Below are 55,566 nucleotides of genomic sequence, written 5' to 3'. Positions count from 1 at the left end.
TGCCCCGCGACCGGGCCACCTGGGGGCGGCTCGTGGTGGCCGCGCTGTTCTGCAACGCCCTGCCGTTCGCCCTGTTCAGCCTGGGCGAGCAGACTGTCGACTCGGGGATCGCGGGGGTGCTGAACGCGACGACGCCGCTGTGGTCGCTGCTGATCGGTGTGCTGCTGGGCACCGACCGCGGTCTGGGCCGGACGCGCCTGGCCGGACTGCTGCTCGGTTTCGCCGGCACACTGCTGATCTTCGCTCCCTGGCAGCGCTCGGGTCTGCTCAGCTGGGGCGCGGCGGCGCTGCTGGCCGCAGCCGCGAGTTACGCCGTGGCGTTCGCGTACATGGCCCGGCACCTCACCGACCGCCGGGCCCCGCTGGCGCTGTCGGCGGCCCAGCTGCTCACCGCCACGGCCTGGAGCGCGTTCGCGCTGCCGGTGGCCGGACCGGTGGACGCGGACGCCACCGCGCTGCTGGCGGTCACCGCGCTCGGGGTGCTCGGCACCGGCGTGACCTTCTACCTCAACTACCGTCTCATCGCCGACGAGGGCGCGACGAGCGCGGCGACGGTCGGCTATCTGCTGCCGGTGGTGTCGGTGGCGCTCGGAGCGCTGGTGCTCGGGGAGGACGTGGGGGCGCGGGTCGTGGCGGGGATGGCGGTGGTGCTGCTCGGGGTGGCGCTGACCCGGCGCGCGCCGGACGGGCGGGAACCGGCGCCCGTGAGCGCGGTGCGGGGCTCGCCGGAGACCGCTCAGGCGCCGTAGAACAGCTCGTCGACCACGCCCCGGGCCCGCCGCGTCGTACGCCGGTACGCGTCGAGCATGTCGCCCACGTGCCCCGGCTCGTACCCGAGGTAGCGCCCCACGGCGGCCAGCTCCCTGACGTCCGACGGGAAGGTGTCCCCCGCCCGGCCCCTGACCAGCATCACCGCGTTGCGCACCCGGGTGGCCAGGACCCAGGCCTCGTCCAGGATCGCCGCGTCCTCGGCGGAGATCAGCCCGGCCTCGCGGGCCGCCGCCAGGGCCTCGCGCGTACGCGGTGTGCGCAGCGCCTCGTGGGCGGCGCCGTGCCGCATCTGGAGCAGCTGTACGGTCCACTCGACGTCGGACAGGCCGCCCGGACCGAGCTTGACGTGCAGCTTGGGGTCGACGCCCCGGGGCAGCCGCTCGGTCTCCATCCGGGCCTTCAGGCGCCGGATCTCGCGTACGGCGTCGTCGCCGAGCCCGCCCGCCGGGTAGCGCAGCGGGTCGATCAGCTCGACGAACCGGCGCCCCAGGTCCGCGTCCCCGGCGACCGGCTCCGCCCGCAGCAGGGCCTGGGACTCCCAGACCAGGGACCAGCGGCGGTAGTACGCCTCGTAGGACTTCAGGGTGCGGACGAGCGGCCCCGACTTGCCCTCCGGGCGCAGGTCGGCGTCGATCAGCAGGGGCGGGTCGGCGCTGGGGACCTGGAGCAGCCGGCGCATCTCGGAGACGACCCGGTTGGCGGCCTCCCCGGCCTCCCGCTCGTCCACGCCGTCGCGCGGCTCGTGCACGAAGAGCACGTCGGCGTCGGAGCCGTAGCCGAGTTCGTGGCCGCCGAAGCGGCCCATGCCGATGACCGCGAACCGGGTCGGCAGCTCCTCGCCCCAGTGGTCGCGGACCACGGCGCGCAGGGTGCCCGCGAGGGTCGCGGCGGTCAGGTCGGACACGGCCGCGCCCACCCGGTCCACCAGGGCGCCCGGATCGGCCTCGGCGGGCCGGTCCTCGGTGCCGTAGGAGCCGACGATGTCGGCGGCGGCCGTCCGGAACAGCTCGCGGCGGCGCACCCCGCGCGCCGCGGTGACCGCCTGCTCTCCGCTCCCGGCGCGGCCCACGGCGGCCAGGATCTCCTGTTCCAGGGGGGTGCGGCTGCGCGGCTCCAGGCCGCCGCCGTCGCCGTCGCCGAGCAGCGCCACCGCCTCCGGGGCGCGCATCAGCAGGTCGGGGGCGAGCCGGCCCGCCGACAGCACCCGGGCGAGGTTCTGCGCGGCGGCGCCCTCGTCCCGCAGCAGCCGCAGGTACCAGGGGGTCTTGCCGAGCGCGTCGGACACCTTGCGGAAGTTGAGCAGGCCCGCGTCGGGGTCGGCGGAGTCCGCGAACCAGCCCAGCAGCACCGGCAGCAAGGTGCGCTGGATGGCGGCCTTGCGGGTGACGCCGGAGGCCAGCGCCTCCAGGTGGCGCAGGGCGGCGGCGGGGTCGGCGTACCCGAGGGCGACGAGGCGTTCGCGGGCCGCCTCGGGGCTGAGCCGGGCCTCGCCGGGGGCGAGCTGGGCGACCGCGTCGAGCAGCGGCCGGTAGAACAGCTTCTCGTGCAGCCGGCGGACGACGGCCGCGTGCCGCTTCCACTCGCGGTTCAGCTCGCCCACCGGGTCGGGGCGCAGCCCCAGCGAGCGGCCGAGGCGCCGCTGATCGTCCTCGCCCTCCGGGACGAGGTGGGTGCGGCGCAGCCGGTACAGCTGGATACGGTGCTCCATGGAGCGCAGGAAGCGGTACGCGTCCTCCAGCTGGGCGGCGTCCACGCGCCCCACGTACCCGCCGGCGGCGAGCGCCCGCAGCGCGTCGAGGGTGGTCCCGCTGCGCAGCGAGGCATCGGCCCGCCCGTGCACCAGCTGGAGCAGCTGCACGGCGAACTCGACGTCCCGCAGCCCGCCCGGTGCCAGTTTCAGCTCGCGCTCCACCTCGGCGGCCGGGATGTTCTCCACCACGCGCCGCCGCATCTTCTGCACGTCGGCGACGAAGTTCTCCCGCTCGGCGGCCTGCCACACCAGCGGTGCGAGGGCCGCGATGTACTGCTCCCCCAGCTCCGGGTCGCCGGCGACCGGGCGGGCCTTGAGCAGGGCCTGGAACTCCCAGGTCTTGGCCCAGCGCTGGTAGTACGCGAGATGGCTGCTGAGGGTCCGTACGAGCGGGCCGTTGCGCCCCTCGGGCCGCAGATTGGCGTCCACGGGCCAGATCGAGCCCTCGACGGTGGTCTCGGAGCAGATCCGCATCAGGTGCGAGGCCAGCTTGGTGGCGGCCTTGAGTGCCTTGCTCTCGTCGGCCCCGTCCACGGCCTCGCCGACGAAGATGACGTCCACGTCGGAGACGTAGTTCAGCTCGTGACCGCCGCACTTGCCCATCGCGATCACCGCCAGCCGGCACAGGGCGGTGTCCTCGGGCGCGGCGGCCCCGGCGATCCGCAGCGCGGCGCGCAGGGTGGCGGTGGCCAGGTCGGCCAGCTCGGCGGCGGCCTCGGCGACATCGGTCGTGCCGCACACGTCCCGGGCCGCGATGGACAGCAGGCAGCGCCGGTACGCGACGCGCAGCGTGACGGGGTCGTCGGCGTCGGCCAGACAGCGCTCGAACTCCGCCACGCCGGGGTGCAGATCGCGCGGCTCGTACGTGACCAGCGCCTGCCAGTCACCGGCGTGCCGGGCCAGGTGCTCGCCGAGCGCGGCGGAGGCGCCGAGCACGCCGAGCAGCCGGTCGCGCAGCGGCTTGGCCGCGATCACCGTGTCGAGCAGCTTCCGGCGCGCGGCGGGGTCCGGCTGCGCCTCCAGCAGCCGGACAAGCCCTCGCAGGGCGAGATCCGGGTCGGCGGTGGCGCCCAGCGCCTCCAGCAGGACCGGGTCGCTGCGCACGGGCGCCAGCTCGGCGCTGTCCAGCAGCCGCTCGGCGGAGGTGGCGTCGGTGAAGCCGTGCCGCAGCAGCCGTGTGAAGGTACTGCTCCTGCGCCCCGGCGCCGTCATCCCAGGCCTCCCGTCCGGATCACGTCGTACGAGATGATGTCGTACGAGAGCGATGTCGGTAGATCGACGTCGTACGTGCCGAGCCTAACCGGAGTGCGGGGCGGGGCATCGCGGTGGCCTGTTCTGGATCTCGACGGTACGCCAGGACGGACGGCCGTATGTCACCCCGCTCCCGGCCGTGTGGGCGGCCGGCGCGCTGCGCTTCTGCACCGGGCCGCAGGAGCGCAAGGCCCGCGATCCGGCGGCGAATCCGCAGGTGGTGCTGACGACCGGCACCAACGCCTGGAACCGGGGTCACGACCTGGGGGTGGAGGGTGAGGCGGTCCGGGTGACGGACGACGGGCGGCTGCGCGAACTGGCGGCGGCCCGGGAGGCGAAGTACGGCGACTTCTGGCATGTCGAGGTCCGCGACGACTACCACCACGGCCCGGGACACGCCGTCGTGAATCGGGTGGCGCCGCGGACCGTTTTCGGCTTCGGTAAGGGGCAGCCGTTCAGCCGGACGAGGTGGCGGTTCGGTGCGTAACCCCCGCAGAACGCCGGCGTCGACGAAGGAGTGGCCCAGATGGACCTGACCCTCGAAGTGATCCCGCTGCCCGTCAGCGACATCGACCGCGCCCGGGACTTCTACCGGGACAAGGTCGGCTTCCACGTCGACATCGACCAGGAGGTCATGCCGGGCATGCGCATCGTCCAGCTGACCCCGCCCGGCTCCGGCTGCTCCATCGCCCTCGGCGACAGCGTCTGGGAACTGACCAAGGGCCCGAAGCCGGCGCCGGGCTCCTACCAGGGCCTCCAGCTGTGCGTCGCCGACATCGAGGCGGCCCGGGCGGAACTGCTGGCGCGGGGTCTGGAGGTGTCGGAGCCGGTGCGGTACGCGGAGGACGACGGGGCGACGTTCATGTACTTCGACGACCCCGACGGGAACGGCTGGTCGATCCAGGAGTACCGGAGGCGGGCGTCGGAGCCGCTGTACCGGGTGCTGGCGGAGCTGGCGCGCAAGCAGCAGCAGTAGGCGGGCCCTCCGACGCGGCCAGGTGCTCCAGCCACCGCGCGGAGTGCCCGGTGTCGGGGTGGTCGTCGCCCAGCACCCGTCTGCGCCGCTCCAGGATGTCCTCGACCAGTTCCCGGGCCTCGGCGCCACGGTCCAGCCTCCAGAGCGTCATGGACAGGAAGCTCGCCGTGGACAGGGTCTCCGGGTGATCGTTCCCCAGCGTCTCGCGCTGCCGGGCCAGGGTCTCCTCGCCGAGGGCCAGCGCTTCCTCCAGCCGGCCGAGCGTGGTCAGGTCGTCGGTGAGGTTGCCGGCGGAGCGCAGGGTGTCGCGGTGGGTCGCGCCCAGCAGCCGCCGCCGCCTGGCCAGCGTGTCCTGGCTGAGTTCCACGGCTTCCTCCACCCGGCCCAGCTCCGAGAGCTGGCTGGCCAGGTTGGTGGCCGTGATCAGGACGTAGTCGTCGTCCGCGTCCAGCACACCGCGCTGGACCGCGAGGAGGTCGTGGTACACCTCGTAGCCGCGCTGGTGGTCGCCGACGGCGGCGTGGGCGTAGCCCAGGTAGTTGGCCGCCCACCACACATGGGGGTGCTCCGGCCCCCTCCCCGGGAGCCAGGCGGTGTGCAGTGCCTTGAGCCGCGGCAGGGCGGTCTCCACTCCGCCGCGGTCGATCAGGTACAGGCACACCTCGCAGGCGGCGAAACACGCGGCGTCGGTGACCAGCTCCGACGGCCCGATGGCCAGCAGGTGGGGCACCAGGTCCGGCCAGTGGGGCCAGGTCTTCGGGTCGGTGGTGCTTCCGGGCAGGGCCGCGCCCAGCAGCACGCAGGCGTCGGCGGCCGCCCGGGTGCGTTCCTCGTCGGTGAGCTGGTCCCTGATGACCGCCTGGGTGAGCCGGTGCAGATGCAGGACCCCGCCGGACACCCGGGCCAGCCCGTGCCGGTTCAGCGCCGAGAGCACCCGGCTCCTGACGCCGATGTCGCGCAGGGTCCGTCCCACGGACGACGTGCCGACGAGCGCGGAAGCGGTACGCACGACCAGGGGGAACGGTTCCGGTGCCAGGAGCGCGCACGCCCGCATGACGTCCGCGGCCTCCGGGGTCTCGGCGCGCAGGTGGTCCATGCTCAGCCGGATCTGAGCCGCCAGCGACCGCGGATAGCCGATGGGCGCGCCTCCGTCGACGGCGGCGCTGGCGTCACGGGCGAGCAGGTCCAGGTACTCGTCCACGGTCGTGGCCGTCAGGATCTCCGCGGCCTGGACCAACGCCAGGGGAAGGTCGTCCAGGGCCTCCGCCAGGCGGTCCGCGTCCGCCGGTGAGAGGGCCGGGGTACGGCTGCTGAGCAGGGCGATCGACTCGCGGCGCGCCAGCACGTCGACGTCGAGCGGCGAGGCGAGGCCGTGCCAGCGGGGATTGCGGGAGGTGATCAGTACGTGCCCCGGCCCGGACGGCAGATGCGGCGCCAGTGCCGCCGGGTCCTCGGCGTTGTCGTACACGAGCAGCCAGCGCGAGCGCGTACGCAGTTCGGCCCACAGCTCCTGCACGGCCGTCTCCGGCGGCGCGTCGGCGCGCGCGGCGCCGGTGGCGACGGCCAGCCGGGCGAGCTGGTCGGGCACCAGCGCGGGATCCTCGGCGGCGACCCACCACACCAGCTCGTACTCGCCGCAGAACCGGTGCGCGTACTCGGCGGCCAGCTGGGTCTTGCCGACCCCGCCCCGCCCGTCCAGCGCCACCACCGCGACGGCCAGTCCGCCGGCCAGCCGGTCGCGGACCGTCAGCAGCAGTGCGTCACGGCCGACGAACCCGGCGTTGCGCCCCGGCACGTTCCACACGCGGGGCAGCGACCCGGGCAGCCGCGGCCCCGTGGCCCCCATGCGCCGCAGCCGCCCCGCCTCGACGCCGCCGCCGGCGCCGGGGTAGCCGGGCGGCACGGCCGGCGGGACGGGGCCGTTCACCGCGGACAGCAGCACCCGGCGAGCCTCCTCCTCGCGCAGCCCGAACAGCGCCGGCGCGACGAGGGAACGCAGGATCAGCGGCGGTGTGGCCTTTTGGACCAGCACCGGGATCAGCCGGCCCCGGTCGCGTCCGGCGAGCACGGCGGTCCACTCGTCGGTGGTCCATCGCTCCGGTTCGAAGTACGCGGCGGAGAACAGGGCGACCATCCGCCCGCGCTCCATGGCCTCGTTCATCCGCAGGACGGCGTTGGCGCCCGCCTCCCAGTGCCAGGCGTCCAGCTCCACGGCGAATCCGGCGTCCTGCAACTGCCAGGCCACCCACTCCGCCCAGGGGCGGTCGGCTCCCGCGTAACTCACGTACAGCCGGTCCCCGTCGGGACCCTCCGCCACGTCCACCATGCGTTCCCCCGGTCCTACGCCGTCCCACGCGGCCCGCGTACGGCAGCGCCGACAGCCCTTCGCGCGGCCCCTGACCGGCCAGGACACCACACCCGCGGCGGCTGCGCGCGCGGTTTCCGCAATTGTCCGTCGCGGCCCTGGGCCGCCGCTAGCATCGATCAACACCGCCTGTTCCTGGGCGGGTTGAACGAGACCGGCACAGCCATGCCCAGCCGCAGGGAGCCTCCTTTGCACACCGAAGTGCGGACCGTCACGCCCGATCTGGCTCAGCAGTGGCTGGAACTCAACACCTCCAACCGCCCGTTGAGCCGGCCGACGGTCACCCATCTCACCCGGGCCATCCAGCGCGGCGAATGGAAACTGACCCACCAGGGCATCGCGTTCGACGAAGAGGGCATGCTGGTCGACGGACAGCACCGGCTGCACGCGGTGGTCAAGGCGGGCCGCGCGGTGGAGATGCTGGTGGCGCACGGCGTGCCGAGGGTGGCGTTCACCGTGATGGACACGGGCCGCAAGCGGACCGGCCGGGACGCGCTGTCCCTGGCGGGCGAGGCCAACAGCAACCATCTGGCCGCCGCCCTGCGCGGCCTCCAGCTCTTCCTCACCTCACCGGACGCCCACTGGTCGGGCGGCTCGTCGCAGGTCTCCAACGACCAGCTGCTGTCGATCCTGGAGCAGCACCCGGAGATGCGGGACGCCATCAACCGCGGTATCGCCCTGCACCGCGCCACACGGGTCACGGTCACGGCGGCGTCGATCGGCTGGTACGTCACCTCCCGCGAGCGCCCCGACATCGACCAGACACCCTGGTACGACGGCCTGGTCAGCGGCGCCGGCCTCTCCGCGGCCGACCCCCGCCTGATCCTGCGCAACACGATGCTGGGCATGGCGGCCGGCCACCGCCACCGCCGCAAGGACGACTCACGTGAGCACCTTCTCTACTACCTCAAGGCGTGGAACGCCTGGGTGGAGGGCCGCTCCCTGAAGCTGCTGCGCCGCTCGCCCGGCGAGCGCATGCCGAAGATCACCAGGAAGCAGCCCCCCGAGCCGGACAAGATGCCGGAGAAGGCGCCGGTGGCGTAGCTACAGCACCGGCAGGTTCTTCCGCAGCTCGAACGCGGTCACCTCGGAGCGGTACTCCTCCCACTCCTGCCGCTTGTTGCGCAGGAAGAAGTCGAAGACGTGCTCGCCCAGGGTCTCGGCGACGAGGTCGCTGCTCTCCATGAGGGTGAGGGCCTCGCCGAGGTTCTGCGGGAGGGGTTCGATGCCCATGGCGCGGCGCTCCGCGTTGGACAGGGCCCACACGTCGTCCTCGGCGCCCGGCGGCAGCTCGTAGCCCTCCTCGATGCCCTTCAGGCCGGCGGCGAGCAGCACGGCGTAGGCGAGGTAGGGGTTGGCGCCGGAGTCCAGGGAGCGGACCTCGACCCGGGCCGAGCCCGTCTTGCCCGGCTTGTACATCGGCACGCGGACCAGGGCGGAGCGGTTGTTGTGGCCCCAGCAGATGTAGGAGGGGGCCTCGCCGCCCGCGCCGGCCGTGCGCTCGGAGCCGCCCCAGATGCGCTTGTAGGAGTTCACCCACTGGTTCGTCACCGCGGAGATCTCCGCCGCGTGCCGCAGCAGGCCCGCGATGAAGGAGCGGCCGACCTTGGAGAGCTGGTACTCGGCACCCGACTCGTAGAACGCGTTGCGGTCGCCCTCGAACAGCGACAGGTGGGTGTGCATACCGCTGCCCGGGTGCTCGGAGAACGGCTTCGGCATGAAGGTGGCCTGGACGCCCTGCTCCAGCGCGACCTGCTTCATGACCAGGCGGAAGGTCATGATGTTGTCGGCGGTGGAGAGCGCGTCGGCGTAGCGGAGGTCGATCTCCTGCTGGCCGGGGGCGCCCTCGTGGTGGGAGAACTCCACCGAGATGCCCATGGACTCCAGCATGGTGATCGCCTGGCGGCGGAAGTCCATGCCGATGTTCTGGGGGGTGTGGTCGAAGTAGCCGGAGTTGTCGGCCGGGGTGGGGCGCGAGCCGTCCAGCGGGCGGTCCTTCAGCAGGAAGAACTCGATCTCCGGGTGGGTGTAGAAGGTGAAGCCCAGGTCGGAGGTGCGGGCCAGGGCGCGCTTGAGGACGTAGCGCGGGTCCGCGAAGGACGGGGAGCCGTCCGGCATGAGGATGTCGCAGAACATCCGGGCCGTGCCGGGGGCCTCCGCGCGCCAGGGCAGGACCTGGAAGGTGGACGGGTCGGGCTTGGCGATCATGTCGGACTCGTAGACCCGGGCGAAGCCCTCGATCGCGGAGCCGTCGAAACCGATGCCCTCGTCGAAGGCCTGCTCCAGCTCGGCCGGAGCCACGGCAACGGACTTGAGGAAGCCCAGCACGTCCGTGAACCACAGGCGTACGAACCGGATGTCGCGCTCCTCCAGAGTCCGGAGCACGAACTCCTGCTGCTTGTCCATCTTCCGCTTCCCCATCCTTGCTGGTCAGGCCGCCGGCCCCGGGCACCACCGGGAGGCGGTCGGGCACCTGAGCATCCCACCACAACACCATTTCACGCGCGTTGCGGACCTTGATCGGCCGGCCGACCGCGCCCTGAACGGCTCGGGTACGGCAGATGTACGGCCCTCAGGCCCATCTTGCCTGCTCTCGCCGACATCCGTAACGGCCGCCCGGCACCCCGTGGCCCCCGGTGCGGATCGGGCCATTCCCCGGGGATTCCCGTGACCTCCCTACAGGAGCAGCGGTGTACCCCATTACGATCAGCGCACCCGACCGTCTCCCGCTCCCCAGAAGGGCCGGCCCCATGGGTTCCGCCAAGAACACGAGCAGTACGGCACGCCAGGCGCGCATAGCCGAGATGCGGCGGGCCGAACAGGCCCGCGAGCGCCGCAACCGGATCCTCACCATCGGCGTCAGCGCGGTGATCGTCGCCGGTCTGGTGGCCGGCGGTGTCGTGCTCGTGCGGTCGCAGTCCGGTGACTCGGACAGCACGGCGAGCGACGACAAGACGTCGGGGAAGTTCGTCACCGGCTCGGACGGGGTGCGGACATGGGAGGGGACGCTGTCCCGGACCCATGTGAAGACGGACGTGAAGTACGGCACGGAGCCCCCGGTCGGCGGTGACCACCACCAGGCGTGGATGAACTGCAACGGGGACGTCTACACCAAGGAACTGAACAACGTGAACGCCGTGCACTCGCTGGAGCACGGCGCGGTCTGGGTCACGTACACCAGCAAGGCCGACAAGGCGGACGTGGCCAAGCTGGCCGAGAAGGTCAAGAGCACGCCGTACACGCTGATGAGCCCGAACGAGGACCAGTCCGCCCCGATCATGCTGACGGCGTGGGGCCACCAGCGGACGGTGACCGGCGCGGACGACCCGAACGTGGGCACGTTCTTCGAGAAGTACGTGCAGGGCGAGCAGACCCCCGAGAAGGGCGCCGCCTGCACGGGCGGACTGCCGCAGTGAGGCGGGCGCAGGCCGGGTGGGTCGCGGGGGCCGCGGCGGCGGTGCTCGTCGCGGCCGGTGCGATCACCTACGCGGTCGCCTCGGACAGCGGTTCGCCGCGGGTGCCCGCCGCCGACTCCGCGGACGCCGGCTTCGCCCGTGACATGGCGGTCCACCACCAGCAGGCCGTGGAGATGTCGTACATCGTGCGCGACCGCACCCGCGACGAGGAGGTGCGGCGCCTCGCGTACGACATCGCGCAGACCCAGGCCAACCAGCGCGGCATGCTGCTGGGCTGGCTGGATCTGTGGGAGCTGCCGAAGGTGTCCGCGAAGCCCCCGATGAGCTGGATGGGCATGGGCGACGCGCCGTCCAGGGGCGACGGCTCGCTGATGCCGGGCATGGCGACGAACGACGAGCTGGCCAGGCTCGGCAGGCTCGGCGGCCGGGAGGCCGAGGTCTACTTCCTGAAGCTGATGACCGAGCACCACAAGGGCGGCGTCCACATGGCCGAGGGCTGTGTCTCGGCGTGCACGGTCAAGGTGGAGAAACAGCTGGCGCAGGGCATGGTGGAGGCGCAGCAGTCGGAGATCGACCTGATGGCCGACATGCTGGCGGAGCGGGGCGCGAAGGCCGGCTGAGCGGCCCGGCCCGGCGGCCGGCGGGGGCCGGCCCGCTCGCCCGCCACCCCCCATTGCGTCGCTTTGACGATTACACTGGGCGTGTGCCTCGACTTCGTCTCGCCCTCAACCAGATCGACTCGCGCGTCGGCGACCTCGCCGGGAACGCCGAGGCGATCCTCCGCTGGACCCGGCACTCCGCCGAGCGGGGAGCGCATCTCGTCGCGTTCCCCGAGATGGCGCTGACCGGGTATCCCGTCGAGGATCTGGCCCTGCGCCCGTCCTTCGTCGAGGCGTCCCGCGCGGCCCTGCGCGGACTCGCCGCGCGGCTCGCCGAGGAGGGCTTCGGCGAACTGCCGGTGCTCGTCGGCTACCTCGACCGCTGCGAGACCGCCCAGCCGAAGTACGGCCAGCCGGCCGGCGCTCCGCAGAACGCGGCGGGAGTGCTGCACCGCGGCGAGGTGGTCCTCACCTTCGCCAAGCACCACCTGCCGAACTACGGCGTCTTCGACGAGTTCCGGTACTTCGTGCCCGGCGACACCATGCCGGTGGTGCGGCTGCACGGCGTCGACATCGCGCTCGCCATCTGCGAGGACCTGTGGCAGGACGGCGGCCGCGTCCCCGCCGCCCGCTCCGCCGGGGCGGGCCTGCTGATCTCGGTCAACGCCTCGCCGTACGAGCGTGACAAGGACGACACCCGTCTGGAGCTGGTCCGCAAGCGGGCCCAGGAGGCCGGCTGCACCACCGCCTACCTCGCCATGACGGGAGGGCAGGACGAGCTGGTGTTCGACGGTGACTCGATCGTGGTCGACGCGAGCGGCGAGGTGGTCGCGCGGGCGGCGCAGTTCGCCGAGGAATGCCTGGTCCTGGACCTGGACCTGCCGGCCGCGACGCCCGGCGCGCCGGCCGGCGTGGTCGACGACGGTCTGCGCGTCGACCGTCTGGTCCTCTCCGAGGAGCCGCTCGCGCCGTACGAGCCGGAGTACACGGGCGGGTACGCCGAGCGCCTGGACGACGACGCGGAGGTGTACTCGGCGCTCGTCACGGGCCTGCGCGCGTACGTCGTCAAGAACGGCTTCCGGTCCGTGCTCATCGGCCTGTCCGGCGGGATCGACTCCGCGCTGGTCGCGGCGATCGCCTGCGACGCGGTGGGCGCGGAGAACGTGTACGGCGTGTCGATGCCCTCCAAGTACTCGTCCGAGCACTCCAAGGGCGACGCGGCGGAGCTGGCCCGCCGTACGGGCCTGAACTTCCGCACGGTCTCGATCGCGCCCATGTTCGACGCGTACATGGGTGCGCTGGGGCTGACCGGCCTGGCGGAGGAGAACCTCCAGTCCCGCCTGCGGGGCACGCTCCTGATGGCCCTCTCCAACCAGGAGGGCCACATCGTGCTGGCCCCCGGCAACAAGTCCGAGCTGGCGGTCGGCTACTCCACGCTGTACGGCGACTCGGTCGGCGCGTACGGCCCCATCAAGGACGTCTACAAGACGTCGGTCTTCCGGCTCGCCCGGTGGCGCAACCGGGCGGCCGAGGCGCGCGGCGAGACCCCGCCCATCCCGGAGAACTCGATCAGCAAACCGCCGAGCGCGGAACTGCGCCCCGGGCAGGTCGACAGCGACTCGCTGCCGGACTACCCCGTCCTGGACGCCATCCTGGAACGCTACGTCGACCGCGACGAGGGCGCCGGCACCATCGTCGCGGCCGGCTTCGACGCCGAGCTGGTGGCTCGTACGCTGCGGCTGGTGGACACCGCGGAGTACAAGCGGCGCCAGTATCCGCCGGGTACCAAGATCTCGCCGAAGGGGTTCGGGAAGGACCGGCGGCTGCCGATCACCAATGGGTGGCGGGAGTAGGCGTCCCGCCGTGGTGCCGCGTTTCCCGCCGCGGGGCCGGGGTGGCGTCGCTGTCTGACGGTGCGTCGTGGCTGGTCGTGTCCACGCGGCGGAGCCGCACGTTCGACAGGGCCCCGCGCCCCTTCAGGTGGGGTCAGTGCCGTACCTGTTCTGTTGCCGTCGGGGTTCCCGACGCCACCAGGCGTTCGCGGCCCTGGCGCGGGACGGACCGGCGGTGGTCCACCGCGTAGGCAGCCGCCGCGACCGCCAGGCCGAGGACGGCGAGGAGGGCGCCCGCGAGGGCGGGGGACGTGGTGCCGAAGCCCGCGGCCAGGGCGAGGCCGCCGATCCAGGCGCCGCCCGCGTTGGCGAGGTTGAAGGCGGCCTGGTTGGCGGAGGAGGCCAGGGAGGGGGCCGCGGCGGCCTTCTCCATGACCATCAGCTGGAGCGGGGAGCCGGTGACGAAGGCGGCCGTGCCGAGCAGGGCCACCGCCAGGGCCGCCGTGGCGGGTGTGCGCATCAGCAGGGGGAACGCGAACAGGACCGCCGCCAGGGCCAACAGGCCGCCGAACAGCGTGCCGCGCATCGCGTGGTCGGCGAGCCGGCCGCCGAGCAGGTTGCCGATCGTCGCGCCCACGCCGAACAGGGCCAGCAGCAGGGTCACGTTCGTCTCGGCGTAGCCCGCCGCGTCCGTGAGCATCGGGGTGATGTAGCTGTACGCCGCGAACAGCGCGCCGAAGCCCGCGACCGTGGTGCCGAGCGCCAGCCAGACCGGGAGCGAGCGCAGGGCGGCCAGTTCGCCGCGCAGTCCGGTGGCGGGGGCCTGGGTGCCGTCGTGCGGGATGAGCAGGGCCAGGGAGGCGATCGCCGCGAGGCCGATCGCGCTGACCCCGAGGAAGGCGGCGCGCCAGCCGAGGTGCTGGCCCACGAGGGTGGCGACGGGGACACCGGCGATGTTGGCGACGGTCAGGCCGAGGAACATCAGGGAGACCGAGCGGGCCTTGCGTTCGGGGGCGACCAGGCTGGTGGCCACCACGGCGCCGACGCCGAAGAAGGCGCCGTGCGGCAGGCCGCTGAGGAAGCGGGCGGCCAGCAGGTAGTGCTCGTCGGGGGCGAACGCCGAGAGGGCGTTGCCCGCGACGAACAGGACCATCAGGCCGATGAGGACCGCGCGGCGGGACATGCGCGCGGTGAGGGCCGCGAGCAGCGGGGCGCCGATGACGACACCGAGGGCGTACGCGGAGACCAGGTGGCCGGCGCTGGGGATGGAGATGCCGAGGTCGGCCGCGACGTCGGGCAGCAGGCCCATCATCACGAACTCGGTCGTGCCGATACCGAAGGCACCTACGGCCAGGGCGAGCAGGGCCAGGGGCATGGAGGCCTTGCCTTTCAGGGGAGCGGGGACGGGCGACTTATGTTCAGCTACGGAACAAAGTCTCCCACACCCGTATTCCCGGCCCTGCCCTCCCGGCCCGGTCGCGATCCCTCAGGACTCCGCGGACAGCTGGACCCGCGCCGCCACCGGCAGATGGTCGCTCCCCGTCTCCGGCAGCGTCCAGGACTTCATCGGCTCGACCCCCTTCACCATGATCTGGTCGATCCGCGCCATCGGGAACGACGCCGGCCAGCTGAACCCGAAGCCGCTGCCCGCCGCGCCCTGGGTGGAGCGCATCTGCGAGGTCACGGCGTTCAGCGCCCGGTCGTTCATGGTGCCGTTGAGGTCGCCGAGCAGGACCACCCGCTCCAGCGGCTCACCGGCGATGGCCTCACCCAGCGCGTCGGCGCTGGTGTCGCGCTGCCGCGCGGTGAACCCGGCCTCCAGCTTCACCCGCACCGAGGGCAGATGGGCGACGTACACCGCGACCGGCCCGGCCGGGGTCGTCACGGTGGCCCGCATGGCCCGGGTCCAGCCCAGCTTGATGTCCACCGGCGCGATGTCGCTGAGCGGGTACTTGCTCCACACGCCGACGGTGCCCTGCACCGAGTGGTACCGGTAGGTCGGCGCCAGCGCCTCCTCGTACGCCGGCACCGCCGAGGCCCGCAGCTCCTCCAGGGCCACCACGTCGGCGCCGGACGCGGCCACCGAGCGGGCGGTGCCGGCCGGGTCGGCGTTGTCGGCGTTGACGTTGTGCGTGGCCACCATGAGGTCGCCGCCGCCCGCCGCCTTGTCGGTGAGCAGTCCGCCGAAGAGGTTGAGCCAGGCGATCGCCGGGAGCAGCACCGCGATCAGCGCGGTCGCGGACCTGCGCACGAGGGCCAGCAGGAGCAGTACCGGGACGCACAGGCCCAGCCAGGGCAGGAACGTCTCGGTGAGGCTGCCCAGGTTGCCGAACCGGTTGGGGATGTGCGCGTGCGCGACCATCACCAGGGCCAGCAGTGCCGCCAGAGCGGCCACGACCAGCCCGCGGCGCCAGATCCGCGGGTCGCCGCGCCAGCCGGCCACGAGACGGTCCGCCAGGCGCCGGAAGCCGGGTTCCCGGCGCTCGGGCCCCGAGCCGCCGCCGTCCGTCTCCGTCACGTACGCCTGCTGCGCCATACCGTCGCCTCGCTACCTGCCGTGCACACCGTCTCCCCCGTGCCTAAGACCCTAGGGGATGATCGGCTTCTTCCTGCCGTCCCATGACGGCCGTACGGGCACGAGGACGACGAAGCACGCGCGGGGAGTTCCGATTGTGGCGTTCGTGACGGCCACTGTGACGAAACGCGCACATTCCGGCTCACCGGCGTGGCGCGCCACCGCCCGCCGGGCGCAGTCCCCCAGCAGCCGGTCGACGATCGCCCCCGCCAGGCCCTCCCGGCAGTTCGGCGCCCGGCGCATGATCGTGCGCAGCGGCATCGGCCCGGCGAACAGGTCGTCCGGCACCCGGGCGGGCGACCGGGGGGTCCCCTAGCCGACCGTGGTACGAGGTGCCACCATGGGACTGATCCGGGGACGCCGTCAGGGCGCCTCGAGATGACGTAAGGAGCCGTTGCAATGACTCAGCTTTCGGCTGCCCGGACCGCGAAGAGCGGCCCCTCCGACGGCAGCAAGGCGCTGTACGGGGGCAAGGGCACCCGGCGTATCACCGTCCGCGACATCGCCCTCGCCAAGGAGCGGGGCGAGAAGTGGCCGATGCTCACCGCCTACGACGCGATGACCGCGTCCGTCTTCGACGAGGCCGGGATCCCGGTGATCCTGGTCGGCGACTCGGCGGGCAACTGCCACCTCGGGTACGAGACCACCGTCCCCGTCACCCTCGACGAGATGACCATGCTGTCCGCCGCGGTGGTGCGCGGCACCCGGCGCTCGCTGATCGTCGGCGACCTGCCGTTCGGCTCCTACCAGGAGGGCCCGGTGCAGGCGCTGCGCTCGGCGACCCGCCTGGTGAAGGAGGCGGGCGTGCAGGCCGTGAAGCTGGAGGGCGGCGAGCGCTCGCACGAGCAGATCCGGCTGCTGGTGGAGTCCGGCATCCCGGTGATGGCCCACATCGGGCTGACCCCGCAGTCGGTGAACGCCATGGGGTACCGGGTGCAGGGGCGTGGCGAGGAGGCGGCCCAGCAGCTGCTGCGGGACGCCAAGGCCGTGCAGGACGCGGGCGCGTTCGCGGTGGTGCTGGAGCTGGTGCCGGCCGAGCTGGCGGCCGAGGTGACCCGGACCCTGCACATCCCGACGGTAGGCATCGGCGCGGGTGCGGAGACGGACGCGCAGGTGCTGGTGTGGACCGACATGCTCGGGCTGACCGGCGGCCGGGTGCCGAAGTTCGTCAAGCAGTACGCGGATCTGCGTCAGGTGATGGGGGACGCGGTGCGGGCGTTCGCCGAGGACGTCGTCGGCGGAACGTTCCCGCAGGAGGAGCACTCCGTCCACTGAGCCACCGCGGTACCGGACAGCCCCGCCGATCGTCCCCCGTCGGCGGGGCTGTTCCGTTGCCGGGGCCCGCCGGCGGGCGGTGTCGGCGGGCTGTCGGTGACCTGTCGGCCGTTTGTCGGTGGGGCCTGGCACCGTCGTCGGCATGACACGCATCGACAAGCAGAACGGCACCACGGCCGTCACCGTACGAGGGCTGGTGAAGCACTTCGGGGAGACGAAGGCGCTGGACGGCGTCGACCTGGAGGTGCGAGAGGGCACCGTGATGGGGGTGCTCGGCCCGAACGGCGCCGGCAAGACCACTTTGGTCCGGATCCTGTCCACCCTGCTCGCCCCCGACGCCGGCCAGGCCACCGTCGCCGGTTACGACGTCGTACGGCAGCCCCGGCAGCTGCGCCGGGTGATCGGTCTGACCGGGCAGTACGCCTCGGTGGACGAGAAGCTGCCCGGCTGGGAGAACCTGTATCTGATCGGGCGGCTGCTGGACCTGCCCCGCAAGGACGCCCGCGCCCGCGCCGACGAGCTGCTGGAGCGCTTCTCGCTCACCGACGCGGCCAAGCGGCCCGCCGCGACGTACTCCGGCGGTATGCGCCGCAGGCTCGACCTGGCCGCCTCGATGATCGGCCGGCCGGCCGTGCTCTACCTGGACGAGCCGACCACCGGTCTGGACCCGCGCACCCGCAACGAGGTGTGGAGCGAGGTCAAGCGCATGGTCGGGGACGGCGTGACCGTGCTGCTGACCACGCAGTACATGGAGGAGGCCGAGCAGCTCGCCTCCGAGCTGACCGTCGTCGACCGCGGCAAGGTCATCGCGACCGGCGGCATCGAGGAGCTGAAGGCCAAGGTGGGCGGACGCACCCTGCGGGTGAAGCCGGCCGATCCGCTCCAGCTGCGCCCGCTGGCCCGCGCCCTGGACGACCTCGGCATCACCGGCCTCGCCACCACCACCGTGGACGCCGAGCGCGGCACCGTGCTCGTGCCGATCCTCAGCGACGAGCAGCTGACCGCGGTGGTCGCCGCGGCCGTCGGCCGCGGGATCACCCTGTCCTCGGTCAGCACCGAACTGCCCAGCCTGGACGAGGTGTTCCTGTCCCTCACCGGCCACCGTGCCAGCGCCCCGCAGGACGCCACGCCCGCCCACGCCCGCGAGGAGGTCGCCGTATGAGCGCCACCACCGTCACCACCACCGCCCCGGCCTCCGACACCCCGATCCCGCTGCGCGGGCATCTGCGGCACACCGGCGCGCTGGTCCGCCGCAATCTGCTGTGGATCCGGCAGGACCCGGAGTCGATGTTCGACGCGGTGCTGATGCCGATCGTGTTCACCCTGCTGTTCGTCTACGTCTTCGGCGGGTCGATCGGGCAGGCGCTGGGCGGCGGGCAGGACGAGTACGTCCAGTACGTCGTGCCCGGACTGCTGGCCATGATGGGGATGAACATGGCCATGGGGGTCGGCACCGGGTTCAACCAGGACTTCAACTCCGGTGTCATGGACCGCTTCCGCTCGCTGCCCATCGGCCGGGGCTCGGTGCTCTTCGCGAAGATCGCCGTCGAGCTGATGCGGATGCTGGTCGCCGTCGCGATCCTGCTGGTCGTGGGTGTGCTGGTGGGCTTCGACATCACCAACTGGGGCGGTCTGCTCGCGGCCGTGGGCCTGGCGGCGGCGTTCGGCTCCTCCCTGATGTGGGTGTTCCTGACCCTCGGCGTGGTCCTGAAGAACGCGCAGTCCGTGCAGGGCATGGGATTCCTGGTGCTGATGCCGCTCCAGTTCGGCTCCTCGGTGTTCGCGCCGCCGCAGTCGATGCCGGGCTGGCTCCAGGCCTTCACCGACTACAACCCGCTGTCCACGCTCGCGGACGCGGCGCGCGGACTGATGGTGGGCGGCCCGGTCGCACGCGACCTGTGGGTGACGCTCGGCTGGACGGTGCTGATCACGGCGGTGATGGCGCCGATCGCGATCCGCAAGTTCAAGACCAAGAGCTGACCGGGGCACCCGGTGGTCACACCAGGGCGGCGGCCTCCTGCGGGGTGAGGCCGCCGCCTTCGGCGTACGCCGCCGCGTACTCCTCGGCGGACAGCGCGGCCCGTACGGCGGCCGCGGCACGGTCGCGTGCCGCGCGCTCCAGCGCGGACCACAGATGGCCGGGGGGCAGCAGCGCGTCGGCGGCGCCGAGACAGCGGGCGGCGTCATGGGCGTCGCGTCCGCCGCCGTACCCGGACATGGCCAGGGCGGCGATGACGAGATACGCCGAGAACAGCTGCGGGGCCATGGCCTTCGCCAGCGGGTCGTCGGCCTGGCGCAGAGCGTGCCGGATCCGTTCCCTGGCCTGCTCGAAGCGGCCGTCCAGGGCGTCCACCCAGGCCTCCTGGCCGAGGATGAACGCGTCGAAGACGACGAAGTGCGCGATGGCGAACTCCTCACGCAGGGCCCGCAGCTGCACGCGCGCCTCGGCGGTGCGACCGGTGATGCTGAGCCATCCGGCGAGGATGACCCGGCCGAACGGCATGGCCTCGTTGTGGGCGCCCTCCGTGGAGTCGATCACCTCCCGCAGCAGCCGCTCGCCGCGCTCGGTCTCGCCCGCCTCCAGCAGGGCGCTGCCCAGCCGGGCGGAGAGGATCGCGTACTGGGCGCGGGCGCCGAGCCGCCGGGCGTGTTCCATGGCGGCCTCGTAGTCGGCGGCGGCCTGGAGGTGGCGGCCCTTGCGCTCGTGGGCCTCGGCACGCGCGGAGAGTGCCTCGGCGCTGCCCCAGGCGTCGCCGAGGCGTTCGTAGATCTCCAGCGACTCGTCGGCGTCCCGGCCGGCGTCGCCGGCCCGGTCGGGGCGGTTGGCGAGGACGTTGGCGCGCAGCTGGAGGCTGGCGGCCAGTTCCCACTCGAAGCCGGGAGTCGCGCGGCAGGTCTCGACGGCGGCGTCGAGGATGGTGCCGAGCCGGTCCATGCCGCCGGTCAGCATCACGGCGTAGAACGACAGCATGCCGGGGCTGCGGCAGGTCTGCGGCAGGCCGGGTTCGTAGACCTGGGCGATGATCTGGAGTTTGCGCTGGGCCTGGGGGCTCTGCCAGGAGTCGAGTTCGGTGTCCATGCAGGCGAGGTGACCCAGGTGGACGCCGCGCCGGGCCTCCTGGAGGACCTCCCCGGTCATGGGGGGCGGTTCGGCGGTGCACCGCTGCCACACCGGGAGGGCCTTGCGGACCGGTTCGGTGAACGGGTCGGGACCCAGGTCCATCACGGCACGGGACCAGTTGCGGCCCTCGATGCGCAGGTCGCGCATCTGCCAGTACCAGGCGAGCGACAGCACCAGGCACAGCGCCTCCTGCTCGTCGCGCGCGGCGACGGCGGTGCGCAGGGCGGTGCGCAGGTTCTCGTACTCGCGCTCCAGCCGTTCGACGGCGGCGAGCTGGCCGGGGCCGCGCAGCAGCGGGTCGGTGGTGCGGGCGAGTTCGCGGTAGTACGTCAGGTGGGCGCGCTCGGTCTCGGCGCGCCGGCCGGAGGCGCCGAGGCGTTCGCGGGCGTACTCGGCGACGGTCTCCAGGAGCCGGTAGCGCATCGCGCCGTCACCGGAGGGAGCGGCCACCACCAGCGACTTGTCGACGAGGGAGCCGAGCGCGTCGAGGGCGGCGGGGCCGCAGACGGCCTCGGCGGCGGCCAGGTCGCAGCCGCCGGCGAAGACGGACAGCCGGCGCAGGACGTCCCGCTCCTCCTCGTCGAGCAGGTCCCAGGACCAGTCGACGACGGCCCGCAGGGTCTGCTGGCGGGGCAGCACGGTGCGGCTGCCGGAGGTGAGCAGGCGGAAGCGGTCGTCGAGGCGGTCGGCGATCTGGCGGGGGGTGAGCATCCGCAGCCGGGCGGCGGCGAGTTCGATGGCGAGGGGCAGTCCGTCGAGGCGGCGGCAGATCTCCGCGCAGGCCCGGGGATCGTCCTCGACGCGGAAGCCCGGCCGGGCGGCGGCCCCCCGGTCCGCGAGCAGCCGCAGCGCGTACGGCTCGGGCAGCGGTTCCACGGGCCGCAGCACCTCGCCGGGGACGCCGAGCGGTTCCCGGCTGGTGGCGAGCACGGTCACCCGCGGGCAGCGTTCCAGCAGCTCGGCGACGAGCCGGGCGGCGGCCTCGACGACGTGCTCGCAGTTGTCGAGGACGATCAGCATCCGGCGCCGGACACAGTGCTCGACCAGGCGTTCGACGGGGTCGTCGTGGCGTTCGGTGACCGCCCGGAACTCCTCGGCGCCGGCGCCGTGCAGCACGGTCTCGCGGGCGCCGATCGCGGTGAGCACGGCCTCGGGGACGGCGGCCGGATCGTCGACCGGCGCCAGCTCCACCAGCCAGACCCCGTCCCGGGCGGCGTCCCCGGCGCCCTCGGCGACCTCCTGCGACAGCCGGGTCTTCCCGGCGCCGCCGGGGCCCAGCAGGGTCACGAGGCGGGCGGCGGCCAGGTCGCCGCGGATGGTGCCGATGTCGGTGTCGCGGCCGACGAAGGAGGTGAGACGGGCCCGCAGATTGCCCGGGGGACGCGGGACCGGCGGGGCGGGCACCGTCGACCGGCGCAGCAACTCGGCGTGCAGGGCTCGCAGTTCGGGCCCCGGATCGGAGCCGAGCCGGTCCGCCAGGAGCCGGCGTACGTCGTCGTAGGTGGCCAGCGCCTCGGCGGTGCGGCCCGCCTCGCGCAGGGCGCGCAGCCGCAGTGCCTGGAGGGGCTCGTCCAGCGGGTGGGCGTCGCACAGCGCGGTCAGCTCGGGCAGCGCCTGCTCGGCCCGGCCGAGGGCGAGGGCGGCGGCGAGCCGGGTCCGGCGGGCGTCCCGCCGCAGGGTCTCCCAGCGGGCCGCCTCGGCCGTGCGGTCGGGCAGGTCGGCGAGGACGGGGTCGCGCCACAGGGCGAGGGCGTCGTCGAGGAGGGCGGCGGCCTTGGCGGGGTCGCCGTCGGCGAGGGCGCGGGCCCCGTCGTCGGCCAGGCGGGTGAAGCGGTGCAGGTCGATGTCGTCGGGGCCGGCGCCGAGCCGGTAGCCGCCGTCCACGGACTCGACGGCGTCGGCGCCGAGCACCCGGCGCAGCCGGCCCACCAGCGCCTGCAGGGCGCCCGGGGCGTCGGCGGGCGGGTCGCCGTCCCACACCTCGTCGACGAGCAGCCCGGCGGGCACGGCCCGCCCGGCGCGCAGCGCCAGCACGGTGAGCAGCGCGCGCAGCCGCGCCCCGCCCACGGGGACGGCCGTGCCGTCGGGGCGGAGTGCCTGGGTGGTGCCGAGGATGCGGTAGCGCACGGGGTCCATTCTCTCCGGTCGCGGGACGGCGGGGCCGGGCGGCCGGCCGCTCACGACGGCACCTCCAGCCCGACCAGCACGCCCCCCTCCTCGTCCCGGAACCACTTCGGGCACCGGTCGGCCTCGCGCAGGGCGCGCGAGCCCGGCACCGGCTCCCGGGTGCCGCGGGCGCCCCGGGCGAGGTCCTCGACGACGACGTGGATCGAGCGGACCCGGCCGGTGACCTCCGGCCAGCGGCCACCGTGGGTCTCGACGGCGAGCAGCCCCGAGCGGCGCACGGGCCCCGGTTCGGCGGGCGCCGGTCCGGGGTCCTCGGACAGGGCCACGGTGAGGCCCGCGTCCTGGACGACCCGGATGCCGTGGTCCGCCCCGGCCACGTGCTCGGCGGGGCCGGTGATGGCGGAGGCCGGTTCTCCGCCGGGGACGAGCAGCAGCTGCCAGCTCACCTCGTCACCGACCGAGAACGGTGTGCCGCAGCACTCCATCTGCCATCCCGCGTAGAACACCCGCCACAGTCCCATGGACCCACCTTCCTAGGAACCGATGCCCGTTAGCGAGACGTTTTCCGGGTACGCCCGGTACGGTCGGGCGCACCCAGCCCGCACCCAGCCCGCACCCAGCGCACCGAGCCGCACCCACGTGCCCCGAGGGGGGAGCCGTATGACCATCGCCGCCATCCGACCCGGCGACCGGCGGATCAGTCCCGTCTTCGTCGGGATCCTCGCCGTGACGGCGGTCACGGGCTGGGCGACCTGGACCGGGTTCGCGGAGCAGCCCGGGGTGGCCATCTTCCTGTTCGTGACGGCGGCCTGGATCGTCTCGCTGTGCCTGCACGAGTACGCGCACGCGCGCACGGCCCTGCACAGCGGGGACATCACGGTCGGCGCGAAGGGCTATCTCACGCTGAATCCGCTGACGTACACGCACGCGCTGCTGAGCATCGTGCTGCCCGTACTGTTCGTGATCATGGGCGGGATCGGCCTGCCGGGCGGTGCCGTGTTCATCGAGCGCGGGCGGATCCGGGGCCGCTGGCGGCACAGCCTGATCTCGGCGGCGGGCCCGCTGACGAACGTGCTGTTCGCGGTGGTGTGCACGGCCCCGTTCTGGCTGGACGCGCTGGACGGGGTGCCGCGGGACTTCCGGTTCGCGCTGGCGTTCCTGGCACTGCTCCAGGTGACGGCGGCGATCCTGAACTTCCTGCCGGTGCCGGGCCTGGACGGCTACGGCGTGATCGAGCCCTGGCTGTCGTACAGCCTGAGGCGCCAATTGGAGCCCTTCGCGCCGTTCGGGCTGCTGTTCGTGTTCGCGCTGCTGTGGATCCCGTCGGTGAACGGCGCGTTCTTCGACCTGATCGACACGATCCTGCGCGGCCTCGGCATCAGCGACGTCGACACCTACTGCGGCTACGACCTCTACCGCTTCTGGCGCGGCGGGAGCGAGGTCTGCTCGGTCACTCCGTGACGCGGCGGCGCTTGAGGTAGTACCAGCACATGTTGGACGACAGACCCGCCATGAGCACCCACAGGATCCCCAGCCAGCTGCCCTGCGCGAAGGAGAGCACGGCCGCGACGACGGCGAGGACGCAGACGACAAGGGCATAGAGGGCGAGACGGGGCATTTCGGTCGGCTCCTTGCGGGGGACACTGCGGGGTGGTGCCCCACCAGTGTCCCCCATGGGCTCATACGTCCGTGACGCGGAGCCCCGCGTGCGCCTTGTAGCGGCGGTTCACCGAGATCAGGTTGGCGACCAGCGACTCCACCTGGTGGGCGTTGCGCAGCCGTCCGGCGAAGATGCCGCGCATGCCCGGGATGCGCCCGGCCAGCGCCTGCACGATCTCCACATCGGCCCGCACCTCGCCGAGCACCATCACATCGGTGTCGATCTCGTCGATCTCCGGGTCCTGGAGCAGGACGGCGGACAGGTGGTGGAAGGCGGCGGTGACCCGCGAGTCCGGCAGCAGGGCGGCGGCCTGCTCGGCGGCGCTGCCCTCCTGCGGCTTCAGCGCGTAGGCACCCTTCTTGTCGAAGCCGAGCGGGTTGACGCAGTCCACGACCAGCTTCCCGGCCAGCTCCCCGCGCAGCGCCCGAAGGGTCTCGGCGTGTCCCTCCCACGGCACGGCGACGATCACGATGTCGCTGCGCCGCGCGCACTCGGCGTTGTCGGCGCCCTCGACGCCGTGGCCCAGCTCCTCGGCGGCGTCCCGGGCCCGCTCGGCGGCCCGCGAACCGAGGATCACCTTCTGGCCGGCCTTGGCGAGCCGGTGGGCGAGGCCCTTGCCCTGCGGGCCGGTCCCGCCGAGCACGCCGACGACGAGACCGGAGACGTCGGGCAGGTCCCAGGGGTCCTTGGCGGGGGCCTTCGCGGGGGTCTGTGCACTGTCGGTAGAGGTCATGGGCCGACTCTACGTCCGCCCCCGCCGCCGGACCGGGCCGGGTGAGCCGCGTCACGGGCGCCCGGCGGCCCCGCGCCACCGGCCCGCCCCGAAGGCCGCGCTCCCGTACCCGGGTCGGGCGAATTCGTGGTGAACGGCCGGTCACGAGCGGCAGTTTGCGGCAGGATGCGGACATATGGACGCCGTACGAGTCGCGCTGCTGCGCGAAGTGCTCGCCGGAACCGAGTGGTTGCCGGCCACGCGGCGGTTCGCGGGCGTGCTGCGCGGGTCCGTGGTGGCGCACGGGGGCGGGCTGCTGCTGGTGGGGACGCCGGAGTACGAGCCGTGGCACCTCGCCGCGCATCTGGTGGACGAGGCCGCCTGGTCCGGCACGCCGGAACTGGCGCCGACGCTCGTCCGCCACGACGCCCGCCCGGCCGATCCGGCGCACCTGGCGGTCGGCCCCGGCCGGATCGAGGCGGCCCGGCGGGGCGAGACCCTGCTCGTGGTGTCCCCGGCGCGGACGCGGGCGCCGCTGCTGGAGCGGGTGCACGACGCCCGGCGGGCCGGGGTGACGGTGCTCGCCATCGGCCCCGGCGAGGACGACGACCTGGCCACGATGGCCCACGAGACGCTGGCCGTGCCGGACGGCTCCGAGCTGGACCTCGACACCGTGCAGCACCTGGTCAGCGCGGCGGCCGGGGAGAACTCGCTGCCCGCGCCCCGGGGCCGCCGCCGGCTGCGCGACCGGCTCTCCCGGCTGGCCGACCAGCTGACGGCCCCGCCGCCGACCCGCTGGTAGCCGGTCCCGGCGGGCGGGCGGGCGCACATCGGTGTGGCCGCGCGAGCGGCACGCGCCCGGGACCGGGACCGGGGCCTCCGCGGTCTGAGCGGGGTCAGTCCTGGTCGGTCCGGCCAGGGGTGGGCGCGTCGTGCCAGCGCGGGTCGTTCTCCCACTGGAGGTTGCGTTCGCGCGCGCTCTCCATGGCGCGTTCGGCCTCCGCGCGGCTGGTGTACGGCCCGAAGCGGTCCTTGCCCGGGCAGTCCGGGCCCTCCTCGACCTTCTTGTGCTCCAGGCAGTAGTACCACTCGCCCGGCTTGCCGACCGTGCGCTTCTTGAACAGGGCCATGACCGGCTCCTTTCGCCACGAACATGGTGCCCCATGCCTCGCTGGTTAGACTCGCTGGCATGTCTGGCCAGTCGCTGCTCGTACCAGGGGAGCTGTCTCCCACCCGTTCCGTACCCGGAAGCATCCGCCGCCCCGAGTACGTCGGCAAGCCCGCGCCGGCCCCGTACACGGGGCCCGAGGTGCAGACCCCGGAGATCATCGAGGCGATGCGGATCGCCGGGCGGATCGCCGCGCGGGCGATGGAGGAGGCCGCGAAGATCATCGCGCCGGGCGTCACCACGGACGAACTCGACAAGGTGGCGCACGAGTACATGTGCGACCACGGCGCCTACCCCTCCACGCTCGGCTACCGCGGCTTCCCCAAGTCGCTGTGCACGTCGGTCAACGAGGTGATCTGCCACGGCATCCCCGACTCGACGGTCCTGCGGGACGGCGACATCGTCAACCTGGACGTGACGGCGTACATCGGCGGGGTGCACGGCGACAACAACGCGACCTATCTCGTGGGTGACGTGGACGAGGAGAGCCGCCTGCTGGTGGAGCGCACCCGGGAGGCGCTGAACCGGGCGATCAAGGCGGTCAGGCCCGGCCGCCAGATCAACGTCATCGGCCGGGTCATCGAGTCGTACGCCAAGCGGTTCGGGTACGGCGTGGTGCGGGACTTCACCGGGCACGGCATCAACTCGTCGTTCCACTCGGGCCTGATCATCCCGCACTACGACAGCCCGCACGCGACCACGGTGATGCGGCCGGGGATGACCTTCACGATCGAGCCGATGCTGACGCTCGGGACCCACGAGTACGACATGTGGGACGACGGCTGGACGGTGGTCACCAAGGACCGCAGGCGGACGGCGCAGTTCGAGCACACGCTGGTGGTGACGGAGACCGGGGCGGACATCCTGACGCTGCCGTAACGGTCTTCCTCGCCCGTGGGGCCCGCTCTCTTCGGGGGGCGGGCCCTCTCGCGTGCGCCGTCGGGTGCGGCGGGTGAGGATGGTGGGTAGGGATTTACCGACAGCCCGTCGGCAAGTTGTTGACTTAGGTAAGCCTAACCAAGAGAATCCGGACCCATGGACTCGTTCTCGCACCTCATTCGCACCGCGTCCCACGAGCAGCACCTGGAGGCGGAGACCTCGACCTTCATGAGCGACCTGCTCGGCGGGCGGCTCGGCGTGGAGGCGTACGCCCGCTACACCGAGCAGCTGTGGTTCGTCTACGAGGCGCTGGAAGCCGGGGCCGAGCGGCTGGCGTCGGATCCGGTGGCCGGACCCTTCATCCGGCCCGAGCTGTTCCGGCTGGCCGCCCTGGAGCGGGACCTGGAGCATCTGCGCGGCCCCCGCTGGCGCGCCTCGCTGAACGCGCTGCCCGCGACGCGGGCGTACGCGGACCGGGTGCGGGAGTGCGCCGAACGCTGGCCGGCGGGGTACATCGCCCACCACTACACGCGGTACCTGGGCGACCTCTCGGGCGGGCAGATCATCCGCGACAAGGCGGAGCGGACCTGGGGCTTCGAGAAGAAGGGCGACGGCGTCCGCTTCTACGTCTTCGAGGAGATCCCCAACCCGGCCGCGTTCAAGCGGGCGTACCGGGAACTGCTGGACGCGGTGAACGCGGACGAGCTGGAGCGACAGCGGATCGTCGCGGAGTGCAAGCGGGCGTTCGCCTTGAACACGGCTGTCTTCCGTGCCCTGGGTGAGGAGTTCCCGCTGTCCGCGTGAGCGCCCGGGGCACCGTCCGTCACCGTTCCAGGAGAACGCGCCCGCCGATCTCCACCCAGCCGCCGGGCTGCGGTGCCGTCAGGATCTGGGAACCCGTGCCCTGCGTGATGTTCAGCGCCCGGCCCAGGCGTTCGGTCAGCAGGAGGGCCGCCGCGCCCGTCGCCTCGTCCTCGTCGATGCCGTCGTCGCGGCCGGGGAAGGCGCGGGCGCGGACCCGGCCGCCGGGCTCGTCCTCCCAGGCCCAGGCGTAGATCCACTCACCTTTCGGCGGCACCGCGAGGTCGTCGACCTCGGCGGCCGTCGCGTACTGCCGCAGCGTCCGCGGCGGCGCCCACTCCGCGCGCGCCTCGATCCAGCTGAACTCCCCGTCCTGCCGGGCCCCCACCACCCCGGCCGGTGTGACCAGTTCGGGCACGTCCAGCAGCCAGGCCGTGCCGACGCAGGGGTGGCCGGCGAAGGGCAGCCGCAGCGTGGGCGTGTAGATGTCGACGACACCGCGCTCGGGGTCGTCGACGAAGACCGTCTCGCTGAAGCCGAGCTTCGCGGCGAGCTCCTGCCGTTCGCCCCGCTCCGGCAGCACCGATCCGTCGCGGACGACCCCGAGTTCGTTGCCGTATCCGCCGTTCGCCGCGCAGAACACGCGCAGCACGTCGTAGTCAGTCACCGGGAAATTGAAACACCAGCGGGCCGCAGCGGGGTGTGACCCGCGTCGTACGGCAGGGGAGGCGAGGACGTCGCCTGCGCCGCGCTCCATGACCGCTCGCTGCCGCTCCGGGCGGGCCGCCCGGCGTTCCGCGTCCCGCCCGTACGCCCGGGTCACCTCGTCGGCGGTGCGAGGCCAGGCCGCCTCGACGCCTTCACGCCTCGCGGCGGCGGCGCACCGCCAGCACCACACCGGCGCCCGCGACGACGCTCACCGCGGCGGCGATGCCGAGCGTGCCGACCGGGACGTCGGAGCCGGTCGCGGCGAGACCGCCGGTCACTGCGCCGGCGGTGGAGCCGATGGCCCCGCCGGTGGTGGAGCCGGTGCCGCCGGTGGCGGTGGTGGGCGAGGGGGTGGCGGTCGCGCCGCCGGGCAGGTCCGCGCCCTCGGTGAGGGCGAGGGAGAGGTCCAGCGGGTCCAGGTCGGTCCCGGCGCGGTAGAGGCCGCCGAACGCCTCGGCGCCCTCGTCGGTGAGTTCGGCGGCCACGTCGGCCACGGCGAGGACGTCGTTCTTCACGGCCGGGCCGGCGGAGCCGGCGGTCAGACGGGCGAGGACCACGTCCTGCGTCGTGTCGCCGAGACTGGTGACGTCGGCGGTGAGTTCGCCGGTGCCCTCGTCGAGGGTGGCGGTGAGGTCGGTGAGGGTGAGGTCGAGGTCGTACGCGCCGCCCGGCTGGTCCGCCGCGAAGGTGACGGCGCCCTCGAACGCGGCGGTGAGGGTGCCGGCGCCGGTGTCGTACGTGCCCTTGCCGTCGACGAACGTGAACACCCCGTTGCCCGGGGCCTGGGTGGCGCCGGCCGCGACCGTGATCCTCCCGTGGGCGGCCCCGCCCACGACATGGGCGCGGAAGGACTTCTTCACGCCCCACCTCAGCGTGCCGTCGGCTATCTCCGCGCCGACGGGCGCGTCGGGGTCGGCCGGCGAGGTGGGGGGGCGGACGGTGCCGGTGGCCGTCGGGGACGGGCGCCCGGTCGCGGACTGGCTCGGGGTGGCGGTCGGGGTGGCCGAGGCGGTCGCCGAGGGCGTCTGCGTGGGGGTGGTGCTCGGGGAGCCGGTGGCGGTCGGGGACGGGGACTGGGTCGTCTTCTTCTGGACGACGGTCAGCGGGTCGCCCTCCGCGCCCTCGAACGCGGCGTCGCCGAAGACGTCCGCGGCCTCCTTGGTCAGGGTGGTCGCCATGTCCGTCATCGCGCGGGTGACGGTGACCTCGGCGAGCGGCACGTCCTGCGTGGTGGTGCCGTCCTCGGTGACGTCGGCGGTGATCACCGCGTCCGCGCTGTCGAACCGGACGTCGGCGAGGGTGAGGTGGAAGCCGTGCGCCTCGGACCTGATACCCAGACTGCCCCGGAAGCCGAGTTCGAGGGTGTGCGCGGTGGAGTCGTAGGTGCCGGTGCCCGCCACGAAGGTGAACGCGCCGTTGCCCTCGGCCTGCGCGGCACCCTCCGCGGGGGTGAAGCCGCCGGCGGCGGCGGCGCCGGTGACATAGGTGCGGTACGACTCCTTGATGCCCCAGGTCAACTCGTAACCGGTCAGCGGCTCTTCGGCGGCGGAGGCGGCCGGGGCGCCGACGGTGGCGATCGCCGTGGCGCCCAGTGCGGCGGCCGTGGCGACGGCGGCGGCGAGGGCAGTGGTACGGCGGCGGGATCTGGTGGGCATGCGGGTGTACTCCTCGATGCGATAAGGCGGTTGAGTTCTCGTCCGCGGCGGTGATCGTATCGGTACGGCGCCCGCGGCGAGGGGGATAACCGGCCAGGACAGCCGCTCCCGCCGGACAGCTCCGCCGCGTGGGCGCGACAGGCCACGGCGAACCCGCACCCAGCGGCGGACAGCACCCCCACCCCGAACCCGTCCCCGACCCCGCCCCGGTACAGTTCGCCCCCGGGAAGGGGAAGGTGGAGGAGCCCGATGACCACGGATCGCAGGCGTGCCCGAATCACTCTCATAGCGGCAGCGCTCTCGTCGTTGACGGCGAGCGGATGTGTGGTGGTGCACGGCGAGCGGGAGGTGCTGCCGGCGGCCACCCGCGCCGAGGCGGCCGAGGCGCTGCAGGAGTTCACGACCGCGTACAACAAGGCGGACGAGGACTACGACACCACCCTCGACGCCGAGTACGTCACCGGGCCGCTGGCCGACATCGACGGCGCCCGGCTGAAGGCGGGCCGGGCCAACAACCCGGCCGGCAACCCGGACCACAGCCCGCTGGAGTTCTCGGACGCCGAGTACACCATCCCCAAGAAAGCGGGCTGGCCGCGCTGGTTCCTGGCCGACGCCGAGGCGAACAAGGGCGGCGAGGCCCGCTGGCTGCTGGTGTTCACCCGGAACGCGCTGGACGAGCCGTGGCAGGTGTCGTACCTGACCCTGGTCGAGCCCGGCGCCGTACCGGAGTTCAAGAAGGACAAGGACGGCTGGGCGGAGGCCGTGCCCGCGAACTCCACCGAACTGGCCGTGCCCCCGGGCGACTTGAGCAAGGCGTACACCACCTACCTCAAGGAGAACGGTCCCGAGTTCGCGCCCGGCGCGCACACCAGCCAGTGGCGGACCCTGCGCCAGAAGAACGCGCGCAAGCCGGGCCTGGTCACCCAGTACATCGACGGCCCGCTGACCGACGGCGACTACGCACCGGTCGCGCTGCGCACGGAGGACGGCGGGGCTCTGGTGTTCTTCGCCACCCGCCACTACGAGAAGCAGACCGCCCACACCGGCTCCGCCGTGCCCGCGCCGAACAAGGACGTGCTGGCGCTGACGACCGGCGAGATCAAGCAGTCCCTGACGATGGAGTTCGTCTCCAACGAGGTGGCCCTCGACCCGAAGAAGGGCGCCGGGGCGCAGGTGACGGTGCTGGGGCGGATCCAGGGGCTGACGTCGGCGAAGGGCGAGTAGCCCCAGCCGTCCGGTGACCTCAGTGGCGCAGGGGCCAGGCCGCGTTCGCGTGGCCGGGCTCCGCGTCGACGTGGCGGGCGCAGGCGTCGGTGAGGTGCTCCAGCAGGGTCAGCGGGTCGGGCAGCGCGTGCTCCGGGCCGCGTACCCAGTGCACGGCCTGGTCGTCGCCGGGGAGCCGGGCGGGCGGGACGAGGACGTAGGAGCCGCGGCAGTGCCAGCGCAGGCCCGGATGCTCGTCCATGGTCTCGGGGTGGCAGTCCAGCTCGCACGGCCACCACTCGTCCTCGTCCTCGGGGGTGCCCCGGGTGAGGGTGAAGAACAGCATGCGGCCGTCGTCGCTCTCGGCGACCGGGCCGACGTCGATCCCGGCGTCGAGCAGCCGGGCGAGCGCCTCGCGGCCGGCCTCCAGCGGGACGTCGAGGACGTCGTGCGTCATGCCGGTCGCGGTGATGAAGTTGGCCTGCGGCTGGTGCCGGGCCCAGCGTTCGACCTGGGCGCGGTCGGTGGTCGACTGGGTCTGCCAGGCGAAGGACACCGGGTGCCGGGCGGGGGTGGGACAGCCGACGCGGTCACAGGAGCACCGGTAGCCGGGCGCCGGGTGCGCGGCGGGCGCCAGCGGCAGCCCCGCGGCGGCGGCGGCGAGCAGCAGGGCCTCGCGGCCGCCGTCGTCGGCGGCGTCCTTGCGGCCGCCTCCGCGCAGCCACTGGGAGAGTTTGCCCCGCAGGCCGGTCCGGCCGCCGAACTCCGCGCTCATCTATCCCCTCGCCTCGCTGTCGTGCGGAACAGCATGCCCTATGGTCCCACCATCGTGCGCTCCGGGGGGCCCAAGTCCCCAACCGGGGTAGACGGGACGAGACGTACCCCACACCGGGATCAGCTCCCATCGGGTGCTTTGCCGGGATCTTCGGGATTTATGGGCGGCCGGACCGGCGCTCAGCGTGGGGTGAGGCCGTACAGGGCGTAGTCGACGAGGGTGTCCGTGTACTCGTACGAGATCGGGCCGGTGCGCTGGAGCCAGCGCTGGGCGAGCGGGGAGACGAACAGCTCCAGGGCGATGCGCGGGTCGATGTCCGGGCGGACGTCCCCGGCGTCCTGGGCGCTGCGCAGCCGCTCGGCGTACTGCTGGAGGGACGGTTCGAGCAGTTTGGCGACGAATTCCCGGCTCAGCTCGGCGTTGACCAGGCCTTCGGCGGCCAGGGCGCGGGACGGTGCCTCGAAACGCGGGTCGAGCAGTCCGTCGACGGTGGCACGCAGGACGGCCTTGAGGTCGGCGGCGAGGTCGCCGGTGTCCGGGACGGTGCCCTCGGCGCCGGGGCCCGCGGGCTGCTCGGCGGCCTGCCGGCCGAGGTCGAGGAAGGCCTCCAGCAGGACGTCGGCCTTAGACGACCACCAGCGGTAGATGGTCTGTTTGCCGACGCCGGCGCGGGCGGCGATGCCCTCGATGGTGGTCCTGGGGTAGCCGACCTCGGCGACGAGGGCCAGGGCGGCGTCGTAGATGGCGCGGCGGGACCTGTCGCTGCGGCGGGTGGCGTCGGGGGCGGGTTTGCGGGTGGTCGGCGGCATGTCACGAATCTATCAGGTTGACAAGACGGTCCGTCTCGCCTCACGCTGAGGGAGCTAAGTTACGAGACGGTACGTCTCGTCGCGACCGGAGAGAGGCGGAGACACCATGGCCCGAGGCGGAGCGGGAAACATGCTGGGCGTCGGCGGTACGCGGCAGAAGCTCGGCCGCAAGGCCCTGCGGGGCGGCGGCAGGGACGGCCGGGCCGGCGCGCACGACGCACAGGCGCAGAAGCGGGAGCTGCTGCGCCGCTTGCAGGAGCGGAACGGCCGCGACGGAAACGAGAAACGGGACGGAGAGGAGAAGCGGGACGGAGAGGAGAAGCGGGACTGAGAGGAGAAGCGGGACTGAGTCAGACCGGGCCGTCGGTGTCCCGCGCCGGCGGCCAGGCGTCGCCCCAGTCGGCGTCGCGGGCGGCGCGGTAGTCGTCGCCGTGGCGTTTGGTGACCGTCGTCCGGCTCAGCCGCTCGTCGGTCTCGCACAGGTCGAGCAGGACCTGGCCCTTGCGGATCTGCGGCTTGCGGACGACGCGGGCGGGGGCCGGGGCGACGGGGAAGCGGGCTGCGGCGACGTAGCTGAACTTCTCGTCCTCGTACGCGAGGGAGCCGCCCTTGACCTGACGGTGCAGGGAGGAACGGGCGACCCGGGCCGAGAAGTGGCACCAGTCCGAGCCGGGGGCGATGGGGCAGGCGGCGCTGTGCGGGCAAGGGGCGGCGATGCGGAACCCGGCGGCGATCAGGCGGTCCCGGGCGGCGAGCAGACGGGCGTAGCCGCCCGGGGTGCCGGCCTCGACGATCACGACGGCCTGCGCGGCCCCGGCGGCGGCGTCGACGAGGGCGGCGCGGTCGGGTTCGGACAGTTCGTTGAGGACGTACGACACGGTGACGAGATCAGTGCTCTCCAGGGTGAGCGCCGCTCCGATCCGAGAGCGCTGCCAGCGGGTGTCCCGCAGCGCCGGGTTCGCGGCGGCCAGCTCCCGGCCGAGCGCCAGCGCGGGCTCGGCCCAGTCCAGCACGGTCACCGGCCGCGCTCCCGGCCAGGTCGCGCTGACCGCCCAGGTGGCGGCGCCGGTCCCGCCTCCGACGTCGGTGTGGCTGCCGGGCACCCAGCCGGGCGCCGCGTCGGCGAACGCCCCGAGCGCCGAGCGCACCGCCTCGAAGGTGGCCGGCATCCGGTATGCCGCGTACGCCGCCACATCGGCCCGGTCCCGCAGGATGGGCGCGTCGGTCGGCGTGGCCCCCCGGTAGCTGGCGATCAGCCGGTCCACGGCCTGCGCGGCCCGCTTGGGCGGCAGCCCGTCGAGCAGCCCGGCGAGCGCGGCCCGCAAGGTCTCGGCCGGGGCGGTCAGGGGGGTGGGAGCGGGGGCGTTCACCCTGCGATTCTCTCAGGTCCCCGACACCCCGCCGACGCCCTGCCCGGCACCCCGGGGACGACCCGGGTGGCGGCCTCCGATGACAGCCTTTGATGATGGTGCGCCCCCCGCCAGGCCCCGGTCGGCTCCCCGGTCAAGGCCCCCACACGGCTCGCGCCATCCGGGAGCCCGCTGCCGCGCGTGGGGCGCTGTTCGGGGGTTTGCGTCTTGGGTGGACGGTGTTCGCCAGCAGGACCAGGAAGGTGTCCGTCGCCGGGTCCAGCACCAGGGACGTTCCGGTGAACCCGGTGTGCCCGGCGGCGCCCCGCCCCGCGAGGGCGCCCATGAACCGGGGCTGGTCCAGGGCGAAACCCAGGCCGGGCGGGCTCAGCAGCAGGTCGACGAAGTCCGGGCCCAGGATGCGGGCGGGCCCGTACGCGCCGCCCGCGAGCAGCGCCCGGCAGAACACCGCCAGGTCCCGCCCGGTGGAGAAGAGCCCGGCGTGCCCGGCGACGCCGCCCAGCGCCCAGGCGTTCTCGTCGTGCACCACGCCCCGGAGCATGCCCCGGTCCGCCTTGGCCCACGGCCGCCGCTGGTCCTCGGTCGCCGCCGCGCCGGGGCAGGGCCCGAAGCGGGTGGCGGTCATGCCCAGCGGGCGGGTGATGCCGTCCCGGACCAGGGCGTCCAGGGACCGTCCCGTGATCCGCTCCAGGACGTGCTGGAGGAGCAGCATGTTCAGGTCCGAGTAGCGGTGCACGCCGGGCTCCCCCGTGGGCGGCTCGGCCCGCAGCAGGGCAAGCCGTTCCGCGTCGTCGGCGCAGTCGTACAGCGGCAGTTCGGGGCGCAGCCCGGAGGTGTGGGTGAGCAGCTGCCGTACGGTGACGCCGTGCCGGGCCGCCGCGCGGAACTCCGGCAGGTACGCGCCGACCCGGGCGTCGATGCCGAGCGTGCCCCGCTCGATCTGCTGCACGGCCGCGACGGAGGTGAACAGCTTGGTCAGCGAGGCCAGGTCGAAGGGGGTGTCGACGGTCATCGGCACCCGGGCGGTCTCGGGCAGCTCCACCCCGGCGTCGCGCTGCGGGTCGTACGCCGTGTACCGCACGGCCCAGCCCGCCGCCTCGGCCACGGCGACCACCGGTCCGCGCCCGGCGACCACCACCGCGCCGGCCGCCCACGGGCGGTCCCCGGCGGTGAGGGCGCGGACCTCGCGGATCAGATGGCCCGTCTCGACCGGGTCGAGCCCGGCCCGCTCCGGGGTTCCGCCGCGCAGCTTCGGCGTGCTCAGCTCTCCTCCTCCTCGCTCCGCCAGGGACGGCACAGGGCCAGGAAGCAGACCGCCGCCACCAGCGCGGCCGACAGCTGGACGACCGCCATCGGGACCGCGGTGTCCTCCCCGGCGATGCCGACCAGCGGGGAGGCGATCGCGCCGATGAGGAAGGAGGACGTGCCGAGCAGGGCGGACGCGGAGCCGGCCGCGTGCCGGGTGCGCAGCAGGGCCAGCGACTGGGTGTTGGGCAGGGTGATGCCCATCGCGGACATCAGCACGAACAGCGCGGCGGCCACCGGCGCGAGGCCCACCTCGCCGAAGACACCGAGCGACATCAGCAGCAGCGCGGTGGCGGCGAGGACGACGACGGTGAGGCCGACGGCGAGCACCCGGTCCAGCCGGACCCGCCCGATCAGCACCTTGCCGTTGATCTGCCCCGCCACGACCAGGCCGACCGAGTTCAGGCCGAACAGCAGGCTGAAGGTCTGCGGGGACGCGCCGTGGATCTCCTGGATGACGAACGGGGAGGCGGAGATGTACGCGAACAGGGCGGCGAAGGCGAAGCCGCCCGCGAGCATGTAGCCGGTGAACGGCAGATCGCTCAACAGCCCGCGCATCGAGCGCAGCGCCTCGCCGACCCCGCCCTCGTGCCGGTCGGCGGCCGGCAGGGTCTCGGGCAGCTTCGCCCACACCACCCCGGCGAGCAGCACCCCGACGACGGTGAGCACGACGAACACGCCCCGCCAGTCGGTGACGCGCAGGATCTGCCCGCCGATCAGCGGGGCGACGATCGGGGCGACGCCGGAGATCAGCATGAGGGTGGAGAAGAAGCGTGCCATCTCGACGCCGTCGTAGAGGTCGCGCACGATCGCCCGGGCGATGACGATGCCGGCGGCGCCCGCGAGGCCCTGCGCCAGCCGGAAGGCGACCAGGGTCTCGACGGTGGGCGCCAGGGCGCACAGGGCCGTGGCGACGATGTACACGGCGAGGCCGACGAGCAGCGGGCGGCGGCGGCCCCAGCGGTCGCTCATCGGGCCGACCACCAGCTGCCCGAGCGCCATGCCGGCCAGGCAGGCGGTCAGGGTGAGCTGGACGGTCGCGGCGGGGGCGGTCAGGGAACGGGTGACCTCCGGCAGCGCGGGGAGGTACATGTCCATCGCCAGCGGGGGCGTGGCGGTCAGCCCGCCGAGGACCAGGGTCACCAGCAGTCCGGCCCGGCGCCGCGCATCGAGGGGCGGCCGCGCCTTCGGTGCGGCCGCCTGCGACAGTTCCGGTATGGATGCCCCGCCTTCGGGCATTGGCCCCTCCCTTTTTCCGCAGTCCGGTCCCTATGCTCTCAGCTCGTACGGAGTGCCTGGTGTCACTGAGCGGAGCGTGGGGCGGGGAATGACGGCGGACAGCGTGCGGTGGGGAATCCTGGCGACCGGCGGGATCGCCGCCGCGTTCACGGCGGATCTGGTGGATCTGCCGGACGCGGAGGTGGTGGCGGTGGCCTCGCGGACGGAGGCGTCGGCGAAGGCGTTCGCGGAGCGGTTCGGGGTCGACCGGGCGTACGGCGACTGGGCGGCGCTGGCGCGGGACGAGGACGTGGACGTGGTGTACGTGGCCACGCCGCACGCGGCGCACCGGGCGGCGGCCGGGCTGTGTCTGGCGGCGGGGCGGAACGTGCTGCTGGAGAAGCCGTTCACGCTGAACGCGCGTGAGGCCGGGGAGCTGGTGGCGCTGGCGCGGGAGCACGGGCGCTTCCTGATGGAGGCCATGTGGATGTACTGCTCGCCGGTGATGCGGCGGCTCAAGGCGCTGGTCGAGGACGGGGCGATCGGCGAGGTGCGCAGTGTGCAGGCGGACTTCGGGCTGGCCGGCCCGTTCCCGCCCTCGCACCGGCTGCGGGACCCGTTGCAGGGCGGGGGCGCGCTGCTGGATCTGGGGGTGTATCCGGTGTCGTTCGCGCAGTTGCTGCTGGGTGAGCCGGCGGGGATCGCGGCGAGTGCGGTGCTCTCGGAGGAGGGCGTCGATCTCCAGACGGGGGCGGTGCTCTCCTATGAGAGCGGCGCTCTCGCTTCGGTGCACTGCTCCATCGTCGGCGGTACGCCGACGGCGGCCTCCGTCACCGGTTCGCACGGCCGGATCGACGTCCCGCACGGCTTCTTCATGCCCGAGCGGTTCGTGCTGCACCGCGCGGGGCGCGAGCCGGAGGAGTTCGTCCACGACCCGGCCGACGCCCCGCACCACAGCCTCAAGCACGAGGCCCGCGAGGTGATGCGGGCCCTGCGCGCCGGGGAGACCGAGTCCCCGCTGGTTCCGCTCGACGGCACGCTCGCCGTGATGCGGACGCTCGACGCGATCCGGGAGCGCGTCGGCGTCCGCTACCCGGGTGAGGCCCCCGACCGTGACCCCGGCGGTGACGTCGACGGCAACCCCGACGAGGACCCCACCGCACAGCTCACGCCGGCGTGAGCCCCGGCTCCCCCACCTGGGTCACGAAGGACGCGGCCGTCGTGACCGGCGCCCCCGGCGTCGTCACGTACGGCACGGTCCTGAAGTCGGCCCGCGCCCGTTGCCGCCCGAGGGTGACCGCGACGTAGCCGCGCCGCCCGTTGTAGAACCGCAGGTGCGGGTTGGCCCGCATATAGGTGTCCCAGTTGGCGGGCTTGTCGGCGCCGTCGCGGCCGCTGGCGATCGAAGTCGCGACGATCTCGGTGCCGACCGTGCGGGAGGCGGGATCGTCGAAGTTCTCCTTGATGTCGAAGCCGTAGCCGACGTGCACGTCACCGGTGAGCACCATCAGGTTCTCCACCCCGGCCGCCCGCGCGCCGTCCAGCACCCGGCGGCGCGAGGCGCGGTAGCCGTCCCAGGCGTCCATGGACACCCGGGACGGCTCGGTCAGGTCGAACTCTCGCTGGGAGAAGACGACCTGCTGCGGGACGACGTTCCACAGCGCCCGGGACCGCTGCCAGCCGTCGAGCAGCCACCGCTCCTGGGTCTCGCCGGTCATGGTGCGCGCCGGGTCGTCGACCTCGGGCCCGGGGATCCGCGCGCCGTCGCCGTAGGCCTGGTTGGTGCGGTACTGGCGGGTGTCGAGGATGTCGAACTGGGCGAGGTCGCCCCAGTGCAGGCGGCGGTAGAGCCGCATGTCGGGGCCGTCGGGGCGCTGGGGGCGGCGCAGCGGCTGGTTCTCCCAGTAGGCGCGGTAGGCGGCGGCGCGGCGCAGCAGGAACTCCTCCGGCGGGACGGTGTTCTCGGGGGTGTCGCCGGCGTAGTTGTTCTCGGTCTCGTGGTCGTCCCAGGTGACGACGAAGGGGTGCGCGGCGTGCGCGGCGCGCAGGTCTGGGTCGGTCTTGTAGAGGGCGTACCGCAGCCGGTAGTCCTCCAGGGTGACCGTCTCGCGGTTGAAGTGGGCGGGGAGGACCCGGTCGGTGTACCGGCGCTGCCCGCCGGCGGAGTCGACGGCGTACTCGTACAGGTAGTCGCCGAGGTGGAAGACCGCGTCGACGTCGTCCTGGGCGAGATGACCGTACGCGGTGAAGTAGCCGTCGTGGTAGGCCTGGCAGGAGACGGCGGCCAGACGCAGCGCGGCGGCCCGCTCGCCGGGGGCGGGCGCGGTGCGGGTGCGGCCGGTCTCGCTGATCCACCGGCCGGCGCGGAAGCGGTAGTAGTAGACGCGGCCGGGGGCGAGGTGGGCGACCTCGACGTGCACGGCGTGGTGGAACTCGGGGTGCGCGGGGGCGGCGCCGCGTCTGACGATCCGGCGGAAGCGCTCGTCGTGGGCCAGTTCCCAGTGCACGGTGACGCGCTCGGCGGGGAGGCCGCCGTCGGGCTGGTACGGGGCGGGGGCGAGGCGGGTCCACAGCAGGACCGAGCCGGGCAGCGGGTCACCGGAGGCGACGCCGAGGGTGAAGGGGTTCTCGGTGATGCGGGCGGCGTCGAGTTCGGCGGCGCCCGCGGTGCCGGCGGCCGGGAGGCCTACGGCGAAGGCGAGGGCGGCGGCCGCGCCGGTGGCGGTGAGGAAGCCGCGCCGGCCCACGTGTCGGGCGGCGGCGCGGAGTTCGGGGGCGTGCTCTGGCTGGCGGGCTGCGTGGGTCATCCGGTCCTCCCCTGGCGAATGGATGCCTCAGGCATTGGAGTGGCCGGGGACGACCCGCGGTAGGCGTGTACAGGACAATCGCATGACGGACAGATGAGTTCCGGATGGCGGACCCTCCCGTACGCTGCGGGCCCATGAACGAGAAGCGAACGGGAAGCGGGGCGGAGGGCCGGCCGAGGATCGCCGTGGTGACCGGCGCGGGCTCCGGCATCGGGCGCGCGGTCGCCGTGGAGCTGCTGCGCGCGGGCTGGTCGGTGGCGCTGGCCGGCCGGCGCGCCGAGCCCCTGGAGGAGACGGCCGCGCGGGTGCCGGAGGGTGCCTCGCTCGCCGTACCGACGGACGTGTCACGCCCCGACGACGTGGCGGCGCTGTTCTCGGCCGCCGTCGAGCGGTTCGGGCGGGTGGACCTGCTGTTCAACAACGCGGGCACGTTCGGGCCGGGCGGGGTGCCGGTCGAGGAACTGCCGTACGACGCCTGGCGGCACGTGGTGGACACCAACCTCAACGGGGCGTTCCTGTGCGCGCAGGCGGCGTACCGGCAGATGAAGGAGCAGGACCCGCGGGGCGGCCGGATCATCAACAACGGCTCGATCTCGGCGCACACCCCGCGCCCGCACTCGGTCGCCTACACGGCCACCAAGCACGCGCTGACCGGGCTGACCAAGTCGCTGTCCCTGGACGGGCGGCCGTACGACATCGCGGTCGGCCAGATCGACATCGGCAACGCGGCGACCGACATGACGGCCCGGATGCAGACGGGGGCGCTCCAGGCGAACGGCGAGATCACGCCGGAACCGGTCATGGACGTGGCCGATGTGGCCCGCACCGTACGGCACATGGCAGAGCTGCCGCTGGAGGCGAATGTGCAGTTCGCGACGGTGCTGGCGACGGCGATGCCGTACGGGGGCCGCGGCTGAGCCGTGGCGGGATCCGCTCGCTCCAGGGGAGTGCGACCAGCCGTCCCATTGCCCCCGCCGGTGGGCCTGTGCTCAACTCTCCTCCACAGGAACTTCACACTTGGAGTGTCGAGCTCCCGCGGGCCATCACCAGGGGGAGGCGGCAGCCGTTCCACGGCATCGGGCTGGGGGTGGACCTCGCGAGGGACCGCGGGGTGCGCACCGGGCCGTGGAGCGGCCGCCGTGTCACACGAGCGGGGTGCGCGGTCACGCCTGCCCGGTCTCGAAGCGCGAGATCCGTCCGTCGTCCTCGACGGTGAAGCGCCAGCGGGTGCGCATCTCGCCCCAGGTGTCGTTGCGGTAGCGGGCGACGACGGCCCGGCCGTCGGCCGACTCGTTGTCGACCTCCAGGTGCCCGTGCGTGGAGAAGATCTCCTGGTCGATCCACTCCGCGAGGTCCCGGTCCGAGCCGTCGTCCGCCATGGTCGCGCCGGGCGCCAGCAATGCCATGAAGCCCTCGCGGTCATGGGAGTTGACCGCGTTGACGAAGGCGCGGACGGCGGGGTCGCTCAGCCTGGCGGTGTGAATCGTCATGCGGTCAGCGTCACACCGGGTCCGGGCCCGCGCCACCCGGGACGTGCGGAGGCGGTCCGTGCGGGCGCCGCCACCCGAACGGCCGTCGCGGAAGGGACCGGAGGGGCGGAGGGATGCGACCGTGGGACCGGGGAACCGGGGCGGGACCGCACCACACGCTTGTTCCACTCGTCTGCTCCGGGAGTCAACGTGACGTTCTACGACCGACGTGATCTGGGCCTGCTGCTGCTTCGGCTGGGGGCCGGCGGGGTACTCGTCGCGCACGGCACGCAGAAGCTGTTCGGCTGGTTCGGCGGCCACGGCATCGAGGGCACCGGCCAGTTCATGGAGTCCGTGGGCTACCGGCCCGGCAAGGCCAGCGCCACCGCGGCGGGCATCGCCGAGACCGGCGGCGGCACCCTGCTCGCGCTGGGCCTGGCCACCCCGGCGGCGGGCGCGGCGGCGGCCGGGGCGATGGCGGGCGCGGCGGCCGTGCACGCCCCCAACGGCTTCTTCAACCAGGAGGGCGGCTACGAGTACGCCGCCACCCTCGGCCTCGCCGCGATCGGTCTCGCCGTCACCGGCCCGGGCCGCCTCTCCCTGGACCACGCCCTCGGCCATGTCCTGGACCGCGGCTGGATGGTCCCGGCCGCACTCGGCACGGCAGCCGCCGCGACCGCGGTGGTGGTGGGCACCCGGGTGAAACGGCTCCAGCGGGAGTCGGAGAGCGTCGAAGCAGAGCAGGACGCCCTGTTCGACGAGACGCCGCCGAGCCAGGGCTGACCGGCGAGGCCACGCTGAGCCGGCGCCACCCGGCAAGACCACCCGGCGCCGACGGCCGCTCGACAAGGTCCCGCCCGGGGCCTGCCGTCCGGCGAGGCGACGCCGAGTCAGGCTCGTCCGGCTCAGGTCGTCGGGCCGGTCCGCTCAGCCCCCGCCGCACACCGGGAGTTCCTGACCGGTGTTCAGCTCCTCGACCTCGTCCAGTTCCTCCAGCTCCCTCAGACGGTCGTCCAGGCCCTCCGGTTCGACGAGATAGCGCAGTACCGCCTGGTGGAAGGCGTCCCGGGTGGCACGTGGCATCACATCGGAGGCGTCCCAGCAGCGGGACCCGCCCGTCTCGCCGCGCAGGATCTTCCCCACCTCGTCCGCCGTGCCGCCCTGACCGCCTTCCGGCGCCGCCTTGTTCGCCGTGTGCTGGGGCAGCGCGGTACCGGGGTCGGCGAGATAGCGGATCAGCTGCCGGGCCTCCGGTGTCGGATCGAGCAGGGCCGCGAGGTCCCCGGAGACCTCCCAGGCCCCGGCCCGCGGCCCGGCGTCCGGGACGACCTCGGCGAAGTGGACGTAGTCACCGCCCGCCCGCTGCCAGTGGCCGGCCCGGAAGGAACCCTGGTGCTCCAGGCGTCCCGGGGCGCAGTCCGCGCCGAAGCCGGCCGTCAGCGCCTCCTCGGCCCGGCGCCCGCCCGCGCCGGCCATCTCGCCCCAGGTCGTCCAGGCCTTGCGAACGGCGGCATCGGTCCACGGCAGCCTGCCGTTCGCCCAGTCCGCGTAGACGGCCGGCCCGGCCTGCTGGAGGAGGATGTCCTCCACCCAGTCGGTGCCCGGCCAGCCGGAGGTGGCGCCGGACTCCATCCCCAGGCACCACCGCTCCGGCCCGGCCGCCGAGCGCGTGGTGGGCCGGTCCCCCGCGTACCAGACCATGCTCTTCAGGCCGGTCTTCACCGGCAGCCAGTAGGTGTGGCCGCCGAGTCCCGGGACGGTCACCTCGGGGGCCCAGATGCCGTCGTAGTGGCTGCGGTCGAACAGCCCGTCGAGGGGGTGGAGCCGTCCGTCGACCGCGTACGCCAGCAGCTCCCCGGGCCCCGGCAGCACCGCCACGTCCGGCGGATTGCCGGCCGCTATGTCGGCGGCGAGCACCTGGCTGAGCGCGGAGCTGCCCTGATAGACGACGTCGATGCGGTACTCGTCCTCGAACGGCTCGATGACGTTCTCCTCGAACTGCTCGCGCTCGGCGCCGCTCCAGTTGGCGAGCAGGGTCACCGAGCCCTTCCAGGCCTGCGCCCAGCGCACCCCCGCGTACACGCCGGTGCCGAGCAGCGCCAGGCAGACCGCGAGGACGAGGAGCGTACGAGGTCGTGGTCGTCTCATCGCCGCCCCCGGAACCGGTATTCGGCGATGCGCGGCCACAGCCCCGCCGCCATGAGGATCAGCAGCACGGCGCCCGCGAGCAGCACCCCGTCGGACAGCGACGCCCACCATCCGGCGTTCGCCAGCGCGCCGTCCACCTGGTCGGCGACCAGGGGGATGTCGTCCGGGTTCCCGCGCGGTACGCGGATCCAGCGGACGGAGTCGGACATGGCGCCCTGTGCCGTCAGCGTGATCCACGCCAGCACCGGCACGCCCAGCCCGCACAGCGCGGTGGCGGCGAGCAGCAGCGGCTGCACCGGCGTGCGGAAGCGGCGCCGGAGGTACCGCTGGGCCTCCAGCAGCGCCAGGATCAGCGCGACGTACAGCATCGCGACGACGCTCCACCACAGCCACTGCTGCCAGGGGAAGTCCGCCTGCCGCTGGGCCTCGTCCAGTTGTTCGGCGCGCAGCGCGTCGAGGCGGCTCATGATGTCACCGTCGGTGCCGGGCGCGCTGCCCTGGCCGAGGACCTGTTCCGCGTAGTGCAGATAGGCGGCGCGCAGCGGGGAGCCCTCCGGTTCCTGGCCCCAGCGCTCCACCCAGCCCGAGTAGACGGCGATCAGCCCGGTGATGGTCTGCAGGTCGTGGCGGCCCGCCAGGCCGGTGACGTTCTCCGAGGCGGCCAGGGCGAGGCTCTGGTGGGCGACCGAGATCCGGGTGTGGAACTCGCCGCTCATGTCGCCCGTCCGCCCGCTGTCCTCGACCACCTCGTGAGCCTGGCTCATCGCGCTGCGCGCCGTGTCGACCGCGAGGATGCCGGGGGCGCTCGCCGACGACAGCGGCACGGTGTCGTCGTGCACCCCCCGGTAGGCGACGAACAGCGCGAGGGTGGTGGCCAGCCCGAGCCCCAGCAGCCACCGGAGTCTTCGGATCAGCTCCGGGCGGGTGGTGCTCACGGCCGCTCCTGGAAGGGATGGCCACAGTGCGGGCAGAACCGGGCGGCGGCCGGTGCCTTCTTCGAGCAGGCCGGGCAGAGCAGGGTGGCCGTCCCCGGCCCCGCGGCGCCCGTGGCCCCCGCGGCGCTGCCGGTGCCGGACGAGGGGCCGTAGGTGCTGTGGCTGCTCGCGGTGATCAGGTGCTGGAAGTCGACCGCCTGCACCTCGGAGCGCAGCCGGACCCGCCCGGTCCGCGCGTCCTCGATCTCCACCAGCCGGGCCAGCCGGGTCAGGTGCTCGTCGGCGCCCATCGCCCGGGCCAGCTGCACGGCCCGGCCCAGGTGCTGCTCCGCCAGGCCCCGGTCCTTGCGGCGGTGCGCGTCGGTGGCGGCGGCGACGGCCTCGCCGAGCCGCTGATGCGCCTCGAAGTGCTCGACCTGGGGGTCGGTCTGCCCGGACAGGGCCGGGTTGTCGGTCCAGTGCACCACGCACGGCTTCGGCGGCGGCAGCCGCACCTCACCGCCGGGCACCTCGACGGCGACCACGGCGAGCTGGAGGTCCTCCCCGCGCGGACGCCCGGCCGGGTCGGCGGACAGGCACAGCTGGTAGCGGCGGGTCTCGTCGCCCCAGGCGCGGGTGACGAACCGCCGGCTGCCCCCCTCGGCGGGCAGCTCCACCTCGGTGGGGAAGACCTGCTTGAGATAGCGGACTGCGGCCCCGGCCATCGGCGTCACGGAGATCGCCAGCTCGGGCACGCTCTTGGTGAGCAGCCGGTCCATCAGCCGCTGGTACTCGCCCGGGAGGGCCGCCTCCTCGCGCACCGAGGAGGCGCTGCCGTGCAGCCTGCGGGTGATCCTCAGCAGCTCGTGGCCGTCCCAGCCGTCGCCGATGCCCCACGCGTCGCACACGAAACGGCCCGCGCAGGCGTCCAGCACCCCGTCCAGCGGCATCCGCTCGTCGTTCACGTTCCTGCCGTCGGTGAGCAGCAGCACATGCCCGATGGGCGCGCCCTGCTCCGTCAGCAGCCGGCGGGCGAGGTCCAGCCAGGCGCCGATGCAGGTGCCGCCGCCCGCGACCAGCCGGAGCACCGCCCGCTCCGCCTCCGCCCGGCTGCGGGCGTCCGCCCGGGCCATGCCCGGAGCGCCCGGGTAGGCCATGGTCGCGACGTCGCTGCCGCGGACCACCGCGAACGGCGTGCCGTCCGGCAGCTTCCGGATCGCCGCCACGGCCGCCTGCTGGGCGGCGTGCAGCTTCTCCGGCGGCCAGGTCATCGAGCCCGAGCAGTCCACCGCCAGCACCTGCGCGAGCACCGGCCCCGGGCCGCCGCCGCCCTCGGTGCCGTCCACCCGGAGGCTGAGGATGGCGTGCATCTGCGGGTCGCTCGTCTCACCGGACAGGTACTTCCACTGGCTGATCTCCAGCCCGACCGTGACCTGCCCGCCCGTCCCGCCCTCCCGGGGCGCTCCTGTCTCCACGGGTCCGTGCACCTCCCCCTCGTCGCCGCCGTACGCCGTCATACGCCGTCCCGCCTCCGCCGCCGTACGCCGCGCGCTCCGCCGCGCTCCGCCGTCGCCGTATCCCGTCTCTTCTCCTCACCCCTGCGCCCCACGCCCCACGCCTCCGCCGTGCGCCGGCGGCCCCGCAGCAGTTCCCGCAGCCCGGCCGGCTCCGGCAGCACCGCGTACGCCAGATCGAGCAGATCGCCGCGCTCCCCCGGGCTGCCCGCCTGGTCCGCGAGCCGCTTCAGCGACCGGGACAGCAAGCGGCACAGCGCCTCCGGGGTGTCCTCCGCCCCGAACAGCCCCCCGACGGGGAAGCCGGCGCCCCAGCCGCCGGGCGGACGGCAGGCCAGCGCGTACTCCCGGAGTTCGGTGACCAGCCGGTCCCGCGACCCGCTGTCGTCCAGATACAGCCCGGTCACCCGCTCGGCGGCCTCCACCAGCCGGTCGACCGGCGGCGGCTGCCCGCCCGGCAGCGTGCCGGCCAGCGCCCGGATCGCGGCGACGCGCGCGGCGTCGTAGTGCCGGGACGTCGTCGGCACCTCGTCCAGCACGGCGACGGCCCGTCCCCGGTCGCCCCGGCTCAGCTGGATGCGGGCCAGCCCGAAGGCGGCGCTGCCCTGGGTGCGGTCCCGCCGCCACACCGCCTCGTAGTACTCCTCGGCCTGCCGCTCCCGGTCCGCCGCCCGCCGCCCGGCCGCCTGTTCCTCGCCGCTCCGGAGCGCGCGGCCGGTGACGGGGTGCCGCGCCCGCGCCGCCGCCGGCTGCCGTGCCGTGCGGTCCCGCTCGGTCACCGGGCCGGGCTCGGCGGCCTCCCGCATGCGCCCGGCCAGGTACTCCGAGCAGTAGCCGAGGGCCAGTTTGGGCGCGGCCTCGCCCGGGAGGGCGGCGTAGGTGGCGGCGAACTCGCCCTCGGCCCGCTCGACGTGGCCCCGCATCAGATGCACCAGCCCGTAGTGCCAGAAGATCCGCCAGTCGTAGTCGCCGCTGCGCTCGCGCGCCACCCCGAGCCAGGTGTCGGCCCGCAGCTCGTCCCCGGCGGCGAGATAGGCGCGGCACAGCCACAGCGCCGTCTCCACGGTGCGCAGCGCCGGGTCGCGCTCCGCCCGCTCGGCGATCCGGCCCGGGGTGCCGGCGGCGAGCCCGCCGAGCAGCACGGCGGCGGTGTCCCCGGCGTCGGGGATCGGGACCGGCAGGGCCCGCGCCGTCTCCCGCGGGTGCGGGGCGCCGACCGGCAGCGGCGGCGGCGCGGCACCACGACGGGAGGTCCAGTGCTCCAGCGACGGCACCGTGCCGAGGGCGGCGCCGAAGACCGCCGCGGTCGGCTCGAACCGGGTGGACCGCTCCGGATACGGCTCGTGCCCGCTGAGCGCCTGGTGCTCGCGCAGCACCTCCCACAGCTGGCGGGACATCTCCGCCGCCGAGCCGAACCGGGCGGCGGGCTCGGGGTGGGTGGCGCGGCGGATCAGCGCGTCGAAGGAGCGGGCGGCGAGCCCGGCGGGCGGGGTGGCGCGCTCGGCGAGCACCTTCAGGGTGCGGCCGACGGTGTAGAGGTCGCTGTCGACGTCGAGGCCGCGCTCGTCGCGTTCCTTCTTCGGCGGGGAGTAGCCGTGGGTGTACACCAGCCCGGACGTCCGGTCGTCGATCCGGCGGATGGCGCCGAGGTCGATGACCTTGATCTCCCGCCCGTAGTGGATGACGTTCTCGGGCTTCATGTCGCAGTACAGCAGGCCCTGGTCGTGCAGGTACTCCAGAGCGCCCAGGATCTTGCAGCCGTACGTGATCACATGCCCGAACCGCAGCCCGCCCTCTCCGAACAGCCGCGCCAGCTCCTCCTCCGGGGCGAACCGGATCCAGGCGAGCGAGCGACCGCCGACGTACTCCATCACGATGTAGCCGGTCGGCTGGGCGTCCCCGTCCGCCTGGTGCTGGACGTACGTCACGATGCGGACGATGTCCCGGTGGTGCAGCGTGGTCAGCGAGCGCCGCTCCTCGACGGCCGCCCGCCGGGCCACGGCGTCCCCCGTGTTGATCAGCCCCTTGAGGACGACGCGCAGCCCCGGCACGCGGGTGTCCTCGGCCAGATAGACCCAGCCGTGCCCGCCGACCGCGAGGTAGCCGAGCACCTCGTAGTGGCCGCCGACCCGGTCGCCGGGGCGCAGCTTCGGCCGGAACGAGTACTCGGTACCGCACTCCGGGCAGAACCCGTGGTCGGGCGCCGGCCCGCCGTCGTACGACACCCCGATGGTCCCGGCGCAGTTGTCGGCCCCGCACCGCCGTCCCCCGGTGGGCGGCCGGGCGGTGGTGTCGGCGGCCTCCGAGGGCTCCGGGGAGGGCAGGTGCGGCAGCACCAGCAGGCCGTCGAGGTCGAGTTCGAGGTCGCCCGGGCCCGGCGTGGCCGGCCGGCGCGGCGGTTCGCTCCGCTCACCGGGGCCGGGGTCGGAACCGGGGCCGGGGCCGGTGTTCCCCGGGTCCGGCACCGGCCGGGCCGGTGGCGCGAGCGCCTTGCGGAAGCAGGTGTCGCAGAAGCCGGTGACCATGATGTGGCCGTCCTGGCAGTCGGGTCTGACACAGGGCTGCCCCGTCATGACAGGCCCCCTTCGCGGTGCGTGTCCGGCGCCGTTCTCGCCGCCGCACCCATGACGACCCCCGTACTCATGACGACGACCCCCCGCCCTGGTTCTGCCGTTGTCCGTCGTGGCGGTCGACCCGGTGGGTGTAGGCCTCGACCGCCGCCTCGGCCGCCCGTACGTCGCAGGGTGCGGCCTGGAGCAGCTCATGTGCCCGGAGATAGAGAGCGTCCACCGCCGGGTCCTCCTCGCCCTGGATGGAGTGCTGGTGCAGAACGTGGTAGCCGCGCAGCCGGCCGCGCAGTTCCTCGCGCCGCTCGTGGAGCCCGTCGAGCCGGCCGATGGCGCGCGCCAGCCGGGCGGCCACCCGTTCGGCCAGCCGTTCGTAGCGCGCGAGATCCGGGCCGGGCACGAGGTCGCCCTGGGTGCGGACGAGGTCGGCGAGAGCGGCGTGGGCGGCGACGATGTCCCGGTCGGGGGGCCGGATCCCGTGGGGCACCACCACGGCCCGGCGCTCGTACAGGGCCCTGGCGAGCGGTCCGGTGACCTCCCGCAGCCGCTCGACGAGTTGAGCGCGGCGGGTCCGCAGGGGCTCGGTCACGAGTTGACGGCGGGCCTGGTGGTGGCAGGCACCGGCGGTGCGGAAGACGAGGAGCAGCCGGCTGCCCCCGGCGCGCAGCACGTCCAGCAGGTCGAGCAGCGCGGGCGGGTCCGCCGCCTCGTCGACACCGACGACGATCAGCGTGAGGGTGACGTCGGCGGCTCTGATCCGGTCGAGCGCGGAATCGGCCGGCTGCTGCCACAGCCCCATGCGTTCGGCGATCCGCTCGGCGATCTCCGCGGCGGTGAGCCCGGCGGCGTCCACCGCCAGATCGTGACCGCCGGCCGACGGGACGGTGTCCGGGGGATCGAGCGAGGCGCGGTCCACGGAGACCGCGGTGCGTAACTCGCGGTCCGCGAGGGTGATGGCGCGGCGCAGCGTGGCGGCGCGGGCGCCGTCGCCGTGCCGGACGACGCTGATCTTCACCTGCTGGCCGTCGTCGCGCAGCCAGGCGGCGAGGCGCTGTGCGAACGGCTCGTCCAGCAGTTCCGCGGAAGCGTCGCCCTCGGTGGACTTCAGCCGGTCGTCGACGGCGGTGCGCCCGGCTGTCCACCGGTGGACCTGCGGCAGGTGCCGGATGATGGTCTCGGCCGGGCTCATGAAGGAGAACAGGTTGCCGTGCCGGTCCCGCAGGGCGCTGAGGACCATGCCGATGACCTCGCCGGTACGGCTGTCGGCGACGCCCGCGCCGCTGCATCCGGGGCTGGCCAGCTCGCCCGGGCTGGTCGGGATGAGCTGCACCTGCCCGTCGCGGCCCCGGCCGCCGACGATGGTGGCGCGGAACCAGATGCCGCCGTTGTGGTCGTACGGGAAGCCGTACATCCGCACCTCGCGGCCCGGCGCGGACAGCCGGTGCAGCCGTACCGCCTCCCCGGCCGGCCGGGGCCGCTTTAGCCGCAGCAGCGCGACATCCCCACTGGGATCGCCGTCGGCGTCCACGGTCTCCTGCACATACGCGTCCACCCAGGCCGGCACCGCGGGCACCGTGTGACCGGCGGCGCCCACGAACTCCGCGGTGACCTGGGCCGCCGCCCGGTTCACCACGTGGGCGCAGGTCAGAACCCGGTCGGGACTCAGCAGAATGCCGGCCCCCGCGATCTCCCCGTCCGCTCCCCGGATCCGCACGGCCCAGCTCGGCGTCTCCGTCGACGAGGCGGCTCGGACTCCCCCGCCAGCAGCCATATTCGTAACTATACGGGCGCTTGGTGGTGGCGCATACTGATGTGACGACTATTCAACACGGCTTCCATGGCAGCGGTTTGACGGACGAGCCGGGCACGGTCGACCGCCAGACCGTCCACCAGAACCAGGTGGACCTGAAGCCGGTGGAATTGGCTCACGCCACCCGCCCCCCGTAACCTCCCACGCCGGATGAACGCAAGATCCGGGGGGAGCGGCCGATGGCGCAGACACGGTACGACCAGCGGGTGCGGGTCTTCGTGGAGGTCCGGGGCGGACCGGACGACTGGCAGGAGGCCAAGGACCGCTTCGACGGGCACGGCTGGCCCGTCCGGGCCACCACCCCGCAGGCCAGGGCCCCTTGGCGGACGCGGTCCCACCCGACCCCGACGCGCGGGTCTACGAGATCGAGGTGCGCCTCTTCGGCATCGCCAAGGGGTGCGACCGGGGTGCCGCCGAACGGGTCCGCAAGGCGGCGCGGGCCGCGCGGCTGGAGGCCTACGTGCTGGGTGCCGAGCAGGTGCACCGGGACCGGGAGACGCGCTCGCGGTGGCGGGTCATCGACGCGCGGCGCAGGCGCCGGGCCCTGCGCTCGCCCTGGCGCAGGCACTTCGCCTCCTGGACGCTGACGCGCGGTTTCTACGACGCCGGGGGCCTCGTGACCGGACCCGCGGGCCAGGCGCTGCGCCTGGCCCGCGCCGGACGCGCGGCGAACCCCTCCGAGGTGGCCGTGCGGCCCTTGGACGGCATATGGAAGGACTCGGTGCGGCGGTGGCCGGAGGAGGAGGGCGAGCGCAGGGCCGTGCACGCGGTCGCCTGGGCCCTGGTACCGGCCGTCGCCCTGGTGTGCGCGGCCCACGCGGTGCGGGCGAGCTGGTGGTTCTGGGGCGTGCTGACGGCCGTCGGTGCCGCGGGGGCGGCCCGGGCCGGCCGGCGGCTGTTCCCCGACGGCAGGCTGACGGGCGCGGTGGTGGTCCTCGGTGTGTCGGGCTTCTTCACCGCCGCCGGGCTGGGCGTCGCCGGCAGTGACGGCTGGACGCCGTCCGGCGTGTTCCACACGGTCCTCGTGCTGGGCGTGGTCACGGGTCTGTGGCTGCTGGTGCGGCAGTGGACATGGGGCGAGTGGGTCGGCTGGGCCGTTCCGCTCCTGGCCACCGTGCTGATCTCGACCTTCGTGGCCGCGGGTTCCGTGCTCCACGCCCGTACGCCGACGAGTTGCGGCTGAGCACCGGCGATCTCGACGTCCCGCCCGTCTGGCAGTTCCTCGCCTCGGTGAAGCTGGCGTCGACGCTGGCCTACGTGCTGCTGGTGCCCGCCTGGTGGGGGATGGCCCGGCACCGCCACCACTTCTACGCGGCACCCGGCGAGCGCACCGACGTCATCCTGCACGCGCTCTTCTTCGTCGCCCTGCTGGCGAGAGGCCCTGAGGGCAGACGAGTCGGGCTGTACGCCGGGTTCTGTTCCCGGTGCTCCTCGCGGAGCGCCGGGCGACGGCCATCCATCTAGGGCCGGCGTTGCCGCCGGCCTCGTGCGGTCTACCCGCGGACTCGGGCGGGCAGCCCTCGAACGTCCGCGCAGGAACACCGGGGTGTTCCCTCTTGACCTTGCTCCGGGTGGGGTTTACCTAGCTGCCCAGGTCACCCTGGGCACTGGTGGTCTCTTACACCACCGTTTCACCCTTACCGAGGACCGAGGTCCCCGGCGGTCTGCTTTCTGTGGCACTGTCCCGCGGGTCACCCCGGGTGGCCGTTAGCCACCACCCTGCCCTGTGGAGCCCGGACGTTCCTCGGGAAGCCCCCTAGGGGGACTCCACGCGGCCGTCCGCCCGGCTCGTCTGCCGTGTCGACCATGGTACCCGCCGGACGTCCCGTTTCGGCGCCGCGGCCGTGGCCAGCACCGAGCCCGCCAGGATCAGGGTGAAGGCGACACCGATGCCGAGCGTCAGCTCCTCGTCCAGGAAGAGGGCGCCCGCGGCGACGGCGACCGCCGGGTTGACGTACGTGATGACGCCGGCCCGGGTCGGTCCGATCTCCTTGATCAGTTCCAGGAAGGCCACGAAGGCGATCGCGGTGCAGACGACGCCGAGGCCCGCGAGGGCGGCCAGGACCTCGCCCGAGGGCATGGTGGCGGGCCGGGTCAGGAAGGCGGCGGGGGCGTAGACGACGGCGGCCAGGGCGAGGCACGGGGTGATGAGCTGGAGGGTCGGGACGTCCTTGAGGTGCCGGGCGGCTATCAGCGGGGCGGTGGCGTAGCCGACGACCGTCACCAGCACCTCGGCCAGGGAGCGGGCGTCGCCGCCGGTGAGGTGGGGCACGGTGAGGACGGTGACGCCCGCGAGACCGAGGGCGAGTCCCGTGACGCGGCGGGCGCCCACGTGTTCCTCGGCGCCGAAGAAGCGGGCGAGGACGACGGCGACGATGGGCACGCCCGCGATGAGGAGTCCGGCGGTCGAGCTGGAGAGGTGCCGTTCGGCGTCGGTCAGGGTCCACCAGGGGCCGACGATCTCGATGACGGCGAAGGCCAGCATCGGCTTCCAGTGCGTCCGCACGGTACGGGCGAGGCCGCCCTGGCGGAGTGCGAAGGGGAGCAGGAGCGCGGCGCCGAGCGCGCACCGCGCGAACACCACCACGGACGGGGACAGCTCGTCCACCGCCACCTTGATCATCAGATAGGGGATGCCCCAGACCACTCCCATCAGGGAGAACAGGGCCCAGCCGCGTGCAGTCATGGCGGCAGTCTGCGCGCCGCCCTCATCCGCCGTCTTGAACGCTGTTGCGGTACGCCGCGGGGGTCACCCCCAGCACCCGCCGGAACCAGCGTGTCAGATGGGCCTGGTCGGCGAACCCGACCAGCGCCGCCACCTCGGCGGGCCGCAGCCCGCACTCCAGCAGGCCGCGCGCCCGGTGCACCCGGTGCTGGGCGAGCCAGGCGTACGGCGGCACGCCCATCGCCGTACGGAAGGCGCGCAGCAGCTGGTAGCGGGACAGGCCGAGGTCGGTGGCGAGGGCGGCGAGGGAGGGCGGGTCGGTGAGTTCGTCAGCGAGCCGGTCGCGTACGGCGTGCGCGATGCCGTCGGCGCCGGTCACGGTGTCGCTCGCCGCCCGGGCCGTGGAGTGCCTGCGGGCCAGCGCCGTGAGCAGCCACGGCAGCCGGGACTCCGCCTCCAGCGGATCCGGGCAGGCGCTCAGCTCGGTGTGCGTGCGCAGCAGCGCGGCGGCCAGCTCGGGGTCGTCGAGCACGGGTTCGCGGAAGTGCCGGACCCCGGTGCCGAGAGTGCCGTCGGCGAGCAGGGCGGGGGCGGCGTACAGGGCGCGGTAGGAGTAGCCCTCGTCCGGGGCGGCGGGGCCCCCGGTGTGCATCTCCCCCGGTTCGAGGATGACGATCGAGCCCGGCCCGGAGTGGATGCGCCCGCCCCGGTAGTCGATGAACTCCAGCCCGGCGAGGGTCACCCCGACCGTGAACTCCTCGTGCGCGTGGGGCGCGTAGACGTGCCGGTCGAAGCGGGCGGTGAGCAGGTCCAGCGCGGGACCGCAGCGCCCGAGTCGGGCCCGTGTCCACCGTGCGTCTTCCCGTCCGTTCACCTGGTCCCCCCCCCGGCCAACAGGGGATCAGAGGAAGTCGCTGGTGTCCAGGTCGAATCCAAAGGGGTCGGGAAGGGGGACGGGTTCACCGAAGGGCAGGGTGAGGAGTTGGCGGTAGTCGTCCTTCTCCGGGTCGCTGAACAGCGTGACCGAGGAGGCCGCGCGGTCGACCGGCAGGTAGAGGGGGATGCCGCCGCGGCCGTGAGATCGGGAACCGTTCCCTCGGTCGTGGCACGCACGGGGCCCCTCACGCGGGCGTGAACCGTACCGTCGCCCGGGCCGGGTCGGCCTCCGTGAGCCGTACGCGGAGGCGTTCGCCCAGGGGGAGGCGGTCGCCGTCGATACGGCCGATGACCGCCGGGTCGGTGAGCTGGACCGTGCCGGTGGTGGGGCGGCGGTCGTCGATGTCGATGACGCAGGCGTCGAAGGTCTCGCCGATCCGGGAGGCGAGGACCGCCGCCTCGACGGTGTTCACGCACTGCCGTTCCACCGCGCTCGCACGGCGCGCGCCGGCGGTCATCTCGGCGGGGAGTTCGTCGAGTGCGGCGAGCACCCAGTCGGGCGGGGGGTGTCCGGACACCGCGGCGAGGCAGAGTTCCGTGGCGTAGCGGTCGGCGAGGCGGCGCAGGGGGGCGGTGCAGTGGGTGTAGGGGGCGGCGACGGCGGAGTGGGTGGTGATCGGCGGGAGGGCGCCGTCGCGGAAGACGGTGTAGCCGGCGCCGCGCAGGAGGGTGGTGCACTCCAGGAGGAAGGCGGCGTGGTGCGGCTGGTGGGGGTCGAGGGAGCGGACCAGGTCGGCGTAGGAGACGTGGTGGGGCCAGTCGACGCGCAGGGCGTGGGCGGTGCGGCGCAGGCGGCCCACGGCGCCGTCGGGCGCGGCGGGCAGGGTGCGCAGGACGCCGGTGCCGTGGGCGAGCATCAGGTCGGCCGCCGCCATGCCGGTGAGGAGGGAGATCTGGGCGTTCCAGGCGTCGGCGGGGAGGGGGGCGCGGTAGGCCAGCTCGTAGGTGCCGTCGCGCGGGACGATCTCCTGTTCGGGGACGCTGAGGGAGATGCCGCCGCGTTCGGTCTCCAGGCGTTCGCGGAGCAGGCCGATGGTCTTCAGCAGGGCGACCGGTTCCTCCGCGCGGCCCTCCTCGATCTGCCGCTGGACCCAGGCGTAGTCGAGTTTGGCCCGGCTGCGGACCAGGGCGCGGCGGACGTCGACGGCGAGGGTGCGGCCGTCGGCGTCGAGGTCGACGGTCCAGAGCGCGGCCGGGCGGGGGCCGTCGGGGAGGAGGCTGGCGGCGGCCTCGCCGAGGGCGGGCGGGTGGAGGGGGACGCGTTCGTCGGGGAAGTAGAGGGTCATGACCCGTCGGTGGGTCTCCGCGTCGAGGGAGCCGGCGGGGGTGACGAAGGCGGCGACGTCGGCGATGGCGTACCGGACGCGGTAGCCGGTGCCCTGCCGGGACAGGTGCATGGCCTGGTCGAGGTCGGTGGAGGTGGGCGGGTCGATGGTGAAGAAGGGGATGTCGGTGGCGTCGTACGACGGCAGCCTCGGTTCCCGGGCCGCCCGTTCGGCCTCCGCCAGTACCTCGGGCGGGAAGCCTTCGGGGACGCCGAGTTCGGTGCGCAGCGTGCCGAGGGCGGCGCGCAGCGGGTCTTCGGGGGCGCCGGTCACGCGCAGGGGGCGGCGGGGCATACAGCGAGCGTAGGCCGGGGGGTGGCGGGTGGCACGCCGTACGCTGGCGGGGAGTGCTACAGAAGGAGTGAACGTGCTGGTCCTGCTGCCGCCCTCGGAGGGAAAGGCACCCTCCGGCCGGGGCGCCCCGCTGAAGCTGGAGTCGCTGTCGCTGCCCGCCCTGACGGAGGCCCGGGAGACGGTGCTCGGCGAGCTGGTCGAGCTGTGCTCGGGCGACGAGGGCAAGGCGCGCGAGGTGCTGGGGCTGAGCGAGGGCCTGCGCGGGGAGGTCGGGAAGAACGCGGAACTGCGGACGGCCGGGGCGCGGCCCGCGGGGGAGGTCTACACGGGGGTGCTGTACGACGCCCTGGACCTGGCCTCCCTGGACCCGGCCGCGAAGGGGCGCGCGGCGCGGTCGCTGCTGGTGTTCTCGGGGCTGTGGGGCGCGGTCCGGGTGACGGACCGGATCCCGTCGTACCGGTGCTCCATGGGCGTGAAGCTGCCGGGGCTCGGCGCGCTGGGCGCGTACTGGCGTACGCCGATGGCCGCGGCCCTGCCGGAGGCGGCCGGGAACGGGCTGGTGCTGGATCTGCGGTCGGCGGCGTACGCGACGGCGTGGAAGCCGAAGGGCGAGGTGGCCGGGCGGACGGCGACGGTGCGGGTGCTGCACGCGCCGACCCGGAAGGTCGTCAGCCACTTCAACAAGGCGACCAAGGGGCGGATGGTGCGGAGTCTGCTGGCCTCCGGGGCGGCGCCGACTGGGCCCGCCGAGCTGGTCGAGGCGCTGCGTGACCTGGGGTACGAGGTGGAGACGCAG

General features: G+C 73.8%; 48 protein-coding genes, 1 other RNA gene and 3 pseudogenes (2 of these 52 only partly in view). 22 read left to right on the top strand and 30 right to left on the bottom strand.

The features are described from left to right. A protein-coding gene (locus tag VE614_RS10460) for a DMT family transporter (protein ID WP_324935008.1) crosses the window boundary here: on the top strand, positions 1-749 show its 3' portion. 175 nt of this gene lie to the left of the window's left edge; 749 of the gene's 924 nt are visible here — the last part of the coding sequence; its start codon lies beyond the left edge, outside the window; the stop codon is at positions 747-749. On the opposite strand, the gene VE614_RS10455 is transcribed toward VE614_RS10460, so the two are convergent. Then, positions 737-3,733, bottom strand: a complete 2,997-nt coding sequence (locus tag VE614_RS10455) for a bifunctional [glutamine synthetase] adenylyltransferase/[glutamine synthetase]-adenylyl-L-tyrosine phosphorylase (protein WP_324935006.1) — start codon at positions 3,731-3,733, stop codon at positions 737-739. The two genes, VE614_RS10460 and VE614_RS10455, sit on opposite strands and share 13 nt — an antisense overlap. Before the next feature lie 118 nt (positions 3,734-3,851). Between VE614_RS10455 and VE614_RS10450 the strand changes: the two are divergent. Then, positions 3,852-4,259 (top strand): annotated as a pseudogene (locus VE614_RS10450) (pyridoxamine 5'-phosphate oxidase family protein); the annotation flags it as partial. Between the two features lie 39 nt (positions 4,260-4,298). Further along, positions 4,299-4,748, top strand: a complete 450-nt coding sequence (locus tag VE614_RS10445) for a VOC family protein (protein ID WP_324935004.1) — start codon at positions 4,299-4,301, stop codon at positions 4,746-4,748. Here VE614_RS10445 and fxsT read toward each other — a convergent pair. Next, complete coding sequence (fxsT, locus tag VE614_RS10440) at positions 4,633-7,074, bottom strand: FxSxx-COOH system tetratricopeptide repeat protein (protein ID WP_324935002.1); 2,442 nt, start codon at positions 7,072-7,074, stop codon at positions 4,633-4,635. The two genes, VE614_RS10445 and fxsT, sit on opposite strands and share 116 nt — an antisense overlap. A 228-nt stretch (positions 7,075-7,302) precedes the next feature. Here fxsT and VE614_RS10435 point away from each other — a divergent pair, with 228 nt between their 5' ends. Beyond that, a complete protein-coding gene (locus VE614_RS10435) occupies positions 7,303-8,157 on the top strand; it encodes a hypothetical protein (protein ID WP_324935000.1) in 855 nt (284 codons plus the stop codon). Here VE614_RS10435 and glnA read toward each other — a convergent pair whose 3' ends face one another. Continuing rightward, complete coding sequence (gene glnA, locus VE614_RS10430; RefSeq protein WP_165997807.1) at positions 8,158-9,519, bottom strand: type I glutamate--ammonia ligase; 1,362 nt, start codon at positions 9,517-9,519, stop codon at positions 8,158-8,160. A 344-nt stretch (positions 9,520-9,863) separates the two neighbouring features. Here glnA and VE614_RS10425 point away from each other — a divergent pair, with 344 nt between their 5' ends. The 3 genes from VE614_RS10425 to VE614_RS10415 all read left to right on the top strand — a co-directional run bounded on the left by VE614_RS10425 (position 9,864) and on the right by VE614_RS10415 (position 12,981). Beyond that, on the top strand, positions 9,864-10,529 hold the full coding sequence (locus VE614_RS10425; protein WP_324934997.1) for a DUF3105 domain-containing protein: 666 nt from the start codon (positions 9,864-9,866) through the stop codon (positions 10,527-10,529). Then, positions 10,526-11,149, top strand: coding sequence for a DUF305 domain-containing protein (locus VE614_RS10420; RefSeq protein WP_324934994.1), 624 nt, complete (start codon positions 10,526-10,528; stop codon positions 11,147-11,149). The genes VE614_RS10425 and VE614_RS10420 overlap by 4 nt, the downstream gene beginning before the upstream one ends. Before the next feature lie 83 nt (positions 11,150-11,232). Next, the gene (locus VE614_RS10415) at positions 11,233-12,981 is read left to right on the top strand and encodes an NAD+ synthase (RefSeq protein WP_324934992.1); all 1,749 of its coding nucleotides are present in this window, start codon (positions 11,233-11,235) and stop codon (positions 12,979-12,981) included. Positions 12,982-13,114: 133 nt separating this feature from the next. On the opposite strand, the gene VE614_RS10410 is transcribed toward VE614_RS10415, so the two are convergent. The 3 genes from VE614_RS10410 to VE614_RS10400 all read right to left on the bottom strand — a co-directional run bounded on the left by VE614_RS10410 (position 13,115) and on the right by VE614_RS10400 (position 15,823). Further along, positions 13,115-14,335, bottom strand: a complete 1,221-nt coding sequence (locus VE614_RS10410) for an MFS transporter (RefSeq protein WP_324934989.1) — start codon at positions 14,333-14,335, stop codon at positions 13,115-13,117. 111 nt (positions 14,336-14,446) lie between these two features. Then, positions 14,447-15,496, bottom strand: a complete 1,050-nt coding sequence (locus VE614_RS10405; RefSeq protein ID WP_324934987.1) for an endonuclease/exonuclease/phosphatase family protein — start codon at positions 15,494-15,496, stop codon at positions 14,447-14,449. A 51-nt stretch (positions 15,497-15,547) separates the two neighbouring features. After that, positions 15,548-15,823, bottom strand: a complete 276-nt coding sequence (locus VE614_RS10400) for a hypothetical protein (RefSeq protein WP_324934985.1) — start codon at positions 15,821-15,823, stop codon at positions 15,548-15,550. Positions 15,824-15,934: 111 nt separating this feature from the next. Between VE614_RS10400 and panB the strand changes: the two genes are divergently transcribed. From panB to VE614_RS10385, 3 genes are all read left to right on the top strand, one after another. After that, complete coding sequence (gene panB, locus VE614_RS10395) at positions 15,935-16,810, top strand: 3-methyl-2-oxobutanoate hydroxymethyltransferase (RefSeq protein ID WP_324934983.1); 876 nt, start codon at positions 15,935-15,937, stop codon at positions 16,808-16,810. 142 nt (positions 16,811-16,952) lie between these two features. Further along, positions 16,953-17,972, top strand: a complete 1,020-nt coding sequence (locus tag VE614_RS10390; RefSeq protein WP_324934981.1) for an ATP-binding cassette domain-containing protein — start codon at positions 16,953-16,955, stop codon at positions 17,970-17,972. After that, positions 17,969-18,790, top strand: a complete 822-nt coding sequence (locus tag VE614_RS10385) for an ABC transporter permease (protein WP_324934979.1) — start codon at positions 17,969-17,971, stop codon at positions 18,788-18,790. The genes VE614_RS10390 and VE614_RS10385 overlap by 4 nt, the downstream gene beginning before the upstream one ends. Positions 18,791-18,806: 16 nt before the next feature. Here VE614_RS10385 and VE614_RS10380 read toward each other — a convergent pair whose 3' ends face one another. Then, on the bottom strand, positions 18,807-22,067 hold the full coding sequence (locus VE614_RS10380) for a BTAD domain-containing putative transcriptional regulator (protein WP_324935100.1): 3,261 nt from the start codon (positions 22,065-22,067) through the stop codon (positions 18,807-18,809). A gap of 41 nt (positions 22,068-22,108) precedes the next feature. Then, the gene (locus VE614_RS10375) at positions 22,109-22,579 is read right to left on the bottom strand and encodes a DUF6578 domain-containing protein (RefSeq protein WP_324934977.1); all 471 of its coding nucleotides are present in this window, start codon (positions 22,577-22,579) and stop codon (positions 22,109-22,111) included. A gap of 139 nt (positions 22,580-22,718) precedes the next feature. Here VE614_RS10375 and VE614_RS10370 point away from each other — a divergent pair, with 139 nt between their 5' ends. Next, on the top strand, positions 22,719-23,519 hold the full coding sequence (locus VE614_RS10370) for a site-2 protease family protein (RefSeq protein ID WP_324934975.1): 801 nt from the start codon (positions 22,719-22,721) through the stop codon (positions 23,517-23,519). On the opposite strand, the gene VE614_RS10365 is transcribed toward VE614_RS10370, so the two are convergent. Next, positions 23,509-23,676 (bottom strand): hypothetical protein, encoded by a 168-nt coding sequence (locus VE614_RS10365; protein WP_324934973.1) that lies wholly within the window; start codon positions 23,674-23,676, stop codon positions 23,509-23,511. The genes VE614_RS10370 and VE614_RS10365 overlap by 11 nt on opposite strands. A 61-nt stretch (positions 23,677-23,737) precedes the next feature. Further along, positions 23,738-24,451, bottom strand: coding sequence for an NADPH-dependent F420 reductase (npdG, locus tag VE614_RS10360; protein WP_324934971.1), 714 nt, complete (start codon positions 24,449-24,451; stop codon positions 23,738-23,740). Positions 24,452-24,626: 175 nt separating this feature from the next. Between npdG and VE614_RS10355 the strand changes: the two genes are divergently transcribed. Next, positions 24,627-25,232: a hypothetical protein gene (locus tag VE614_RS10355; RefSeq protein WP_324934968.1), complete on the top strand. Its 606-nt coding sequence runs from the start codon at positions 24,627-24,629 to the stop codon at positions 25,230-25,232. Between the two features lie 94 nt (positions 25,233-25,326). Here the strand turns inward: VE614_RS10355 and VE614_RS10350 are convergent, their stop codons facing one another. Then, positions 25,327-25,560, bottom strand: coding sequence for a hypothetical protein (locus VE614_RS10350; RefSeq protein WP_324934966.1), 234 nt, complete (start codon positions 25,558-25,560; stop codon positions 25,327-25,329). Between the two features lie 59 nt (positions 25,561-25,619). Between VE614_RS10350 and map the strand changes: the two genes are divergently transcribed. Together map and VE614_RS10340 are read left to right on the top strand one after the other, a co-directional pair. After that, positions 25,620-26,477 (top strand): type I methionyl aminopeptidase, encoded by an 858-nt coding sequence (map, locus tag VE614_RS10345; protein WP_324934964.1) that lies wholly within the window; start codon positions 25,620-25,622, stop codon positions 26,475-26,477. A gap of 156 nt (positions 26,478-26,633) precedes the next feature. After that, positions 26,634-27,281, top strand: a complete 648-nt coding sequence (locus VE614_RS10340; RefSeq protein ID WP_324934962.1) for a biliverdin-producing heme oxygenase — start codon at positions 26,634-26,636, stop codon at positions 27,279-27,281. Positions 27,282-27,300: 19 nt separating this feature from the next. Here VE614_RS10340 and VE614_RS10335 read toward each other — a convergent pair whose 3' ends face one another. Both VE614_RS10335 and VE614_RS10330 read right to left on the bottom strand, forming a co-directional pair. Next, a complete protein-coding gene (locus VE614_RS10335; protein WP_324934960.1) occupies positions 27,301-27,945 on the bottom strand; it encodes a PhzF family phenazine biosynthesis protein in 645 nt (214 codons plus the stop codon). 193 nt (positions 27,946-28,138) lie between these two features. After that, complete coding sequence (locus VE614_RS10330) at positions 28,139-29,641, bottom strand: HtaA domain-containing protein (RefSeq protein WP_324934958.1); 1,503 nt, start codon at positions 29,639-29,641, stop codon at positions 28,139-28,141. 249 nt (positions 29,642-29,890) lie between these two features. On the opposite strand from VE614_RS10330, the gene VE614_RS10325 reads away from it, so the two are divergent. Continuing rightward, positions 29,891-30,865, top strand: a complete 975-nt coding sequence (locus VE614_RS10325; protein ID WP_324934956.1) for a hypothetical protein — start codon at positions 29,891-29,893, stop codon at positions 30,863-30,865. 19 nt (positions 30,866-30,884) lie between these two features. Here the strand turns inward: VE614_RS10325 and VE614_RS10320 are convergent, their stop codons facing one another. Together VE614_RS10320 and VE614_RS10315 are read right to left on the bottom strand one after the other, a co-directional pair. Then, a complete protein-coding gene (locus VE614_RS10320) occupies positions 30,885-31,619 on the bottom strand; it encodes a bifunctional DNA primase/polymerase (protein WP_324934953.1) in 735 nt (244 codons plus the stop codon). A gap of 179 nt (positions 31,620-31,798) precedes the next feature. Continuing rightward, entirely contained in the window at positions 31,799-32,428 is a 630-nt protein-coding gene (locus VE614_RS10315) for a TetR/AcrR family transcriptional regulator (RefSeq protein WP_324934951.1), read from the bottom strand. Positions 32,429-32,534: 106 nt separating this feature from the next. Here VE614_RS10315 and VE614_RS10310 point away from each other — a divergent pair, with 106 nt between their 5' ends. Beyond that, positions 32,535-32,759: a DUF6243 family protein gene (locus tag VE614_RS10310; protein WP_324934949.1), complete on the top strand. Its 225-nt coding sequence runs from the start codon at positions 32,535-32,537 to the stop codon at positions 32,757-32,759. A 19-nt stretch (positions 32,760-32,778) separates the two neighbouring features. Here VE614_RS10310 and VE614_RS10305 read toward each other — a convergent pair whose 3' ends face one another. The 3 genes from VE614_RS10305 to VE614_RS10295 all read right to left on the bottom strand — a co-directional run bounded on the left by VE614_RS10305 (position 32,779) and on the right by VE614_RS10295 (position 36,342). Further along, positions 32,779-33,798, bottom strand: coding sequence for a small ribosomal subunit Rsm22 family protein (locus VE614_RS10305; protein WP_324934947.1), 1,020 nt, complete (start codon positions 33,796-33,798; stop codon positions 32,779-32,781). 133 nt (positions 33,799-33,931) lie between these two features. Further along, positions 33,932-35,095, bottom strand: coding sequence for a serine hydrolase domain-containing protein (locus VE614_RS10300; RefSeq protein ID WP_324934945.1), 1,164 nt, complete (start codon positions 35,093-35,095; stop codon positions 33,932-33,934). After that, entirely contained in the window at positions 35,059-36,342 is a 1,284-nt protein-coding gene (locus VE614_RS10295; RefSeq protein ID WP_324934943.1) for a multidrug effflux MFS transporter, read from the bottom strand. The genes VE614_RS10300 and VE614_RS10295 overlap by 37 nt, the downstream gene beginning before the upstream one ends. A gap of 88 nt (positions 36,343-36,430) precedes the next feature. Here VE614_RS10295 and VE614_RS10290 point away from each other — a divergent pair, with 88 nt between their 5' ends. Then, entirely contained in the window at positions 36,431-37,501 is a 1,071-nt protein-coding gene (locus VE614_RS10290; RefSeq protein ID WP_324934941.1) for a Gfo/Idh/MocA family oxidoreductase, read from the top strand. Here VE614_RS10290 and VE614_RS10285 read toward each other — a convergent pair. Beyond that, on the bottom strand, positions 37,488-39,128 hold the full coding sequence (locus VE614_RS10285; protein WP_324934939.1) for an alkaline phosphatase D family protein: 1,641 nt from the start codon (positions 39,126-39,128) through the stop codon (positions 37,488-37,490). The genes VE614_RS10290 and VE614_RS10285 overlap by 14 nt on opposite strands. A gap of 134 nt (positions 39,129-39,262) precedes the next feature. Here VE614_RS10285 and VE614_RS10280 point away from each other — a divergent pair, with 134 nt between their 5' ends. Beyond that, complete coding sequence (locus VE614_RS10280) at positions 39,263-40,045, top strand: SDR family oxidoreductase (protein WP_324934937.1); 783 nt, start codon at positions 39,263-39,265, stop codon at positions 40,043-40,045. A gap of 246 nt (positions 40,046-40,291) precedes the next feature. Here the strand turns inward: VE614_RS10280 and VE614_RS10275 are convergent, their stop codons facing one another. Then, positions 40,292-40,618, bottom strand: coding sequence for a nuclear transport factor 2 family protein (locus VE614_RS10275; RefSeq protein WP_324934935.1), 327 nt, complete (start codon positions 40,616-40,618; stop codon positions 40,292-40,294). Between the two features lie 189 nt (positions 40,619-40,807). Between VE614_RS10275 and VE614_RS10270 the strand changes: the two genes are divergently transcribed. Then, complete coding sequence (locus VE614_RS10270) at positions 40,808-41,380, top strand: DoxX family protein (RefSeq protein WP_324934933.1); 573 nt, start codon at positions 40,808-40,810, stop codon at positions 41,378-41,380. Between the two features lie 144 nt (positions 41,381-41,524). Here the strand turns inward: VE614_RS10270 and VE614_RS10265 are convergent, their stop codons facing one another. From VE614_RS10265 to VE614_RS10245, 5 genes are all read right to left on the bottom strand, one after another. After that, a complete protein-coding gene (locus VE614_RS10265; RefSeq protein WP_324934932.1) occupies positions 41,525-42,745 on the bottom strand; it encodes an ABC transporter substrate-binding protein in 1,221 nt (406 codons plus the stop codon). Next, entirely contained in the window at positions 42,742-43,680 is a 939-nt protein-coding gene (locus VE614_RS10260; RefSeq protein ID WP_324934931.1) for a hypothetical protein, read from the bottom strand. The genes VE614_RS10265 and VE614_RS10260 overlap by 4 nt, the downstream gene beginning before the upstream one ends. Then, positions 43,677-45,176, bottom strand: coding sequence for a VWA domain-containing protein (locus VE614_RS10255; protein WP_324934929.1), 1,500 nt, complete (start codon positions 45,174-45,176; stop codon positions 43,677-43,679). Before VE614_RS10255 ends, VE614_RS10260 begins: the two co-directional genes overlap by 4 nt. Beyond that, positions 45,173-47,746, bottom strand: a complete 2,574-nt coding sequence (locus VE614_RS10250) for a serine/threonine-protein kinase (RefSeq protein WP_324934927.1) — start codon at positions 47,744-47,746, stop codon at positions 45,173-45,175. Before VE614_RS10250 ends, VE614_RS10255 begins: the two co-directional genes overlap by 4 nt. 67 nt (positions 47,747-47,813) lie before the next feature. Then, entirely contained in the window at positions 47,814-49,511 is a 1,698-nt protein-coding gene (locus VE614_RS10245) for a serine protease (RefSeq protein ID WP_324934925.1), read from the bottom strand. Positions 49,512-49,552: 41 nt separating this feature from the next. Here VE614_RS10245 and VE614_RS10240 point away from each other — a divergent pair, with 41 nt between their 5' ends. Both VE614_RS10240 and VE614_RS10235 read left to right on the top strand, forming a co-directional pair. Beyond that, on the top strand, positions 49,553-49,687 hold the full coding sequence (locus VE614_RS10240) for a hypothetical protein (protein WP_324934924.1): 135 nt from the start codon (positions 49,553-49,555) through the stop codon (positions 49,685-49,687). A 182-nt stretch (positions 49,688-49,869) separates the two neighbouring features. After that, positions 49,870-50,733, top strand: coding sequence for a hypothetical protein (locus tag VE614_RS10235; RefSeq protein WP_324934922.1), 864 nt, complete (start codon positions 49,870-49,872; stop codon positions 50,731-50,733). 205 nt (positions 50,734-50,938) lie between these two features. Here the strand turns inward: VE614_RS10235 and rnpB are convergent. From rnpB to VE614_RS10215, 5 genes and pseudogenes are all read right to left on the bottom strand, one after another. Further along, positions 50,939-51,341: RNase P RNA component class A (gene rnpB, locus VE614_RS10230), an RNA gene on the bottom strand. A 115-nt stretch (positions 51,342-51,456) separates the two neighbouring features. Continuing rightward, positions 51,457-52,173, bottom strand: a pseudogene (locus tag VE614_RS33720) (DMT family transporter); the annotation flags it as partial. Positions 52,174-52,258: 85 nt separating this feature from the next. Beyond that, positions 52,259-53,089 (bottom strand): AraC family transcriptional regulator, encoded by an 831-nt coding sequence (locus tag VE614_RS10225; protein WP_324934920.1) that lies wholly within the window; start codon positions 53,087-53,089, stop codon positions 52,259-52,261. Positions 53,090-53,116: 27 nt separating this feature from the next. Beyond that, a pseudogene (locus tag VE614_RS10220) lies at positions 53,117-53,293 on the bottom strand (Uma2 family endonuclease); the annotation flags it as partial. A gap of 43 nt (positions 53,294-53,336) precedes the next feature. After that, positions 53,337-54,770, bottom strand: coding sequence for an RNB domain-containing ribonuclease (locus VE614_RS10215; protein WP_324934919.1), 1,434 nt, complete (start codon positions 54,768-54,770; stop codon positions 53,337-53,339). A 73-nt stretch (positions 54,771-54,843) separates the two neighbouring features. Here VE614_RS10215 and yaaA point away from each other — a divergent pair, with 73 nt between their 5' ends. Then, a protein-coding gene (yaaA, locus tag VE614_RS10210) for a peroxide stress protein YaaA (RefSeq protein ID WP_324934917.1) crosses the window boundary here: on the top strand, positions 54,844-55,566 show its 5' portion. Its footprint extends 60 nt past the window's final position; the window shows 723 of its 783 coding nt (coding positions 1-723); it begins with the start codon at positions 54,844-54,846; its stop codon lies beyond the right edge, outside the window.

Origin of the sequence: Streptomyces sp. (assembly GCF_035645055.1) — a bacterium.
In the GTDB taxonomy this organism is placed as follows: Bacteria; Actinomycetota; Actinomycetes; order Streptomycetales; family Streptomycetaceae; genus Streptomyces.
Note: the sequence above shows the minus strand (reverse complement) of the source record. Positions and strands in the feature narration are given on the sequence as shown.

What these genes read in the sequence shown, in the direction of transcription:
- VE614_RS10455 (WP_324935006.1), bottom strand. Translation starts at nt 3,733, where the DNA reads ATGACGGCGCCGGGGCGCAGGAGCAGTACCTTCACACGGCTGCTGCGG.
- VE614_RS10445 (WP_324935004.1), top strand. Translation starts at nt 4,299, where the DNA reads ATGGACCTGACCCTCGAAGTGATCCCGCTGCCCGTCAGCGACATCGAC.
- fxsT (WP_324935002.1), bottom strand. Translation starts at nt 7,074, where the DNA reads ATGGTGGACGTGGCGGAGGGTCCCGACGGGGACCGGCTGTACGTGAGT.
- glnA (WP_165997807.1), bottom strand. Translation starts at nt 9,519, where the DNA reads ATGGACAAGCAGCAGGAGTTCGTGCTCCGGACTCTGGAGGAGCGCGAC.
- VE614_RS10425 (WP_324934997.1), top strand. Translation starts at nt 9,864, where the DNA reads ATGGGTTCCGCCAAGAACACGAGCAGTACGGCACGCCAGGCGCGCATA.
- VE614_RS10410 (WP_324934989.1), bottom strand. Translation starts at nt 14,335, where the DNA reads ATGCCCCTGGCCCTGCTCGCCCTGGCCGTAGGTGCCTTCGGTATCGGC.
- VE614_RS10405 (WP_324934987.1), bottom strand. Translation starts at nt 15,496, where the DNA reads ATGGCGCAGCAGGCGTACGTGACGGAGACGGACGGCGGCGGCTCGGGG.
- panB (WP_324934983.1), top strand. Translation starts at nt 15,935, where the DNA reads ATGACTCAGCTTTCGGCTGCCCGGACCGCGAAGAGCGGCCCCTCCGAC.
- VE614_RS10390 (WP_324934981.1), top strand. Translation starts at nt 16,953, where the DNA reads ATGACACGCATCGACAAGCAGAACGGCACCACGGCCGTCACCGTACGA.
- VE614_RS10385 (WP_324934979.1), top strand. Translation starts at nt 17,969, where the DNA reads ATGAGCGCCACCACCGTCACCACCACCGCCCCGGCCTCCGACACCCCG.
- VE614_RS10380 (WP_324935100.1), bottom strand. Translation starts at nt 22,067, where the DNA reads ATGGACCCCGTGCGCTACCGCATCCTCGGCACCACCCAGGCACTCCGC.
- VE614_RS10375 (WP_324934977.1), bottom strand. Translation starts at nt 22,579, where the DNA reads ATGGGACTGTGGCGGGTGTTCTACGCGGGATGGCAGATGGAGTGCTGC.
- VE614_RS10370 (WP_324934975.1), top strand. Translation starts at nt 22,719, where the DNA reads ATGACCATCGCCGCCATCCGACCCGGCGACCGGCGGATCAGTCCCGTC.
- VE614_RS10365 (WP_324934973.1), bottom strand. Translation starts at nt 23,676, where the DNA reads ATGCCCCGTCTCGCCCTCTATGCCCTTGTCGTCTGCGTCCTCGCCGTC.
- npdG (WP_324934971.1), bottom strand. Translation starts at nt 24,451, where the DNA reads ATGACCTCTACCGACAGTGCACAGACCCCCGCGAAGGCCCCCGCCAAG.
- VE614_RS10355 (WP_324934968.1), top strand. Translation starts at nt 24,627, where the DNA reads ATGGACGCCGTACGAGTCGCGCTGCTGCGCGAAGTGCTCGCCGGAACC.
- VE614_RS10350 (WP_324934966.1), bottom strand. Translation starts at nt 25,560, where the DNA reads ATGGCCCTGTTCAAGAAGCGCACGGTCGGCAAGCCGGGCGAGTGGTAC.
- map (WP_324934964.1), top strand. Translation starts at nt 25,620, where the DNA reads ATGTCTGGCCAGTCGCTGCTCGTACCAGGGGAGCTGTCTCCCACCCGT.
- VE614_RS10340 (WP_324934962.1), top strand. Translation starts at nt 26,634, where the DNA reads ATGGACTCGTTCTCGCACCTCATTCGCACCGCGTCCCACGAGCAGCAC.
- VE614_RS10330 (WP_324934958.1), bottom strand. Translation starts at nt 29,641, where the DNA reads ATGCCCACCAGATCCCGCCGCCGTACCACTGCCCTCGCCGCCGCCGTC.
- VE614_RS10325 (WP_324934956.1), top strand. Translation starts at nt 29,891, where the DNA reads ATGACCACGGATCGCAGGCGTGCCCGAATCACTCTCATAGCGGCAGCG.
- VE614_RS10320 (WP_324934953.1), bottom strand. Translation starts at nt 31,619, where the DNA reads ATGAGCGCGGAGTTCGGCGGCCGGACCGGCCTGCGGGGCAAACTCTCC.
- VE614_RS10315 (WP_324934951.1), bottom strand. Translation starts at nt 32,428, where the DNA reads ATGCCGCCGACCACCCGCAAACCCGCCCCCGACGCCACCCGCCGCAGC.
- VE614_RS10310 (WP_324934949.1), top strand. Translation starts at nt 32,535, where the DNA reads ATGGCCCGAGGCGGAGCGGGAAACATGCTGGGCGTCGGCGGTACGCGG.
- VE614_RS10295 (WP_324934943.1), bottom strand. Translation starts at nt 36,342, where the DNA reads ATGCCCGAAGGCGGGGCATCCATACCGGAACTGTCGCAGGCGGCCGCA.
- VE614_RS10290 (WP_324934941.1), top strand. Translation starts at nt 36,431, where the DNA reads ATGACGGCGGACAGCGTGCGGTGGGGAATCCTGGCGACCGGCGGGATC.
- VE614_RS10285 (WP_324934939.1), bottom strand. Translation starts at nt 39,128, where the DNA reads ATGACCCACGCAGCCCGCCAGCCAGAGCACGCCCCCGAACTCCGCGCC.
- VE614_RS10280 (WP_324934937.1), top strand. Translation starts at nt 39,263, where the DNA reads ATGAACGAGAAGCGAACGGGAAGCGGGGCGGAGGGCCGGCCGAGGATC.
- VE614_RS10275 (WP_324934935.1), bottom strand. Translation starts at nt 40,618, where the DNA reads ATGACGATTCACACCGCCAGGCTGAGCGACCCCGCCGTCCGCGCCTTC.
- VE614_RS10265 (WP_324934932.1), bottom strand. Translation starts at nt 42,745, where the DNA reads ATGAGACGACCACGACCTCGTACGCTCCTCGTCCTCGCGGTCTGCCTG.
- VE614_RS10255 (WP_324934929.1), bottom strand. Translation starts at nt 45,176, where the DNA reads ATGACGGCGTACGGCGGCGACGAGGGGGAGGTGCACGGACCCGTGGAG.
- VE614_RS10250 (WP_324934927.1), bottom strand. Translation starts at nt 47,746, where the DNA reads ATGACGGGGCAGCCCTGTGTCAGACCCGACTGCCAGGACGGCCACATC.
- VE614_RS10245 (WP_324934925.1), bottom strand. Translation starts at nt 49,511, where the DNA reads ATGGCTGCTGGCGGGGGAGTCCGAGCCGCCTCGTCGACGGAGACGCCG.
- VE614_RS10215 (WP_324934919.1), bottom strand. Translation starts at nt 54,770, where the DNA reads ATGCCCCGCCGCCCCCTGCGCGTGACCGGCGCCCCCGAAGACCCGCTG.